We start from the raw sequence: 57671 nt of genomic DNA, 5'->3' as shown, positions 1-57671 counted from the left end.
GCGACGACTACAACTTCACGCTGGTGGCGAAACGCCGACACTGAAAACCTGGCCGGTATACGGTTTAACGAGAAATATATGGCATAAAAAAGGCCGCTTTTCAGCGGCCAACCATGTCGAAACGGACATTTATTATGTCAAAGCTCCCCTTGCGGAGAGCAGAGAGGATTTACTTGATGATAGCGCTCAGCGCTTCGCCGATATCGGCGAGGCTGCGAACGGTTTTAACGCCTGCGGCTTCCAGAGCGGCGAATTTCTCATCCGCTGTGCCTTTACCACCGGCAATGATGGCGCCTGCGTGGCCCATACGTTTGCCTTTTGGCGCCGTCACACCCGCGATGTAGCCAACAACCGGCTTGGTCACGTGATCTTTGATGTAAGCTGCAGCTTCTTCTTCCGCGCTACCGCCGATTTCACCGATCATCACGATCGCTTCAGTCTGCGGATCTTCCTGGAACAGTTTCAGGATATCGATGAAGTTAGAGCCTGGGATCGGGTCACCGCCGATGCCCACACAGGTGGACTGGCCGAAACCGTAGTCGGTGGTCTGTTTAACCGCTTCATAGGTCAGGGTACCGGAGCGAGACACGATGCCCACTTTGCCTGGCTTGTGAATGTGGCCCGGCATGATGCCGATTTTGCACTCGCCTGGGGTGATGACGCCCGGGCAGTTTGGCCCGATCATGCGAACGCCCGCTTCATCCAGCTTCACTTTTACGGTCAGCATGTCCAGCGTCGGGATGCCTTCAGTAATGGTGATGATCAGTTTGATGCCTGCGTCGATCGCTTCCAGAATAGAGTCTTTGCAGAACGGAGCCGGAACGTAGATCACGGTCGCGGTTGCGCCCGTCGCTTCGACCGCTTCGCGCACGGTGTTAAACACCGGCAGGCCCAGATGCGTGGTGCCGCCTTTGCCTGGCGTTACGCCGCCAACCATCTGCGTACCGTAAGCAATCGCTTGTTCGGAGTGGAAAGTCCCCTGGCTTCCGGTGAAGCCCTGGCAGATAACTTTAGTGTTCTTATCAATCAAAACGGACATTATTTCCCCTCCACTGCGGCAACAACCTGCTGAGCTGCATCCGTCAGACTTTTCGCTGCAATAATATTCAGGCCACTGTCAGCCAGTTTTTTCGCGCCGAGTTCAGCGTTGTTACCTTCCAGACGAACCACAACCGGGACGTTCACGCCCACTTCTTCCACCGCACCGATGATACCGTCAGCGATCAGGTCGCAACGAACGATACCGCCGAAGATGTTAACCAGAACGGCTTTCACGTTGTCGTCAGAGAGGATGATTTTGAACGCTTCGGTTACGCGCTCTTTGGTCGCGCCGCCGCCCACGTCAAGGAAGTTAGCCGGTTCGCCACCGTGCAGTTTAACGATGTCCATGGTGCCCATTGCCAGGCCCGCACCGTTAACCATGCAGCCGATGTTGCCATCCAGCGCAACGTAGTTCAGTTCCCACTGTGCAGCCTGCGCTTCACGCGGATCTTCCTGAGACTGATCGCGCATTTCACGCAGATCGGACTGGCGGAACAGTGCGTTACCGTCAGCGCCCAGTTTGCCGTCGAGGCAGATCAGGTCGCCCTGAGTGGTGATCACCAGCGGGTTGATTTCGATCAGCGCCAGATCGCGCTCAAGGAAGATCGTCGCCAGGCCCATGAAGATCTTGGTGAACTGTTGAACCAGTTTACCTTCCAGACCCAGTTTGAACGCCAGCTCGCGCCCCTGGTAAGGCATAGGGCCAGCCAGTGGATCGATAGCCACTTTGTGGATCAGGTGTGGCGTCTCTTCAGCCACTTTCTCGATTTCCACGCCGCCTTCGGTGGATGCCATGAACACCACGCGACGGGAGCTACGGTCTACGACCGCGCCGAGATACAACTCTTTTGCGATATCCGTCGCCGCTTCAACCAGGATCTGGTTTACCGGCTGGCCGTTCGCATCTGTCTGATAGGTCACTAGGCGTTTGCCCAGCCAGTGTTCAGCAAAAGCGCGGATCTCTTCTTTGCTCTTCACAACCTTCACACCGCCCGCTTTACCGCGGCCACCAGCGTGAACCTGACACTTAACTACCCAAGGGCCGGAACCGATTTTAGATGCGGCTTCTTCTGCTTCACGTGGGGTAGTACAGGCATAACCCACCGGAGCCGGTAAGCCATACCGGGCAAACAGCTGTTTGGCCTGATATTCATGTAAGTTCATGTGTTCTATCCATCCTTCAGGTAATCGTTTTTTTCAAACCTGTAGACCGGCAGCGCAACGCTTGCCCGGTCTACAGGGCAGGTGAGGCAAAAACTACTACACGTCCAGCAGCAGACGCGTTGGATCTTCCAGCAGCTCTTTAATCGCCACCAGATAACCCACAGATTCACGACCATCAATCAGACGGTGATCGTAGGAGAGCGCCAGATACATCATCGGCAGGATCTCCACTTTACCGTCAACCGCCATTGGGCGATCTTTGATGGCATGCATACCCAGAATCGCGCTCTGCGGCGGGTTGATGATTGGGGTAGACATCAGGGAACCGAACACACCACCGTTGGTGATGGTGAAGTTACCGCCGGTCAGGTCTTCAACGGTCAGCTTACCGTCACGGCCTTTCAGCGCCAGCTCTTTGATTTTCTTCTCGATATCCGCCATGCCCAGGGTATCAACGTCACGCAGAACCGGGGTCACCAGGCCGCGCGGCGTGGAGACCGCCATGCTGACGTCGAAGTAGTTGTGGTAAACCACATCTTCGCCATCGATAGAGGCATTCACTTCCGGATAGCGTTTCAGCGCTTCAACAACCGCTTTCACGTAGAAGGACATAAAGCCCAGACGGATACCGTGACGTTTTTCAAACGCGTCACCGTACTGCTTACGCAGATCCATGATTGGCTTCATGTTGACTTCGTTGAAGGTGGTCAGCATCGCGGTGGAGTTTTTCGCTTCCAGCAGACGCTCAGCCACACGCTTACGCAGACGCGTCATCGGCACGCGTTTTTCACTGCGTGCGCCCAGCGCTGGCTGTGCAGCAGGCGCTGCGGCCGCTGCCGCCGGTGCTTTGGCTTCTTCTTTCGCAGGCGCTTTCGCCAGATGTTTTTCCACATCTTCACGGGTCAGACGACCGCCAACACCGGTGCCTTTAATGGCGCTGGCTTCAAGATTGTGTTCACCCAGCAGGCGACGGATCGCCGGGCTGAGTGCATCGTTAGTTTGCTCTTCCAGAGACGCTTGCTGACGCTGAGCCGGGGTGGACTCTTTGCTTTCAGACTTGGCGCTGGACTCTTTGCCCGCGCTGTTGCCTTCACGCAGGCGACCGAGGATCTGGCGAGAGGTCACCGTGGTGCCTTCGTCTTCCAGCACAGCATCAAGAATGCCATCCGCCGATGCCGGTACTTCCAGTACCACTTTGTCAGTTTCGATTTCTACCAGCACTTCATCGCGCTTAACGCTATCGCCCGGTTTTTTATGCCAGGTCGCAACCGTGGCGTCAGCGACGGATTCAGGCAGGTCGGGAACAAGAATATCTACGCTACTCATTATGTATCCTTAAATTATTCGACGTTCAGCGCGTCATTCACCAGATCTTGCTGTTGCTTCTGGTGAACGGACATATACCCTACCGCCGGAGAGGCGGAGGCCGGGCGACCTGCGTAACGCAGGGCAGACCCAAATGGAATCACATCACGGAAATGATGCTGGCTGCAGTACCATGCGCCCTGGTTGAGCGGCTCTTCCTGGCACCAGACAAAATCATGCACGTGTGCGTACGGTTTCAACGCTTCCTGCACCGACTGATGCGGGAACGGATAAAGCTGCTCGATACGCACGATGGCGACATCTTTCTGATCTTTCTTGCGGCGCTGTTCCAGCAGGTCGAAATAAACCTTACCAGAACACATCACGACGCGCTTCACGGCCTGTGGATCCAGCTCGTCAATCTCACCAATCGCTGGCTGGAAGGTCCCGTTCGCCAGCTCATCCAGGCTGGAAACTGCCAGCGGATGACGCAGCAGAGATTTCGGTGACATCACCACCAGCGGACGGCGCATACCGCGCAGCGCCTGACGACGCAGCATGTGGTAAACCTGTGCTGGCGTAGATGGCACGCAGACCTGCATGTTCTGCTCAGCGCAGAGCTGCAGATAACGTTCCAGACGCGCGGAGGAGTGCTCCGGACCCTGCCCTTCGTAGCCGTGTGGCAGCAGCATCACCAGGCCACACATACGGCCCCATTTTTGCTCGCCGGAGCTGATGAACTGGTCGATAACCACCTGCGCACCGTTAGCGAAGTCACCGAACTGCGCTTCCCAGATAGTCAGGGTGCGCGGCTCTGCGGTGGCATAGCCGTATTCAAACGCCAGTACCGCTTCTTCGGACAGCACGGAGTCCCAGACCTTGAACTGGCCCTGACCGTTATGCACGTGCTGCAGCGGGGTGTACGTTGAACCGTTGGTCTGGTTGTGAATAACCGCGTGACGGTGGAAGAAGGTCCCACGGCCCGCATCTTCACCGGACAGACGCACCGGAATGCCTTCGTCGACCAGCGTCGCGTACGCCAGATTCTCAGCGCCACCCCAGTCGAACAGCTTCTCGCCGGACGCCATTGACTGACGGTCGGAGTAGATTTTCTGCACGCGGGACTGCATTTCAATCGCTTCAGGTACCGTGCTGATGCGTTTAGCCAGCTCCTGCAGACGCTTCATTTCGACCTTGTTCGGATAGCTCTCATCCCACTCGTGGTTGAGGTACGGCGACCAGGTAAAGGAGTGCATGTTCATCGGACGCAGCTCTTTCACTACGCACTCACCGGCATCCAGCGCATCGCGGTAAAGATTAACCAGCTCGGTCGCATCTTCCAGGGTCGCGATTTTGTCGGCTTCCAGTTTGTCAGCGTAGATCTTACGTGGCGTCGGATGCTTTTTGATTTTCTGGTACATCAGCGGCTGGGTTGCACTCGGCTCGTCCGCTTCGTTATGGCCATGACGGCGATAGCAGAACAGGTCGATGAACACATCGCGTTTGAAGGTGTTACGGAAGTCCAGCGCCAGACGGGTAACGAAAGCAACAGCTTCCGGATCGTCCGCGTTCACGTGGAAGATTGGCGCCTGCACCATTTTACCGATGTCAGTACAGTACGGCGTAGAGCGTGCATCCAGCGGGTTCGAGGTGGTGAAGCCCACCTGGTTGTTGATGACGATGCGAACGGTACCGCCCACTTCGTATCCACGCGCTTTAGACATGTTCAGGGTTTCCTGAACGACGCCCTGCCCGGTTACCGCCGCATCACCGTGAATGGTGATTGGCAGCACTTTGTTGCTGCTTGGCTCGTCCAGACGATCCAGACGCGCACGCACGGAACCGATCACCACCGGGCTTACGATCTCCAGGTGCGACGGGTTAAACGCCAGCGCCAGGTGAACCAGACCGCCCTGCGTTTCGATATCCGATGAGAAGCCCATGTGGTACTTCACGTCGCCAGTTCCGAGATGTTCTTTATGTTTGCCCGCGAATTCGTCGAACAGGTCCTGCGGTTTTTTACCCAGCACGTTGACCAGCACGTTCAGACGCCCACGGTGCGCCATACCCAGCACCACTTCACGGGTGCCGCTGTTGCCCGCATGGCGGATCAGCTCTTTCAGCATCGGCACTAACGCATCGCCGCCTTCCAGGGAGAAGCGTTTTGCACCCGGGAATTTAGCACCGAGGTAACGCTCCAGACCTTCTGCTGCGGTCAGTTCGCTCAGGAAGCGTTTTTTCTCTTCAACGCTAAAGCTGGCGTGGCCTGTCACCGACTCAATGCGCTGCTGGATCCAGCGTTTTTCGTCCGTGGAGGTGATGTGCATGTACTCTGCGCCGATGGAGCCGCAGTAGGTTTGTTTGAGCGCCTCAAGCAGCTCTCCCAGCTTCATCGTGTCTTTGCCGCTGGCAAAAGAGCCGACGTTAAAGCTTTCCTGGAAATCTGCCTCGGTCAGATCGTGATACGCCGGATCGAGATCCGCCACACGTTCTTGTTTCCACAGTCCCAGCGGATCGAGGTTCGCATGCTGGTGACCACGGAAGCGATAAGCATTGATGAGCTGCAGGACTTTAACCTGCTTCACATTGGTGTCAGGGTCAGAGATCGAGGAAGAGTAACGTGAGGCATCCTTCGCCAGACGACGGAAATAATCACGTGTTTTGGAATGGAATTGATCCGGTTTGACCCCAGTGCCAGGTAACTGCTGGAACATGGAACGCCAGTTAGCGTCCACTGAGTCAGGATCGGTTAAGAAGTCTTCATAGAGCTGTTCGATCCAGCTTTGGTTTGCACCAGAGAGGAAAGAAGAGTCCAGCCAGGCTTTCATTGCGCCGTTCTGCATCGTGATCCCTTAAGCATTTTTATGCTTATTTCGCCGTAGAAACTACCACGCACACCTCGTGTACGTGCCGGGGTTCACCTGCGAGCTCTTATGTTGTCTTGGGCTCGCGAAGGAACCTTTAAAAACTGTCTGTATAATCTTCGTCGTTCAGGCGGTGCTGTCGTTGCGGTTTTCACCCACTTCGGTCAACCACGCCGTGTCTCGCTCTGAACGCCTCAATTATTGCCTGTCAGGGCAGTTTTTAGAGGTTTCCTACAATGTCTCTTTGCCCGGTGGCGTTCCGCTTACTGGCCTACATAAAAGTAGGCCGGATAAGCGGAGCGCCATCCGGCGGTATTACTTAGGCACTGCGCTGCAACAGCATCGACTTAATATGGCCGATGGCGCGCGTCGGGTTCAGCCCCTTAGGACATACACTGACGCAGTTCATGATGCTATGGCAGCGGAATACGCTGAAAGCATCACTTAATCCTTCAAGGCGACTGTCGGTTTCGGTATCGCGGCTGTCAATCAGGAAGCGATACGCGGCCAGCAGGCCAGCCGGGCCGATAAACTTGTCCGGGTTCCACCAGAACGACGGGCAAGAGGTCGAACAGCATGCACAGAGAATACACTCATACAGACCATCGAGTTTTTCACGCTGCTCTGGCGACTGTAAATGCTCGCGAGCGGGTGGATTTTGCCCATTATTCAACAAGTAAGGCTTAATCTTCTCATATTGTGCATAGAATTGCCCCATGTCCACCACCAAATCGCGAACGACCGGCAGGCCAGGCAGAGGACGAATCACAATTTTCTGTCCTGAACGCTGCAGCGCTGAAATCGGGGTGATACAGGCCAGGCCATTTTTGCCGTTCATGTTCACGCCGTCGGAGCCACAAACCCCTTCACGGCAGGAACGACGAAACGACAGTGTTGGGTCCTGTTCTTTCAGCTGCATTAACGCATCAAGCAGCATCATGTCGCGACCTTCTTCCGCTTCCAGGGTGTAATCCTGCATATGCGGAGCGTCATCGACATCCGGGTTATAACGATAAACTGAGAATTCGAGTTTCATTATCCTGTCTCCGCATTAATAGGTACGAATCTTCGGCGGGAACGCCGGACGCAGTTTCGGTTCCATGTTGACTTGACGTCGCGTCATAGATTCCGACTCTGGCAGATACAGGGAATGGCACAGCCAGTTTTCGTCGTCACGATCCGGGAAGTCGAAGCGGCTATGGGCGCCACGGCTTTCGGTGCGGAAGTTTGCGGAGACGGCCGTTGCATAGGCGGTTTCCATCAGGTTATCCAGCTCAAGGCATTCGACGCGCTGCGTGTTGAACTCGCTGGAGGTATCGTCCAGACGGGCATTTTTCAGACGCTCACGAATCGCTTTCAGCTGCTCAAGGCCTTTAGCCATCGCATCGCCTTCACGGAATACCGAGAAGTTGTGCTGCATACACTCTTGCAGTGCTTTGCGGATTTCGACCGGATCTTCGCCATCACGGTTGCCGTTCCAGCGGTTGAGACGTTCGAGAGAGGCTTCGATATCCGATTCACGGGCATCGCGCAGATCGCCCTGCTCGGCGATGGACTCTTGCAGATGTAAACCGACCGCACGACCAAACACCACCAGGTCGAGCAGAGAGTTGCCGCCCAGACGGTTAGCACCGTGGACCGATACGCAGGCGATTTCGCCAACCGCGAACAGACCCGGAATCACCACGTCTTCGCCCTGCTCGTTCACAGTCAGCGCCTGACCGGTTACTTTGGTCGGAATACCGCCCATCATATAGTGGCAGGTTGGGATAACCGGAATCGGCTCTTTCACCGGGTCAACGTGCGCGAAGGTGCGCGACAGTTCGAGGATGCCCGGCAGACGGGACTCCAGCACGTCTTTACCCAGGTGATCCAGTTTCAGTTTCGCGTGCGGGCCCCACGGACCATCGCAGCCGCGACCTTCACGGATTTCGATCATGATGGAACGCGCCACCACGTCACGACCCGCCAGGTCTTTCGCATTCGGGGCATAACGCTCCATGAAGCGCTCGCCGTGTTTGTTCAGCAGATAACCGCCTTCACCACGGCAGCCTTCAGTAACCAGAACGCCCGCACCGGCGATGCCGGTCGGGTGGAACTGCCACATTTCCATATCCTGCACAGGCACACCTGCGCGGATCGCCATACCAACGCCGTCACCGGTGTTGATGTGGGCATTGGTGGTGGACTGGTAAATACGGCCTGCGCCGCCGGTCGCCAGCACGGTCGCGCGGGCTTTGAAGTAAACCACTTCACCGGTTTCGATGCACAGCGCGGTACAACCCACCACTGCACCATCTTCGTTTTTCACCAGATCCAGCGCATACCACTCGGAGAAAATTGTGGTGTGGTTTTTCAGGTTCTGCTGATACAGGGTGTGCAACAGCGCGTGACCGGTACGGTCAGCCGCTGCCGCAGTACGTGCCGCCTGCTCGCCGCCGAAGTTTTTCGACTGGCCGCCAAACGGACGCTGATAAATCGTGCCATCTTCCAGGCGGGAGAACGGCAGACCCATATGGTCTAGCTCCAGAATCGCTTCCGGGCCGGTTTTACACATATATTCGATGGCGTCCTGGTCACCGATGTAATCGGAGCCTTTCACCGTGTCATACATATGCCATTCCCAGTTATCTTCATGGGTATTACCGAGCGCCACGGTGATACCACCCTGCGCAGACACGGTATGGGAACGGGTCGGGAACACTTTAGAGAGCAGCGCACAGGTCTGGCCGCTCTGGGAAATTTGCAGCGCCGCGCGCATACCTGCGCCACCGGCACCAATCACAACAGCATCAAATTCTCTGACTGGCAGTTTCATCACACACCCCACACCACAACAAATCCATAAATAACGTAAACCACCAGAGCCACAACAATCAGGAGTTGCAGCGGCAAGCGAACGCCTAACGGTTTAACGTAATCGGTCAACACCTGCCACATGCCAATCCAGGCATGAATAAGGATGGAGAACAGAGCCAGCAGGGTGAACACTTTGGTGAAGGCAGATCCGAAGAACCCGCTCCAGATTTCCCACGTCAGCTCGCCGCTGGTCGCAAAGAAACCGATCATGTAGATGATGTAAAGCGTGAGGACGATGGCAGTAGCGCGGACCAGAATGAAGTCATGTACGCCGTTGCGTCCTAATGCGGAGGCGTTGCTTACCATACGAGGACTCCTGCAAGAATTGAAAGCACGACAGTAATCACAAATGAAATATTGGCAGAACGTTTACCTGCTTCGAAGGTTTCTTCCAGATAGCCAAAATCCATCAGCAGATGGCGAACACCCACCACTACGTGGTATGCCAGCGCCGTCAGAATGCCCCACATGATAAATTTCACGAAGAAGCTGCTCATAATGGCAGAGGCCTGGAGGAATCCTTCAGGAGAAGAGAGGCTGGTACCCAGTAACCACAGCAGAATGCCGACCGCCACAAACGTGATCACACCGGACACACGGTGCAGAATGGACGCTATTGCCGTTACGGGGAATCGGATCGTTTTGAGATCCAGATTGACAGGTCTTTGTTTTTTCACATTTCTTATCATGAATAACGCCCACATGCTGTTCTTATAATTCCCTTTGAATTCGCGTTACAGGAAGGCGGCAAGTCCGGGAATCCCCTGCATCACAGTAAACTGTGTGACCGGGGTGACCTGACGCAGCCAACACACCTGTAGCGTGAAAGACGACGGGATTTCCTTCCTCCGGTCTGCGTGCGGGTCAAGCAGCGTCCATATCTATAACTGCGCGTCATGGTAAACATTGCTTCCAAATGCTAAAACGACACGTTACAACGCTGGGTGGCTCGGGATTGCAGGGTGTTCCGGAGACCTGGCGGCAGTATAGGTCGTTCACAAAACCATTACAATTAACCTACATACAGTTTGTCGGGTTTTATGCGGAACAGTGATCAGAGTCACGATAACAACATTATTTTAAATTTTAATCATCGGATTTGACAAAGATTAAACATTATTGTTACAAACTACAGCAGAAAAGGCATATAATGCGCAAAAGTTATGAGGTCTCTCTTTCACCTGAGATTTAGTTATGTAACAGTGTGATGGTATTGACCGAAGTTATCAGGACAGTTATTAGTGGTATACAGGTTTGAATAATTCGGACTGCGAAGACACTGATTTGCTGTTGTTTCTCTGATTTTTCACACGTTTACCTGCAAGGCGCCATAGCTCTGTACCCTGGTTCCTCCTCGCGAGCTGAGCGGTAAGCCAAATAACAAACCGGTAACGATGTGATAAACAGCTGAAAGCAAGTTGGTAAAAACGTGGTCTTAAGCATAAGGCGCTAAGGAGACCGTAAATGGCTGATACAAAGGCAAAGCTCACCCTAAACGGTGACACTGCTATTGAACTGGATGTGCTAAAAGGCACGCTCGGTCAGGATGTTATTGATATCCGTACACTGGGTTCCAAAGGAGTATTCACCTTTGACCCTGGTTTCACCTCTACCGCATCTTGCGAATCCAAAATCACCTACATCGACGGTGACGAAGGTATCCTGCTCCACCGCGGTTTCCCCATCGATCAGTTAGCCACCGAATCCAACTATCTGGAAGTGTGCTATATCCTGCTGAACGGCGAAAAACCGACGCAGGAACAATACGATGAGTTCAGAACCACCGTTACCCGCCACACCATGATCCATGAGCAGATTACCCGTCTGTTCCATGCATTCCGTCGTGATTCACATCCGATGGCGGTCATGTGCGGGATTACCGGCGCACTGGCCGCGTTCTACCACGACTCTCTGGACGTGAATAACCCACGCCATCGCGATATCGCGGCGTTCCGTCTGCTGTCCAAAATGCCAACCATGGCGGCGATGTGTTACAAATACTCCATCGGCCAGCCCTTTGTTTACCCGCGTAACGACCTCTCCTATTCAGGCAACTTCCTGAACATGATGTTCTCCACACCGTGCGAAACCTACGAGGTTAACCCGGTGCTTGAGCGCGCCATGGACCGTATTCTGATCCTGCACGCCGATCATGAACAGAACGCATCGACCTCTACCGTCCGTACCGCAGGCTCTTCAGGCGCGAACCCATTCGCCTGTATCGCTGCCGGTATCGCCTCCCTGTGGGGACCGGCGCACGGTGGTGCTAACGAAGCGGCACTGAAGATGCTGGAAGAGATCAGCTCCGTTGAGCACATTCCAGAGTTCGTGCGTCGTGCGAAAGATAAGAACGACTCCTTCCGCCTGATGGGCTTCGGTCACCGTGTTTACAAAAACTATGACCCGCGCGCCACCGTGATGCGTGAAACCTGCCACGAAGTGCTGAAAGAGCTGGGCACCAAAGATGATCTGCTGGAAGTGGCGATGGAGCTGGAACATATCGCGCTGAACGACCCGTACTTCATCGAGAAGAAACTGTACCCGAACGTCGATTTCTACTCTGGCATTATTCTGAAAGCGATGGGCATTCCGTCTTCCATGTTTACCGTGATCTTCGCGATGGCACGTACCGTCGGCTGGATTGCACACTGGAACGAAATGCACAGCGAAGGCATGAAAATTGCGCGTCCGCGTCAGCTGTATACCGGCTACGACCAGCGTGATTTTAAGTCTGATGTGAAAACAAAATAAGCGCGATGAGGTGCGGCCTGCTGCCCGCACCTTAATCTTCTTCACACTGGAGAGGACGCTAATACCAAAAACGGTAACCTTCGGGTTACCGTTTTGTTTTTATTGCTGGCACGCCGGGCACCAGTAAAACGGTCGTGACGACAACATTGTTCTTTCAATCGCCCCGCCGCACCGCTCGCACGGCTTTCCTTCCCGATGAAACACCTTGAAGCGGAACAACGCCCCATGATGTTTTTTATCATCCACCACGCCGCGCGTGTTGTAGGAAAGGCGCGGGATCTCCAGCAAGGCATGAGACAGCGCATCGAGCTGCCTCTCATTGAGCTGCGACACTTTTCGCTGACCTGCCAGCCCCACTTCCCACAGAATTTCAACGCGCAGATAGTTACCTAGCCCGGCGAGAAACGCCTGATCGAGCAGCAGCCCGGAAAATTGTCGGTTGCGAAAGGCAGGCGACAACAGCCGCGCTTTCACAGTTTCTGCCGTCAGGCGCATATCCAGCACGTCCGGCCCGACCCGTTGCAGGAACGGGTGAGTGATCAGTTGCTCCGGCGTTAACATCTCGATATCCGACGCGCTGTAGAGCAAAATAGCCTTCTCCGCCGTCTGCAATCTGACGCGCAAGACACGATTAGTTTGCGGTTGCTCACCCACATTGATCACTCGCCAGACGCCATAAAGCTGGTTGTGGCTATATAACGTCAGGTTATGGCTGAAATGGGTCAGCAACGCTTTGCCGCGCGTCTCGATGTGCGTCACGGTTTGCCCGATCAACTGCGTTTCATACGGTTTTAACTGAGGGAAAGCAAACCACGCATCGGTCAGCGGTTTGCCCTTTATCGCCGCCTCCAGGCTATCCGCCGCGCGGCGGATCTCCGGACCTTCTGGCATCTTATCTTCCTTTGTTTAGTGCGTCGCGCCGCCCACGATTTTCACGTCAGACGCCTGGCGCAGGGCCACTTCGACCGCCACGATCAGCGCCGCTTTCACCGTGTGCGCCGCCATACTCGGTGCGCCCGGATGGGCTGCCGCCTGTTCAGGCAGGTACGGAATATGGATAAATCCACCCTTCACAGCGGTTTTTCCACTGATTTTATGCAGCAGCCCGTACATGACGTGGTTGCAGACGAAGGTGCCCGCCGTCTGCGAAACGGAGGCGGGAATCCCCTTCTCGCGCATCGCCGCCACCATCGCTTTGATCGGCAGCGAACTGAACCACGCCGCGGGACCATCCGGGACGATCGCCACATCAATCGGCTGCTGGCCGTGGTTATCGGCAATCCTGGCGTCGTCCACGTTAATGGCGACGCGCTCGACGGTCACATCCACACGACCGCCCGCCTGTCCGACCGCGATCACCACCGCAGGTTCAAGTTCATCGATAGCCGCATTCAGCACGCTTAACGACTCACCAAAAACGCAGGGCAGCTGGCGTGTCACTACGCGGCAGCTGTCGATAATACTCCCCTCAAGCTGCCTGACCACTTCCCACGAAGGGTTAACGGTCTCGCCGCCGAACGGCTCAAAACCGGTGACTAATACGTTACGCATCGTCTCTCCTTACAGGAACATCAGGAAGTACAACAGGAACACGTTGGCAATGAGCAGCAGCACGCCGGTCGGCACCTGCGCTTTGATTACCGCATTTTTATCCGGCAGCTCCAGCAGTGCGGCCGGCACGATGTTGAAGTTCGCCGCCATTGGCGTCATCAGCGTTCCGCAGTAGCCGGAGAACATGCCAATCGCCGCCATCACCGCCGGGTTACCGCCATGCTGCAGCACCAGGATCGGGATGCCGATCCCCGCCGTCACGATCGGGAACGCCGCAAACGCATTGCCCATCACCATCGTGAGCAGCGCCATGCCGATCGTGTACACCGCCACGGCGATAAAGCGGCTGTCCACCGCCAGGTAGCTTTTCGTCAGCCAGGAGATGCCATCACCCACGCCAGCGGCGGTAAAGAGCAGGCCCAGCGTCGCCAGAATCTGCGGCAGGATAAACGCCCAGCCGATGGAATCCAGCAGACGGCGCGCCTCCTGCAACGGCTGATGCACTTTTTCGTGCGTCATTTTGACCGCCATTGCGAGGCCAATCAGCGACCCGGCGGTCATCGAGAAAAGCGTCACCAGCGTCGAATGGTTACCCGGTCCGAACAAATTTTCCTGCAATCCTGGCACATGGTTGAACATCAGCACGCCCACCACCGTCACCACAGGAATGGCTAACGCCGGATAGAACAGACGGTTGCCGAGCCGCTTCGCGCTGGCCTCCCGCTCTTCGGGTTTACGCTGGTGATAGCTGCCCAGACGCACCCCGCCAAAACCGGCGATCAGCGCCAGCCCAACCACCGCCAGACCGACCGCAATATGCACGGTGCGCTTATCGCCCACCAGCTGATACGTCCAGTCACCGAGCAGGAATATCAGGCCGTACACGCCCCAGAACAGACCGGTAGTGATGCGACGCGGGTTCGCTTTATCGCGAAACGACATCACGGCGACGATCAGCAGGATCAGCCCTGCCAGCCAGTAGAGATAACTTTGCTGGAAATTCATGAGGCATCTCCCTGCGTGTGCGCGGTTTTCGCCAGCTCGCGCTCAAGATGCTTGTCCAGTCGCCACAGGCGGGTGGCGTGGATAATAAAGGCGCAGACTGCCGTCGGAATGCCCCACAGCGCAATGTGCAGCGGCTCGGTCTGAATTCCGCCGGACTCCAGCATAAAGTTATGCATAAAGATGATCGCCCCGAAAGCGACAAAGATATCTTCACCGAAGAACAGCCCGACGTTGTCCGTCGCCGCCGACATCGCCCTCAGGCGATAGCGCACCGCGCCCGGCAGTTCGCCGTATTTTTTCTCCGCAGCACCCTCTGCCATCGGAGCCAGCAGCGGTCGCACCATTTGCGGATGGCCGCCCAGGCTGGTCAGCCCCATCGCCGCCGTCGCTTCACGCACAAACAGATAGACAATCAGCAGTCGCCCCGCGGTGGCGCTGTGGATTTTGGCAATCCACGCCTGCGCGCGCTCTTTCAACCCGTGGCGTTCCAGCAGGCCAATAACGGCTAGCGGGATCAGCAGGATATAAGGCAGGTTACGGGTATTCAGGAACCCTTCGCCCAGCTTTTCGAGGATAGTTGCGACCGGCATATTCGCCGCCACACCGGTGACAATCCCGGCGACAATCACCACCAGCACCGGATTAAAACGTAAGATAAACCCGACCACGATCACCACAATACCGATGAGTGGCCAGAGCGAAAGCGTCTCTGCCATGTTGTCCTTCCTGTTGTTGTATAGCGTTTTGTTGTGTTTGCGTTTTGTGCTTTAGGCACTGATTTTTATATTATTTAACTCAAATTCTGCGCGCAAGCGACGGGCAAACGCCAGCGCGTGTTCGCCGTCTCCGTGCAGGCACACCGTCTGCGCGCGCACAGAGGCCCATTCACCGCTCGTACTTTTCACCCGCCCCTGCTGCACCATGTCCAGAGTTTGCGCCAGCGCCTGCTCTTCATCGGCAATCAGCGCCCCCGGCTCGCTGCGCGGCACCAGGCTGCCGTCGGCCCGATAGCCGCGATCGGCAAACACCTCTTCGCGTGTGACCAGGCTGTAACGCTCACCGGCGCGGATCAGTTCGCTCCCCGCCAGCCCGACCAGAATCAGATTGCCGTCCACCGCATGCACCGCGCGGGCGATGGCGTCAGCCAGCTGCGCGTCTTTCGCCGCCTGGTTGTAGAGCATCCCGTGAGGTTTCACGTGACGCAGTTGCCCCCCTTCGGCGCGGGCAATCGCCGCCAGCGCACCAATCTGGTACAGCATTTGGACGTAAACCGTTTCTGGCGGCAGATTCATGGCCGTGCGCCCGAAGTTCTCCCGATCGGGAAAGCTCGGGTGGGCACCTATCGCCACGCCGTTTTGTAACGCGCCTCGCACGCTTTCGCGCATGGTCTGCGCATCCCCGGCGTGAAAGCCACAGGCAATATTGGCCGACGACACCAGCGTCAGTAGCTCGGCATCGCTCCCGCAGCCTTCACCCAGATCCGCATTTAAATCAACGACGATCATTCAACCTCCATGCCAGTTGTTCGATGAATTGCCGCTGCACACGGCGCGCGTCGAGGGCCTCTTCCAGCGTACAGGGCACAAAGTGGATCGGCTGTCCGAGCGGGATTTGCGCCAGATGGTACATATCGGCTTCGATGATGCAGGCGATACGCGGATAACCGCCGGTGGTCTGGGCATCATTCATCAGCACAATCGGCTGGCCGTTGTGTGGCACCTGGACAACTCCCGGCAGCAGGCCGTGGGAGACCATTTCACGATCGGTGGTACGCGCCAGCTGTTGGCCCTGCAAACGGTAGCCCATACGGTTACTCTGCGGGCTGAGCCGCCACGGCAGTCGCCAGAAGGCATCCTGCGAGGCCTGGTCAAACTCATGGTACTCCGGCCCCGGCAGGGCGCGAATGCGGTTACTCCACAGGAGCTGTTTCACCCCCTGCGCGTCGGTAAACTGACGTGATTCGCTGCCCAGCGGCAGGTTATCGCCATCCTTCAGCAGGCGTCCTTCAAAGCCGCCAATACCCGTTTTGAGATCGGTGCTGAACGAGTTCATCACTTCCGGTACGTCAATCCCGCCGCCGACCGCCAGATAGCTGCGCATGCCGTGAGTCGGGCGATGAAGCGTCAGACGCTGCCCCGCTTTCACCTGCAGCCGCCAGCCGGTCCACACCGCCGCGCCGTCAAGCGTCGCGTCACAGCCCGCGCCCGTCAGGGCAAACCAGCCGTCGCGTTCAAATTCAAAGCTGCACTGCCCAAGGGTGATCTCCAGCGCTGCGGCATTCGGATCGTTGCCCACCAGCAGGTTGGCGATCTGCAACGCCGGTTTGTCCAGCGCGCCGCAGTAGCTGACCCCGGACTGGCGCAGCCCGGTGCGCCCGCCGTCCTGTACCGAGGTGTATAACCCCGCGCGAATCACCTTCAACATACCCCCTCCTTCTGCGGCACGAACCGCACGGTATCGCCCGGTCGCAACAGCACCGGCTCTTCGCGTTTAGCATCAAACAGCGCCTGGGAGGTATGGCCGATAAGCTGCCAGCCCCCCGGCGAGGCGAGCGGATAAACCCCGGTCTGCGATCCGCCAATTCCCACGGAACCGGCCGGGACCATCAGACGCGGCTCGCCCCGGCGTGGCGTGTGGAGCGGCTCTGGCAATCCGCCGAGATACGGGAAACCCGGCTGGAACCCTAAGAACCACACCACGTAGTCCACCGAGGCATGCAGCTCGACGACCTGCTTTTCCGTCAGCCCCGCATGACGCGCCACATCGCCCAGATCCGGGCCAGCCGCGTTGCCATACACCACCGGGATCTCGATAAATCGCGACTCCGGCTCCAGCGCCTCGCTCTCCTCCCACCAGCGCTGCAACCGCTCGATGGCGTCCAGCGCCACCGACTGCGGATTGCGCAGCACCACGGTAATGTTATTCATCCCTGGTATGGCCTCGACCACTTCAGGGATTTCGCCCAGCCGCTGGGTTAAGCGCCAGATCCTTTTTTGCGTCGTCATCGTGACCGGAGGCTCTAACTCCAGTACCACTGCCGTTTCGCCTAATAAATAACAACGCGCTCGCTGCACTTACGCACCTCTCATCAGGCAGGATTAGGAATATCGATAAAGGTCACGTCGAGATCGGTATTTTCCGTCAGCCATTCGCTCAGGGCGCGGATGCCGCCGCGCTCGGTGGCATGGTGCCCTGCCGCGTAGAAATGCAGCCCCTGCTCGCGGGCAGAGTGAATGGTCTGCTCGGACACTTCACCGGTAATAAAAGCGTCGACGCCAAAGCGCGCCGCATTGTCGATAAAGCCCTGGCCGCCGCCCGTACACCACGCCACGCGCTTCACCAGATCCGGGCCGGTATCACCGCTCCACAGTGGACGGCGGCCCAGACGCGCCTCAATCCAGGAAGCAAGTTCCAGGCCAGGAACCGGCATGGACAGCTCACCCCACGGCAGCAGCTCTTCGATTTCACCCATCACGGTGATGCCGAGCAGCTGAGCGAGCTGAACGTTATTGCCCAGCTCCGGATGCGCATCCAGCGGCAAGTGCCAGCCGTACAGATTGATGTCGTTCGCCAGCAGCGTTTTAAGGCGGTTGCGCTTCATACCGCGAATAATCGGTGCTTCGTTTTTCCAGAAATAGCCGTGATGCACGATCACCGCATCCGCTTGCAGGCGCACCGCTTCATCCAGCAGGGCCTGGCTCGCCGTGACGCCGGTGACAATCTTTTGCACCGTTTCACGCCCTTCCACCTGCAGGCCGTTAGGGCCGTAGTCGCTGAAGCTGGCGCTGTTCAGCTTTTCATTGATTAAGGTTTCCAGTTCGCTGTTTTTCATCATTACTCTCTTACGCTTTGCGGGCGGCTTCATAGGCCGCCAGTGTGGCGACTCGCGCCTGTTTATGGTCAACAATCGGGCGCGGATAATCGAGGGTTTCACCCGTTTTATCCGCCCACACCCAGGGTTCATGGATCGATTTTCCCGGCACGTCGGTCAGTTCAGGTAGCCACTGGCGGATAAACTCGCCGGTAGCGTCAAATCGTTGTCCCTGGGTTGTCGGGTTAAAAATACGAAAATAGGGAGCGGCATCCGTTCCGGTTGACGCCGCCCACTGCCAGCCGCCGTTATTGGCCGCCAGATCGCCGTCGATCAGCTGAGAAATAAAATATCGCTCTCCGGCGCGCCAGTCGATCAGCAGGTCTTTCACCAGGAAGCTGGCAACGATCATCCGCAGGCGGTTATGCATCCACCCCGTTTCGTTTAGCTGACGCATGGCCGCATCGACTATCGGATAGCCCGTCTGCCCGTTTTGCCACGCCTGTAACTGGGCGTCATCCTGTTGCCACTGCACCTTGTCCGTCCAGCGGATGAAGGGACGATGTTTACATAAATCAGGATGATACGTCATCAGATGGCGGTAGAATTCGCGCCAGATCAGCTCGTTAAGCCATACCGCCCCCGGCCCGCCGTCGAGGGCCTGCGGCTGTTCGGCCAGCAGGCGGTGCAAACACTGTCGCGGGGAGAGCACGCCCAACGCCAGACAGGCGGATAAACGGCTGGTGCCTTCGATGGCGGGAAAATCGCGCTGTTCTTCATACTCAGCGGCCTGCTGTTTGCAGAACTGGCGCAGCTGCGCAATCGCGGCCTTTTCGGTCGGTGGGAAGTGGTCCGGGTCGAAATCGCGCTGAGGGTAGTCAACGTTGATCTCCGCAGAAACGGTCAGCGCCTCTCCTCGGGCCGCTGGCGCGGCGACGCACTCCGGTAGCCCCTCTTTCAGGCGTTTCAGGTAGGCATTTTTGAACGGGGTGAAGACTTTATACATCTCGTGATTGCCGGTCATGACGCTGCCCGGCGCTAACATCACGCTGTCGTCAAAGCCCTGGCACACAACCGTAGTAAGCCGGTTTTCAAGCTGTCGGTCGCGCTGCTGCTCGTTGAATTCGTACTGATAGTTGTAAAAAAGATGGGTGACGTTGTGCGCGTCGCAGATCTGCTGCACTTTGTCGATCTGCGCGGCAAAGTCGCTCACTTCCTCATAAATCAGTGGAATGCCCTTCTCCGCCAGCCCCTGCTGCAGGGCATTGAGATGCGCACGCAGGTATGCCGCCTGTCGCGGAGCCATGCCGTGCTCACGCCACTGTTCGGGCGTGGCGATAAACAGGGCCAGCACGCGGGCGTCTTGAGAGCGGCAGGCGGCCGCGAGCGCGATATTGTCATGAAGGCGCAGATCCGCGCGAAACCAGACCAGATGCGTGGTCATAACACTCCTGAATAATTGTCCATAACCTAAGCGTAGCGTTTCTGACCGCAGGCCGAAACCGCGTCGTCTATCCCTAAACGTGGGATATCTGACTCTATAATGTTTAAGTTATGTTACAGGAGCAAGTGTAACCTTTGCCCGGCGGGCGAGCGGAAAGCGACAGACACAAAAAAACCGCCACATCGCTGTGGCGGTTCGACATTGCTGTGTGGCTATTTGTTAGTAAAAATCGCAGGTCGCTTTTTCGGCCTGGTCCATCCATACCGGTTTCTCGCTGGTTTTCGCCCAGACGCGGTGCAGATAGCTATAAAAACGTGCACGGTCTTTCCAGAACAACATCACTGGCAGCGCCACAATCCCGGCCACTACGGCGAAGGTGCGACGTAAAAAGACAACATGTGCTGGAAACTCTTTATACAGGTCCATGATTTTCTCCCCTATAGCTGGCCGGAAACGTTATCCGGAAATTTCAAAAGTGGTTATCTGGCTAAAATAGTACCGCTTTGTTTGTAATTTTACTACTCATCCGACCACTTATTTTCATCCGTTTAGTGAATATTTACACTCCACCTGTAATTAAGTTACATAAAAGTTAACAAGATACTTACCATTAGTTAAATCAGGGTCTTGCCATTTTTATACTTTTTTTACACCCACCCCGCTGATTTTTGCGAAATCTTTGCGCCATAAATCCTACCTTTTGCACAACGACAAAAGTCACCCGGAGGTGAATTGTGAGTGCAGGTCTGATTGCTGGCATCGTGCTGGTGTTCCTGTTGTTGGGCTATTTGATTTATGCCCTGATTAATGCGGAGGCGTTCTGATGGTGGCCCAGGCATTTTTACTGATCGCCAGCTTCCTGCTGGTGCTTTTCCTGCTTGCAAGGCCGCTGGGAAGCTGGCTGGCGCGGATGATTAACGGCGGCGCGCTGCCGGTGATTGGGGGCGTCGAAAACGGGATCTGGCGCGTACTTGGGATCAACACCCAGGAGATGAACTGGCGGCAGTATCTTATCGCCATTGTGCTGCTGAATATCGTCGGGCTGGTGGTGCTGTTCGCAATGCTGATGCTGCAAGGTATTCTGCCACTGAACCCGCAGCAGCTGCCGGGCCTGTCGTGGCATCTGGCGCTCAATACTGCCGTCAGCTTTGTCAGTAACACCAACTGGCAGTCGTATGCCGGTGAAACCACCCTCAGCTATTTCAGCCAGATGGTGGGGCTAACGGTGCAGAACTTCCTCTCTGCCGCCAGCGGCATTGCGGTGATCTTCGCCCTTATCCGCGCCTTCGCCCGCCAGAAAATCAGCACCCTGGGCAACGCCTGGGTCGATCTCACGCGCATTACCCTGTGGCTACTGCTGCCGATTGCTCTGCTGATCGCCCTGTTCTTTATTCAGCAAGGCACCCTGCAAAACCTGCTGCCCTACTCGTCTTACACCTCTCTTGAAGGCGTGAAACAGATGCTGCCGATGGGGCCAGTGGCATCGCAGGAAGCGATCAAAATGCTGGGCACCAACGGCGGGGGTTTCTTTAACGCCAACTCCTCGCATCCGTTCGAGAACCCGACCGCGCTGACCAACATCGTGCAGATGCTGGCGATCTTCCTGATCCCCGCCGCGCTCTGTTTCGCCTTTGGTGATGTGGTAAATGACCGCCGTCAGGGCCGGACATTGCTGTGGGCGATGTCGATTATCTTTGTGGTCTGCGCGGCGCTGGTGATGTGGGCGGAGTGGCACGGCAACAGCCATTTCCTGCAGCTGGGCGCTGACAGCAGTATCAATATGGAAGGCAAAGAGAGCCGCTTCGGCATCCTCGCCACCAGCCTGTACGCGGTGGTGACAACGGCCGCCTCCTGCGGCGCCGTCAACGGGATGCATGACTCCTTCACGGCCCTCGGCGGGATGATCCCTCTGTGGCTGATGCAGATTGGCGAAGTGGTCTTCGGCGGCGTCGGTGCCGGTCTGTACGGCATGCTGCTGTTCGTTCTGCTGGCGGTGTTTATCGCCGGGCTGATGATTGGCCGCACGCCGGAGTATCTGGGTAAAAAAATCGACGTGCGCGAAATGAAACTGACCGCCCTCGCCATCCTGGTAACCCCTGCGCTGGTGCTGATGGGCACCGCGCTGGCCCTAATGACCGAGGCCGGGCGCAGCGGCATTTTCAACCCAGGCATCCACGGCTTTAGCGAAGTGCTCTACGCCGTGTCGTCTGCGGCCAACAACAACGGCAGCGCCTTTGCCGGGTTAAGCGCCAACTCTCCGTTCTGGAACTGCCTGCTGGCGTTCTGCATGTTCGTGGGCCGCTTTGGGGTGATCGTGCCGGTACTGGCTATCGCCGGATCGCTGGTGAGTAAAAAGATTCAGCCCACCTCAACCGGTACGCTCCCGACACACGGCGCGCTGTTTATTGGCCTGCTGATTGGCACCATCCTGCTGGTCGGTGCCCTGACCTTTATCCCCGCCCTCGCGTTAGGCCCGGTCGCGGAACATCTTTCTTTACGCTAACAGAGCGGAGATATCAGTCATGAGTCGTAAACAACTGGCCCTCTTAGAACCGACACTGGTTCGCCAGGCGTTGATGGATGCGGTGAAAAAACTCAGCCCGCGGGTGCAGTGGCACAACCCGGTGATGTTTATCGTCTGGATTGGCAGCGTGGTCACCACCGCGCTTGCCATCGCCATGAGCACCGGACACCTGACGGGCGACGCCCTGTTTACCGGGGCCATCAGCCTGTGGCTGTGGTTTACAGTGCTGTTCGCCAACTTTGCCGAAGCGCTGGCGGAAGGCCGTAGCAAAGCGCAGGCCAACAGCCTGAAAGGGGTCAAAAAGACCGCGTTTGCCCGCAAATTGCGTGAGCCGAAATATGGCGCACAGATGGATCACGTCCCGGCCGATGAACTGCGCAAAGGCGACGTGGTGCTGGTAGAAGCGGGCGATATTATCCCCTGCGACGGGGAGGTGATCGAAGGCGGCGCGTCAGTGGACGAAAGCGCCATCACCGGGGAGTCCGCGCCGGTGATCCGTGAGTCCGGCGGCGATTTTGCCTCGGTCACGGGCGGGACGCGCATTCTCTCTGACTGGCTGGTGATCCAGTGCAGCGTCAATCCGGGCGAAACCTTCCTCGACCGGATGATCGCCATGGTCGAAGGCGCGCAGCGTCGCAAAACGCCAAATGAAATCGCGCTCACCATTCTGCTGGTAGCCCTGACCATCGTCTTCCTGCTGGCGACCGCCACCCTGTGGCCGTTCTCCGCTTACGGCGGCACGGCGGTAAGCGTCACGGTGCTGGTGGCCCTGCTGGTCTGCCTGATCCCGACCACCATCGGCGGTCTGCTGTCGGCCATCGGCGTGGCCGGGATGAGCCGGATGCTCGGCGCGAACGTGATCGCCACCAGCGGCCGCGCGGTCGAAGCGGCGGGCGACGTGGACGTGCTGCTGCTGGATAAAACCGGGACCATTACTCTCGGCAACCGTCAGGCGTCGGACTTCCTGCCTGCGCCGGGTGTCGATGAGAAAACGCTGGCCGATGCGGCGCAACTCTCCTCGCTGGCGGATGAAACGCCGGAAGGCCGCAGCATCGTGATTCTGGCTAAACAGCGCTTCAATCTGCGCCAGCGCGATGTGCAGAGCCTGCACGCCACTTTTGTGCCCTTCACGGCGCAAACGCGGATGAGCGGGATTAACATTCAGGATCGCATGATCCGTAAAGGTTCCGTGGACGCCATTCGTCGCCACATCGAAGCCAATAACGGCCACTTCCCTCCGCAGGTCGATCAGCTGGTGGAAAGCGTGGCGCGTCAGGGTGCCACCCCGCTGGTGGTCGCTGAAGGGGCTAACGTGCTGGGGGTGATCGCCCTGAAAGATATCGTCAAAGGCGGCATCAAAGAACGCTTTGCCCAGCTGCGCAAAATGGGGATCAAAACGGTGATGATCACCGGGGATAACCGTCTTACCGCTGCCGCCATTGCCGCCGAAGCGGGGGTGGACGATTTCCTCTCCGAAGCGACGCCGGAAGCGAAGCTGGCGCTGATCCGCCAGTACCAGGCGGAAGGCCGTCTGGTGGCGATGACCGGCGACGGCACCAACGATGCCCCGGCACTGGCGCAGGCTGACGTTGCGGTGGCGATGAACTCCGGCACCCAGGCGGCAAAAGAAGCGGGGAACATGGTCGATCTGGACTCTAACCCGACCAAACTTATCGAGGTGGTCCATATCGGTAAACAGATGCTGATGACGCGCGGGTCGCTCACCACCTTCAGTATCGCCAACGATGTGGCGAAATATTTCGCCATTATCCCGGCCGCGTTTGCTGCCACCTATCCGCAGCTTAACGCGCTGAACGTGATGCATCTGCACTCGCCCGCGTCGGCGATTCTCAGCGCCGTGATCTTCAACGCCCTGATCATTGTTTTCCTGATCCCGCTGGCGCTGAAAGGGGTGAGCTATAAACCGCTGACGGCAGCCGCGATGCTGCGCCGCAACCTGTGGATTTATGGTCTTGGTGGATTAGTGGTGCCCTTTATCGGGATCAAAATTATCGACCTGTTACTGACCCTGTTCGGGCTGGTTTAAGAGAGAAATCAAATGACTATGTTACGTCCCGCTATACTTCTGTTTATTCTGCTGTCGCTGATTACCGGTGGGCTTTACCCGCTGGTGACCACCGCGCTGGGCCAGTGGTGGTTTAAGGATCAGGCCAACGGCTCGCTGATTATGCAAAACGGTGAGAGCCGCGGTTCGCGCCTGATCGGGCAGAACTTTACCGATGCCCGTTACTTTCAGGGGCGTCCTTCCGCCACCGCTGAAACCCCGTATAATCCAATGGCATCGGGTGGCAGCAACCTGGCAGGAAGTAATCCTGAACTGGATAAAGCCGTGAGTGAACGCGTCAGCGCCCTGCGCGCGGCTAACCCGCAGGCGAACCCGACGGTGCCCGTTGAACTGGTCACCGCTTCGTCCAGCGGGCTGGATTATAGCCTGACGCCCGCCGCTGTGACGTGGCAAATCCCGCGCGTGGCCGCCGCGCGCGGGCTGACCACTGACCAGGTCAACAAACTGGTTGCTGAACACACGCAAAAACCGCTGGTCAGCTTTATCGGCATGCCGGTCGTGAATATTGTTGAGCTGAATCTGGCGCTGGACGCGCTAAGGAAAAACTAAATGACCGACGAGCCCCTGCGCCCGAATCCGGATCGGCTGCTTGAGCAGACCGCTGAAGCGCATCGCGGCAAATTAAAAGTGTTTTTCGGCGCCTGTGCGGGCGTCGGGAAAACCTACGCCATGCTAACCGAAGCGCAGCGTTTGCGGGCGCAGGGGCTGGATATTCTCATCGGCGTGGTGGAAACCCACGGGCGCAAAGAGACGGCGGCGCTGCTGGAGGGGCTGGCGACGCAGCCGGCGCGTCGCATCAGCCATCGCAGCCGTCTGGTCTCCGAGTTTGATCTCGACGCCGCCCTCGCCCGCCGTCCGGCATTAATTCTGATGGACGAACTGGCGCACAGTAATGCGCCAGGCTCGCGTCACCCCAAACGCTGGCAGGATGTCGAAGAGCTGCTGGAAGCGGGTATCGACGTCTTTACCACCGTTAACGTGCAGCATCTGGAAAGCCTGAACGACGTGGTCAGCGGCGTCACCGGCATTCAGGTGCGTGAAACCGTCCCCGATCCCTTTTTTGATTCCGCCGATGAAGTGGTGCTGGTCGATCTCCCCCCGGACGATCTGCGCCAGCGCCTGAACGAGGGCAAAGTCTATATCGCCGGGCAGGCCGAACGCGCTATCGAGCACTTTTTCCGTAAAGGGAACCTGATTGCCCTGCGCGAACTGGCGCTGCGACGCACCGCCGATCGGGTGGACGATCAGATGCGCGCCTGGCGCGACCGACAGGGGCAGGACCGCGTCTGGCATACCCGCGACGCCATTTTGCTCTGCATCGGGCACAGCGGCGGCAACGAGAAACTGGTGCGCACCGCCGCGCGGCTGGCGGCAAAATTTGGCAGCGCCTGGCATGCAGTTTACGTCGAAACCCCACACCTGCACGCCCTGCCGGAAAACCAGCGGCGCGCTATCCTCAGCGCCCTGCGCCTCGCCCAGGAGTTAGGCGCGGAGACCGCTACCCTGTCCGATCCGGCAGAAGATAAAGCTATCCTGCGCTACGCCAGGGAACATAATCTCGGCAAAATCGTCATCGGGCGTCGTCAGCATCGCCGCTGGTTCAGCCGCGAATCTTTCGCTGACAAACTGGCGAAACGCGCGCCGGATCTGGATCTGGTGATTGTCGCGCTCGACGAAAAACCAGCCCCCCTCCCCAGCCGCACGCCTGACGCCCGCAGCTTTGGCGATAAATGGCGCATCCAGCTCAGAGGCTGCCTGGTGGCGACGGTGCTTTGCGCCCTGATCACCATTGTCGCAAGCCAATGGCTGATTGCCTTTGACGCCGCCAACCTGGTAATGGTCTATCTGCTGGGTGTGGTGGTGGTGGCTTTGCTCTACGGGCGCTGGCCGTCGGTACTGGCGACGATCATTAACGTCGCCAGCTTTGACCTCTTCTTCATCGCCCCGCGCGGCACGCTGGCGGTGTCGGATGTGCAGTACATTCTGACGTTTGCCGTGATGCTGACCGTCGGGCTGGTGATTGGTAATCTCACTGCGGGCGTGCGCTATCAGGCGCGTATCGCCCGCTACCGCGAACAGCGCACGCGCCATCTGTATGAGATGTCGAAATCGCTGGCCGTCGGGCGCACGCCGCTGGATATCGTCCAGACCAGCGAGCAGTTTATTCGCTCCACATTCCAGGCCAGCAGCCTGATTTTGCTCCCGGACGAACACGGAAAACTGCGCCCGCTCACCTCGGCCAACGGCATGACGCCGTGGAATGAAGCCATCGCCCGCTGGAGTTTTGACAAAGGGCTGCCCGCCGGTGCCGGAACCGATACGCTGCCCGGCGTGCCCTATCTGATTCTCCCCCTGCGCACGCCGACAAAACCCTGGGGCTGGTGATTGTTGAGCCGTCGAATCTGCGACAGCTGATGATCCCGGAACAGCAGCGTCTGCTGGAAACCTTTACCCTGCTGGTTGCCAGCGCGCTGGAGCGTCTGGCCCTGACCACCAGCGAAGAGCAGGCGCGGCTGGCGAGCGAGCGCGAAAGTATTCGCAACTCCCTGCTGGCGGCGCTCTCCCACGATCTGCGCACGCCGCTAACGGTGCTGTTTGGCCAGTCGGAGATCCTGACCCTCGACCTGGCGGCGGAGAATTCCCCTCACGCTCTGCAGGCTAGCGAGATCCGCCAGCACGTGCTGAACACCACCCGGCTGGTGAATAATTTGCTCGATATGGCGCGTATTCAGTCCGGTGGGTTTAACCTTAAAAAAGAGTGGCTGACGCTGGAAGAGGTGGTCGGCAGCGCGTTACAAATGCTGGAGCCAGGGCTGGGCGGTCGCCATATCACCCTCGACATGCCTGAACCGCTCACGCTGATCCACGTCGACGGGCCGCTGTTTGAGCGGGTGCTGATTAATCTGCTGGAGAATGCGGCGAAATACGCGGGCGCAAAAGCGGAAATTGGTTTAACGGCGGGCGTCGCGCATCAGGCACTGCGCCTTGAAGTGTGGGACGACGGGCCGGGCATTCCGTCCGGTCAGGAAAGCGCGATTTTTGAGAAGTTTGCGCGCGGGAATAAAGAGTCGGCCATTCCCGGTGTCGGGCTGGGGCTGGCCATCTGTCAGGCGATTGTCGATGTGCACGGCGGAACCATTACCGCCCACAACCGACCGGAAGGAGGAGCCTGTTTTTGTGTTACACTTCCGCTGGATGTCCCGCCAGAAATGAATGAATTACCCGAGGATTTGTGATTAACGTCCTGATTGTTGAAGACGAACTCGCCATTAGCCGTTTCCTGCGCGCTGCGCTGGAGGGAGACGGCTTGCGCGTGTATGACGCCGGGACATTACAGCGCGGACTTATCGAAGCGGCCACCCGCAAACCCGACCTGGTGATCCTCGATTTAGGCCTCCCCGACGGCGACGGTCTCGATTTTATTCGCGAAGTGCGCCAGTGGAGCCAAATGCCCATCATTGTGCTCTCTGCCCGCGCCGAAGAGACGGATAAAATTGCGGCGCTGGACGCCGGGGCCGATGACTATCTCAGCAAACCTTTTGGTATTGGTGAACTTCAGGCTCGCCTGCGCGTGGCGCTGCGCCGCCACAGTGCGACGACGCCGTCCGATCCGGTGTTTACCTTTTCAGATATCCAGGTCGATCTGCCTGCCCGTCGAATTCTGCGCGGTACCCAAGAGATTCACCTCACCCCGATTGAGTTTCGCCTGCTGGCCGTGCTGCTTAACAATCACGGCAAAGTACTGACCCAGCGCCAGCTGCTTAATCAGGTCTGGGGACCGAACGCCGTTGAGCATAGTCATTATTTACGCATATATATGGGCCACCTTCGTCAAAAACTTGAGGCTGACCCCGCACGCCCCCGCCATTTATTAACTGAAACCGGTATCGGTTATCGGTTTATGCTTTGAATAACTATTCAGAATTAACTCAATTAAATTAGTACAACATATTTCTGCGTTTTTAATTATTACGAAAACACCTATTCCCGCCCTCTTTAAATTAAATAAAAACACCATGAATACATTGTATTAACATTAGTAATACAAAACAGCGTTATGCACTACTCTATTCACGCAAAACGAATATTTATTTCTGATTTGATCGGTTATTGGTGATCTTCTTCACGGTTTGCTGCCTTTTCATGGATAAAATGGCCTTGCTTTCAATTACTGAAAGGAAAAACAGTCATGGAAAACAATAATCGTTTAATGCCGCATATAAGGCGAACAACGCATATTATGATGTTCGCCCACCGCAATAGCTTTGACTTTCACTTCTTCAACGCCCGGTAGTCCTTCGACCCAGGGCGCGTCTGCTTACAGGTTCTCCTGAAACACCCTGACTTACAGGCATTTGCCTGTGGGCGCTGCGCTCCTTTTCCTTAAATCCTGTCTATTCCGTTTCCGGACGGCCTGGGATTTAACTCATCAAAAAGCAATTCACTGATTTTTTATCAGCGGCTCCTCTTTGCTTTTTTTTCCGGACTATTTCGATTTCTTATTTATACGAAGTCGTAGGACAAATATTGCCTAAAATAAAGAGACAAATATGAAAATGCTAAAAATCGCTGCCAGCCGCGCTTGCCCGGACTGCTTCACCACCACTCGGGAAATGGTCGACGCCAGTGCGACCGATTATATTGATGTGGCAGCCGTAGTACTGGCCGTCGGCGATATTTTTAATGGCACCATTGAAGAAATAGACGCCACCGGTTTTGGAATCCCGGTATTTATCGCGACGCACAAAGAAGAGATGGTTCCGGCCGAATATTTACCACGCATTCACGGCGTATTTGAGTGCAACGACACCAGCAACGATTTCTACGGACGCCAGCTGGAAGCCGCCGCGCTGAAGTATGAAACTCAGCTGCGCCCGCCGTTCTTCCGCGCGCTGGTAGATTATGTCAAACAGGGTAACAGCGCCTTTGATTGCCCAGGGCATCAGGGCGGTCAGTTCTTCCGCCGTCACCCTGCCGGTAATCAGTTTGTCGATTTCTTTGGCGAGACGCTGTTCCGCTCTGACCTGTGCAATGCCGACGTGGCGATGGGCGATCTGCTCATTCACGAAGGTGCGCCCTGTACGGCACAAAAACATGCGGCGAAAGTGTTCAACGCCGATAAGACCTACTTCGTGCTGAACGGCACATCGTCGTCCAACAAAGTGGTGCTGAACGCTCTGCTGACGCCGGGCGATCTGGTACTGTTTGACCGTAACAACCATAAATCTAACCATCACGGCGCGCTGCTGCAGGCCGGTGCAACGCCGGTCTATCTGGAAACCGCTCGCAACCCGTACGGCTTTATCGGCGGGATTGACGCCCATTGCTTCGAAGAGAATTATCTGCGCGAACTGGTGGCCGAAGTGGCTCCGGGCCGGATGCGCGATCAGCGTCCGTTCCGCCTGGCAGTCATTCAGCTCGGCACCTACGATGGCACCATCTACAACGCCCGTCAGGTGGTCGATAAGATTGGTCATCTGTGCGACTACATCCTGTTTGACTCGGCGTGGGTCGGCTACGAGCAGTTTATTCCCATGATGGCGGATTGTTCCCCGCTGCTGCTGGAGCTGAATGAGAACGATCCGGGGATTCTGGTCACTCAGTCGGTGCATAAACAGCAGGCAGGCTTCTCTCAGACTTCGCAGATCCACAAAAAAGACAGCCATATCAAAGGCCAGCAGCGCTACGTTCCACACAAACGTCTGAACAACGCTTTCATGATGCACGCCTCCACCAGCCCGTTCTATCCGCTGTTTGCCGCGCTGGACATTAACGCCCGCATGCATGAGGGCCAGAGCGGACGCAACATGTGGATGGACTGCGTGGTGAACGGAATCGAAGCGCGCAAGCTGATCCTGCAAAACTGCCAGTTCATCCGCCCGTTTGTGCCTGAAACGGTAGATGGCAAGCCGTGGGAAAGCTGGCCGACGGCAGAGATCTCCACGGATCTGCGCTTCTTCCATTTTGTACCGGGTGAAAACTGGCATGCCTTCGAAGGTTACGCTGAGCATCAGTATTTTATCGATCCGTGCAAACTCCTGCTGACCACGCCCGGCATCAACGCCCGTACCGGGGAATACGACGATTTCGGCGTACCGGCTACCATCCTCGCTAACTTCCTGCGTGAAAACGGCATCGTCCCGGAAAAATGCGATCTCAACTCCATCCTGTTCCTGCTCACGCCTGCCGAAGACATGGGCAAGTTGCAGCAACTGATCGCTCAACTGGTGCGTTTCGAGAAGCTGCTGGAAAGCGATGCGCCGCTGAAAGAGGTGCTGCCGTCCCTCTACAAGCAGCATCCTGAGCGCTACGCCGGTTACTCTCTGCGCCAGATTTGCCAGGAGATGCATGACCTTTACGCCCGTCACAACGTGAAACAGCTGCAAAAAGAGATGTTCCGCAAGGCGCATTTCCCGCAAGTGAAAATGAACCCGCAGGCGGCGAACTACGCCTATCTGCGCGGCGAAGTGGAGCTGGTCCCTCTTCGCGATGCAGAAGGCCGTATTGCCGCGGAAGGCGCGCTCCCTTACCCACCGGGCGTGCTGTGCGTGGTGCCGGGTGAAGTCTGGGGCGACGCGGTTCTGCGCTATTTCACGGCGCTGGAAGAAGGGATTAACCTTCTGCCGGGCTTCGCGCCGGAACTCCAGGGTGTGTACGTCGAAGAGTGCGACGGGCGCAAACAGGTTCGCTGTTACGTGATTAAGCAGCCAGCCACCCAGCCCGCGCTGCTGAAAGGGGAAACACTATGACTAAAAAATCCAACAAGATGGGCGTGGTGCAGCTCACCGTCCTGACCATGGTCAATATGATGGGCTCGGGGATTATTATGCTCCCGACCAAACTCGCCGAAGTCGGTACCATCTCAATTATCTCCTGGCTGGTGACCGCCGTTGGCTCGATGGCGCTGGCGTGGGCTTTCGCCAAATGCGGGATGTTCAGCCGTAAGTCCGGCGGGATGGGCGGTTACGCGGAGTATGCCTTCGGCAAGTCGGGCAACTTTATGGCCAACTATACCTACGGTGTGTCGCTGCTGATCGCTAACGTCGCGATTGCGATTTCGGCGGTCGGGTACGGCACCGAGCTGTTCGGCGTCGTCCTGAGCCCGGTGCAGATCGGTATCGCGACCATCGGCGTGCTGTGGCTGTGTACCGTCGCTAACTTCGGCGGCGCGCGCATCACCGGGCAGATCAGCAGTATCACCGTCTGGGGGGTGATCATCCCGGTGGTAGGTCTGTGCATTATCGGCTGGTTCTGGTTTAGTCCGACGCTGTACGCCAACTCCTGGAACCCGCACCACGTGCCGTTCTTCGCGGCGGTCGGTTCCTCAATCGCCATGACGCTGTGGGCTTTCCTTGGGCTGGAATCGGCCTGTGCGAACGCCGAGGTGGTGGAAAACCCGGAACGCAACGTGCCGATCGCGGTACTGGGCGGGACGCTGGGGGCTGCGGTGATTTACATCGTCTCCACCAACGTGATTGCCGGGATTGTGCCGAACATGGATCTGGCAAATTCGACCGCGCCGTTTGGCCTGGCGTTTGCGCAGATGTTCACGCCGGAAGTCGGGAAAGTGATCATGGGCCTGATGGTGATGTCCTGCTGCGGTTCGCTGCTCGGCTGGCAGTTCACCATTGCGCAGGTGTTTAAATCCTCTGCCGACTCCGGATATTTCCCGAAAATCTTCTCCCGCGTCAGCAAGTCCGACGCACCGATTCAGGGGATGCTGGCGATTGTTATTTTCCAGAGTGGGTTGTCGCTGATGACCATTAGCCCGTCGCTGAACAGCCAGTTCAACGTGCTGGTGAACCTGGCGGTGGTGACCAACATTATTCCGTATATTCTGTCGATGGCCGCCCTGGTGATTATTCAGAAAATGGCGAATGTCGATCCCCGCAAAGCAAAGATTGCGAATTTCGTGGCGCTGGTTGGGGCGATATACAGCTTCTATGCGCTCTACTCTTCCGGCCAGGAAGCGATGCTGTACGGGGCGATGGTGACGTTTATGGGCTGGACGTTGTACGGTCTGGTATCGCCAAGATTTGAACTGAAAAATAAGCACAGCTAAGAGCGACAAAAAAGCCCGGGGGCATTACTGCCCACCGGGCCTGCGAGGTAAAAGCAAAACGGCAACCGAGGTTGCCGTTTTTAATGTTTCCCTCACGCCTGTCGGCTGAGGGTATCAGACCGCAGACTTACGCGTTCTTCAGCACTTCACTCACAATCTCAACCGCTTCTTTTTCGATCAGCTTACGGTGTTCGTCGCCGAGGAAGCTTTCGCAGTAGATTTTGTACGCATCTTCCGTACCGGACGGACGCGCGGCGAACCAGCCGTTATCTGTCATCACTTTCAGACCGCCGATTGACGCACCGTTACCGGGTGCCGCCGTCAGACGTGCGGTGATCGGGTCGCCTGCCAGCGTGTTAGCGCTCACCATCTCTGGAGAGAGCTTAGACAGCGCGGCTTTCTGTGCGGAGGTCGCACCGGCCTGAATACGGTTGTAGCTTGGCGCACCAAAGCGAGCCGCCAGCTCGTTGTAGTGTTCCTGCGGGTTTTTGCCGGTGACGGCGGTGATTTCCGCGGCCAGCAGGCACATGATGATCCCGTCTTTGTCCGTCGACCACGGCGTACCGTCGAAACGCAGGAAGGATGCACCCGCGCTCTCTTCGCCGCCAAAACCAAAGCTGCCGTCGTGCAGACCGTCAACGAACCATTTGAAGCCCACTGGCACTTCCACCAGCTTGCGGCCTAAATCATTCACCACGCGGTCAATCATCGCGGAAGAGACCAGCGTTTTACCGACAGCCACCTCTTTACCCCACTGCGGGCGATGCTGGAACAGATAGTTAATCGCCACAGCCAGGTAGTGGTTCGGATTCATCAGGCCCGCAGGAGTAACGATACCGTGGCGGTCATAGTCCGGGTCGTTGGCAAAGGCCAGATCGAACTTATCGCGCAGGGCCAGCAGACCCGCCATCGCGCACTCGGAGGAGCAGTCCATGCGGATTGCGCCATCTTTATCGAGGTGCATAAAGCGGAACGTCTGATCGACCTGATCGTTAACGATAGTCAGATCCAGCTTGTAGAATTCGGCAATGCGCTTCCAGTATTCGATACCGGAACCACCGAGCGGATCCACGCCCAGCTTCAGGCCCGCTTTCTGAATCGCGGCGATATCAACGATATCGGCCAGCCCTTCGATGAACGGCTGAACCAGATTCAGCTCTTTCACGTGACCGGAAGCCATCGCCGCATCCAGAGAAATGCGTTTTACGCCTTTCAGGCCGTCAGCCAGCAGCGCGTTGGCGCGGTCTTCGACCACTTTGGTAACATTGGTATCAGCCGGGCCACCGTTGGGTGGATTGTATTTGATACCGCCATCGTCCGGCGGGTTGTGCGAAGGGGTGATGACGATACCGTCAGCCTGCGCGCCACCTTTTTTGTTGTGCACCAGAATCGCGTTTGAGACCGCAGGCGTCGGGGTGAAGCCGTTGTCTTCCTGCACGATGACATCCACACCGTTCGCTGCCAAAACTTCCAGCACGGAAATGAACGCCGGTTCGGACAGCGCGTGGGTGTCTTTCCCGACATAGCACGGACCGGTCACGCCATTTTTAGCGCGCTCTTCCGCGATGGCCTGAGCAATGGCCAGAATATGCGGTTCGTTAAAGCTATGGCGCGCCGCGCTGCCGCGGTGGCCAGACGTACCAAACTTCACTGCGTGTTCTGCGTTGCCCACTTCCGGCTTCAGTACGTAGTACTGCGCGGTGAGTTGAGCGACGTTAATCAAATCGCTTTGTTGTGCAGGCTGACCCGCACGATCGTGATTTGCCATTGCCTGGTCCTTCCTGTGCAAGGGTTAAATGGTACCGCAAACCTTTTCAATCAATTCCGCCGGGAATTGCATCGACTGCATGATGTGTTCGACCATGCTGCATTTGCGTCCGGTGTTGGTATTGGTGATGACCCAGTACGGCGTACCAGGGACATGTTTAGGTTTGGTTTGATTGCCGTTGGCAAGCAGCGTCTGTTCGTCGCCCGCGAAGTAGACGCGGGTACGGCCATGAAGCGAATCAGTGGCTTCAGCAAACGCTTTGTTATCCAGTGAATAGAGTGTAGACAGCACCAGCATAAAGCGGTTAACCGCTTTTTTCTGCTCGGCGTATTCGTCGGAAAGCAGCAGTTCACGCACCGCGCGGACTTTGTCTTTCACCGGAGCCACTGTTTTCGCTTCCGCGACCACATTTGGCTGACGAACCTCTTTAGAAACCGGAGTTGCAGGCTGTGAGGCGGCGGAAAATTTCAGCATGCGCCGTAAAATGTCTGATGCACTCTCGCCAATATGTCGCGTGTGGCTGGCAATATACTGATAGAGCTCATCATCAACTTCGATTGTTTTCATCTTAATCCAGTGCAATATCTTATCTGAATACAAGTCGTTGGGATTATAAGGGCTAATCCCAACCGCGGATAGGGTCAAACCTGGGTGGCGGCAAAAGTCAGATTAAACTGGAACCTTGCAGCCGGGCGGCAGAATGGTCAACATAATACCCTAACCTGACATACGTAAAAAAAGAACTTTGCCATGAAATTGAATAGCCGAGCGCAATCTGCACAATCGCCGAACAATAATTCTCCCATCGTACTGGTTCATGGCCTCTTTGGCAGCCTGGATAATCTGGGCGTGCTGGCCCGCGATCTGGTGGCCGATCGCGATATTTTGCAGGTGGATATGCGTAACCACGGGCTTTCCGAGCGCAGCCCGGAGATGACTTACAGCGCGATGGCCCAGGATCTGCTGGATACTCTCGATGCGAATCAGATTGAAAAAGCGACGCTGATTGGCCATTCCATGGGCGGCAAGGCGGTGATGGCCCTGACGGCGCTGGCACCGGAGCGTATCGATCAGCTGGTGGTGATTGATGTCGCCCCGGTGGATTACGACGTGCGCCGCCACGACGAGATCTTTGCGGCGATTAATGCCGTGACCGAGGCTGGCGTGTCTACACGCCAGCAGGCCGCAGCCATCATGCGTGAACATTTGGATGAAGAAGGCGTGGTGCAGTTCCTGCTGAAATCTTTCGTCGATGGCGCATGGCGGTTTAATGTGCCGGTGCTGTGGGATCAGTATCCTCAGATTGTCGGCTGGCAGACCGTTCCGGCCTGGCCACACCCTACCCTGTTTATTCGCGGCGGCAATTCTCCGTACGTCACCGACGCCTATCGCGATACGCTGCTGGCACAATTCCCGCAGGCGCGTGCGCATGTGATCGCCGGAGCCGGGCACTGGGTTCACGCTGAAAAACCGGATGCAGTGCTGCGGGCAATCCGTCGCTATCTCTCTGATAAAGCGATTTGATTAAAAAGCCAGCGACCGGTTGCCCGCAGGCCACCAGTCGTTGGCGTGCAGGTATCCGTGATGTATGATGTCGCGCTCATCGCCCCGGCAATAGCAGGGCCGCTCGTTTTCCCCGAAGTCTCTGAATCATGGCCAAAGAACAAACGGACCGCACGACACTAGATCTGTTCGCGACTGAACGTCGACCGGGACGACCAAAAACCAATCCGCTTTCGCGTGATGAACAGTTGCGCATCAATAAGCGCAATCAGCTGAAACGCGACAAAAGTCGTGGGCTTAAACGCGTCGAGCTGAAACTCAACGCGGAGGCCGCCGACGCCTTAAGTGAACTGGCCGATGCCCGCGAGATCAGCCGCAGCGAGCTGATTGAAGAGATGCTGATGGCACAGCTTCAGGCATGGCGCAGCACCAGGTGATCGTCTGAAAACCCCCTCAATTGTCCCTTTCATGTAGCACAGAGTGCAGTCCCGCGTGATAGCTGTTTCCGCAGACTTCCCTGTTCTGCTATGATTGCCCTTATCCGTGGACAATTTGCGCCACCATACCATTAAGTTTCAAGAGGTTATTTCACTCATGGCAATCATCGGCATTTTCTTCGGCAGCGATACCGGTAATACCGAAAACATCGCAAAAAACATTCAAAAACAGCTTGGTAAAGACGTTGCCGACGTACATGACATTGCTAAGAGCAGCAAAGAGGATCTCGAAGGTTACGATATTCTGCTGCTTGGCATTCCAACCTGGTACTACGGCGAAGCACAGTGTGACTGGGATGATTTCTTCCCGACGCTGGAAGAAGTGGATTTCAACGGTAAGCTCGTGGCCCTCTTCGGCTGCGGCGACCAGGAAGACTACGCGGAATACTTCTGTGATGCACTGGGTACTATCCGCGACATCATTGAACCGCGCGGCGCGGCAATCGTCGGTCACTGGCCAACGGCGGGTTATCATTTCGAAGCCTCTAAAGGCCTGGCCGATGACGACCACTTTGTCGGTCTGGCTATCGACGAAGACCGTCAGCCAGAACTGACCGCTGAGCGCGTCGACAAGTGGGTAAAACAGATCCGCGAAGAGCTGCACCTCGACGATATCCTGAACGCGTAATGCAGTGATGAGGTGCAACTGACTACGTTGCACCTCAATGATAGATAATACCGATTAAAATAATTGCTACAAATTTTTAACTTTCGTGTTCATACCTGTACAATGTCCCCGGGTTAAAGTGGATGCCATCCAACAAGTTTGTTGGTGATACCACGTTTTTATAAGCATACTTTGCTTGAGACTTGCAGTTTTCATTTAGGCATGGCAGTTCTATAATGAGACGCATTATCCCAACTGCATTTTCTGTCACTTCTTCTAAGGAAGTGAATCGTTTAGCAACAGGACAGATTCCGCATGACTGACAACAATACCGCATTAAAGAAGGCTGGCCTGAAAGTTACGCTTCCTCGTTTAAAAATCCTGGAAGTTCTGCAAGGGCCGGACAACCATCACGTCAGTGCGGAAGACTTATACAAACGTCTGATCGACATGGGCGAAGAGATTGGACTGGCGACCGTATACCGCGTTCTGAACCAGTTCGATGACGCCGGGATTGTCACCCGCCATAATTTCGAAGGCGGTAAATCCGTTTTTGAACTGACGCAACAGCATCATCACGATCACCTGATCTGCCTCGACTGTGGCAAGGTGATTGAATTCAGCGATGACTCTATCGAAGCACGTCAACGTGAAATCGCCACCCGACATGGCATCCGTCTGACCAACCATAGCCTGTACCTGTATGGTCATTGTGCTGAAGGCGATTGCCGCGAAAACGAGCACGCACACGATACTGCAGATAAATAATTTGTGGTTCATATAACGTTAAAAACCACCTGTCATCAACAGGTGGTTTTTTTTCATCAAAAACAACTCAGTACTTTCCTTTAAATCTCTTCCTGGAAGATACACTTCTGTAAGTTGTTCGCTGTAATATATTTTTATTTTAAGTATTTAATATTTAGGTTTCCGGAACCGGAAGACGAGTAAATACTCCACATAAAGCCAAACCTAACTTCGTTTCATCCGTTATATCATTGGCAGAAAGGAATGACTCAACCACTATATTTTTTTTGGAGAAAGAGGACACCCCATAAAAACTGATGATTCCGTCAGTTTCCCCATAGATAAGTATGCCATCAAACCCAAAGTTTACTTTTTCTCCCCGAAAGTTATAGAGAATTCCTCGCAATTTACGCCTTTCCTTTTTGTTTTTAAGTGCATTCTCTATTAATGTCTCATTTATCTCATCAACTCTCCTCTTAAGGTAAAAGACATCCACAGCTGGCCTATAAACGTCATTTCTGTTGGCATAATTTTCACTACATGACGGTGCATTTTCATTATCCACCCCATAGTGTTTATAAAAATATGCATCAACTTCTTTTTTATACTTTAATCCAGAAGATAAATGGTGAACATATAAGATAAGGCCTCCTGGCGATCCGCCAAGAGAAAGATTAGAGTATAAAAAAAGCAGTAATAAAAGAACCCTAAGTATATTTTTATTTATCACAAACCATCTCCTTCATTTTCACCTGGTTTTAAACCAATACCAAACAATTTAGAATTTTCATCATCAATATTAATAACATTCAAGTTTGAAACTTTATCAGCGTATCCCTCCGGAAGATAAAAATGATAAAACCTTTGATAATTATTATCAAACTTGGCACTTTTGTTAGTCGTAGGGTATTCAGAAAGTGTTATCGTGCCGTTGCCAAATTAACGCTCTCCCTGATAGCCTACTTGTGCTGCAATATTTCCCGACATAGTTTGACCCTAGACAAAAGTGATATAATCACTACTAATAAATTGTTTTGTAAGTTTACAATAATCTCTCATTATCATAATTGCACAAAAATACTCATTAATTTTATAAAATCGTGCAGGTTCGTTCCCTGGAAACACTCTTCACGCTCCAAAAAGCTTAATAACTCACCTGCATTCAGTTAAAAATCATTAAAATTAATTGGTCACTACTCATTAGGTTATTCGCTTAAGAATTTACTGAGCACCCTGGGCATAACCAACATATTGACAAGTTAAAGTAGGCAGAATTGCTATGGTGCTGGTGTAGGGAGTTTAGCGAGAGCCTTACATATTGCTTGACCCAATTTCATATCATCTAAGACATCTGCAGCAGCAATCGAACTTTTTTGAATATCCATTGTTTTATAAATAGTAGATACACTATAAAAATTAATGACATCATTAATTTTATTATAAAATAATATCGCATCAAAACCATTCCAGACTATGTCATCTCTAAACTTGCTAAGAATACCCCTTAGTTTATTTTTATCTTTGTTATTCTCAGTTGATTTCCTTAACAATGTTTCATTGATACCGTTCACTGGGGTTTTCAAATAGAAAACATCAACCATAGGCCTGGCGTGCTCAGTTTTATTGTGATATGTAATATCACATGTTGGTGATAATGCATTATCGACTCCATAGTATTTTTTGAAGTAACTGTCTATGACATTTTTTTCAGAAAGGTTAGATTCCATTGGCATAATGAATAAAAATAGCCCCCCTGCAGAACCAGCAATAGATACGCCAGGAACAAATAAGTATACTAATAAAAAAAACAATATTGAAATTCTAGTCATCACCTTCCACCACCCTCATTATTTCCAGAATGAATACCTATATCAAAAACATTTGTGTTTTCCTCATCAACATCGATCTCTCTTAAGAGATTATCATAGTTTTGATATCCCACAGGTAAATAGAAGTTATAAAATTTCTGATATTTATGATCAAAGCTTGCTGTATTACTTATCAAAGTGTAATCAGACAATTTAATTGTCCCACCGCCAAAATCAATTCCCCCTTGATTTCCACCTAATGCTGCAATATTTCCCGTTACGGTTTTACCATATACAAAGCAAATATGACCACTACCAGCAAAGCGATTTGTTGCATCATAGTAATTCCGCATTACCATAATAGCACCATAAACAGGCTCATTAATTTCATAAAATCGTGCAGGTTCATTTACTGGAAATTGTGATGATTGAGCGTTTGCACGCGCGTGGAGATAGTTAGCCTCAGCCAAACAATAAGTCACAAAAGAGGCGCACCACGGTGTATTAGTTAATTTACCATGGCTACCTGCGAGCTTATGATAATTATCTTCTATATTCCTCTCCCCTGTCCCATGCCATTGTTTCGCCTCTCTTATAGCGATTTCCATCTACGGTGCCTGAATGGAATCATTCCCGACATTAGCCTGCGGGTAAGCATTATCCGATGTCCCGGTAGGGATTTTTTTTGGACGTTCCTGAGATGGCTGTTTTTTTACGGCAAGCGGTTTACTGATTCCACCCGGTAATTTTATTTCTTGACCGACAGAGATAACATCTACATTCGAGATACTATTTAAATCAGCAATTCGTTTTACCGTTGTGTGAAATTCTCTTGCGATTTTACTTAAGGTATCACCTGATTTTACAATATAATCTTCTGTTGACCGCTCCCCTTCCTGATGAGCCCCTGTTGTTGCAGTAAATACCTGTCCCGTTTTGATCAGCAGTAGGCTTATACTGGCGGGCCCTGCTACCGCTGAGTATACTTTTTCTTCTTTTCCGTTTGCTCCTGTGGAAAAAATATCTAACGCACTTCGTCCAGGTAAATGGGCAATGGGCGGAAGATATCCATTATCATTGGTGCACCACTCATAGGACTTATTATCAATTACTACCTTTAATTTTTCATTAGCGATAGGTGTGTTCCCATCTGAAACCAGAATGTTAGTCGTGGGGATGGTCCGTTCCCGGCGTGTTTCTTGGTTGTTATAATACCCCTCCATAGTCTTGATCGCTTCCATAAGTCGCTCAAGTTTAACGTCATCTAAATCCCTGATATATTCATCAGGTTGAATACCTGTTTTCATAGATATTCGTTTTGTATATTCAATAGGATTATTACCATCAACTTCTGGAGAGTACAGGGAAATGACATTACTAAGTGTCTTATCTTTGTAGGTAAGTTTCAGGAGCATCTTCAACGCTTTCCATCCGGTAGCATCATCTGGAAAAATCATAAACTTCCCGCTTTTGGTTTTACCCTCTCCAATCTTTAATGAATCGCACACCGAAGAGCTTGAAGGTCTGATATTTCCTGGATTGAAGAAACGCCAACAAATAGTACCTCCACTTCTTAAGTAATGTGTGCCATCATCCGCGATAAACTCAGCTGTTAGTGAGGAATTGTTATAGTTTACGTTTATATTTCTCATGATTTTACTCACGCACATTTAATTGTCATTTTTTAGCAACCTCAGCATAATTTTTTATTCCCCTTAAAAGAATTAAAATCGCAGTGAAATGATATCCACTTTCGGCAAGGATAGCCTCACCTGATATCACTACATGTTTATTTATATACCGTGGAATTTTATCATTCATAGATTCTGCGGTTAATAACACCGTAACATCTTTATTCCATTCAGGAAATGTGTCATCTACATCGACTACACAATCCAATGGCCTGTCTAATTCAAGTACGAATCTCTTATACTGTTTTATATCGTCATCTGGTCCTGAATAAGTTTTCATCACCAACTTACCTGTCAGCGTAGTGATATCTGCAATTTTAAGACATGTGGAATGAGCACTGACTATCACAAATAATCCTAACACCAATAATAGTGAACGCATCTTATCTCCTTTAAAAGCATCACTCTTCACCTGTAACACCAACCATTATTTTTGTGACTAAATCTGCGGGTAAAAAATCTCCATAACTCGTATCCAGTTTGTCAAACCATGGATCAGGAGCCGTTAAATCCTCTTCAGTAAACTCTATAATTTGATTATCCTGAGAGGATGGAACAGGATTCAGAGAAGTCATATTCCATCCAACAATTCCTACCGTAAGATTTAACTCATCTGGCTTATCGAATTTAATCCTTGGTGTACGGCCATCTTCAGGAATAACCCCTTGGGAAAGGGTATTTCCATTTTTATCCTTTAACACATAAGGTTTACTAACGAAATCTTCCGACAAAGCGAACCTCAAACTATATTTTTCTGATTTTGTATCGTCATTATTCCCTGAATCAGAAGAATTATCCGCATTACCAAACTGCGAATCCTCACCAGGCTGATTGTCTGAAGAAGTCCAGTCCTCCTTTTGAGCCGTCAAGGCAGAAGGCCGTAACGGCTCAACGGGCTTTCCCGGGCAACCTCCTCCATTCAGATTAATCTTCGGGCCCACAATATCGACGCCACCAGCATGAATAACCACAAACGAATTTCCCGCCTGCAGGCTAATACTCCCACTGCTTTTCAGCACAATATCTCCCGCTACACTCATCCCTAACGCCCCGGCAACCTTCTGGGCGAGATCCCCTTGGACCGTCAAACTTTTTTGGCCTTGTACCAGGGAGATGTGGTCTCGGGTTGTTTTATGTTCCTGTTTCCCCTCAACCGTTATTTTTCGATCATTAGTCACCTGTAACAGGTCGTTATTCCCGGTACGAATATGTCGATCATTGCCAACCGTCAATGTCTGATTGTTGCCGACCTTTACGATCTGGTCATGGGTAATAGAAAGACTCTGATCGTGCCCGCCTTCTTTTTTGCTTCCGACGCTAATTGTCTGGCCGAGCCCTACATTCACCTTTTGGTTATGAGAAACAGTTTCCTGATGATCATTTTTAACCGTAGTGTTTCGATCATGCAGAACCTCGGTGACCATGTCTTTTTGAGCATGGATATAGACCTGTTCTTTGCCCGTCGCATCTTCGAACTTCAGCTCATTAAAACCACTTCCTTTATAAGTTTTTGAGCGAATGGTCATCTGCGTTTTTGTGCCCGGCAAACTTCCCGGTGAGCGGTTATCCTGATGATAAGTTCGTCCCATGACGATAGGCTGGTCAGGATCGCCATTCAGAAAATCGACGATCACTTCCTGACCTACACGTGGGATGGCCAGATTGCCAAAACCTGTCCCCGCCCACGCCTGTGAAACTCTGACCCAGCACGAGCTACCCTCATTACCTGGACTGTAACGATCCCAGTGAAACCGGACCCGCACTCGCCCATGTTCATCACAAAAGATCTCTTCGCCTTCAGGACCGGTAACAAAAGCGCTTTGTGGGCCATCCACTCGGGGTTTTGCCAACGGCAATGGCCGCCAGGTGCGATCGGCTGGAATGACACTAAAATAATTGCTCATCGTCGTTCCCCGCCCCTGACTGCCATGTTCCGCCTGCGGCTGTTCGCCGTTTATTAGGCTTGTAACGACCTGCCATTCAGTATTTAAGGATGCAGCTGGATGACCGCTAAGTGTAAAGCGAATTCCTGGCCACAGCTTTGGCGAATTGCTTTGACCTGTGGCGATTTCAGCATTGTGTCGCCAACCTTCTATTTGATAGCGAGCAAAATCTTCTCCGTGTTGCTCATCCTTGAACCGACCGGGATAATCAAAGACCTCATACTGCGTACGTTGCCCATTAAGATGCTCACCCTTGTGACCGTAATACCCCTGCCAGCCGGGTGCTTTGAATGTGTAGTCCTGAATTTCTACCGAGGATGGTCTTATCTGTGCCTGATAACGAAACTCACTGATGCATTCCGTCGATCCAGCGTTTGGGTTAAAAGGCATCTCTCCCAATGCTGCGGTGCCTGCAATATCATCGGTGAGGACCATATTTTGCTTCGGCTCGCCATTGGCGTGCCAGTCATAATAAAAAAGTCCTTCTTCGGACCATAATCGGTTTAAGAACGCCAGGTCCGATTCTCCATACTGAACGCAAAATTCTCTAGAGGGATGGGATTCATAGAAGACAGGAGTCCAGTCAGTGACTTCATTCTCAGCCAATAGTAGCGATGAAATAGTCTGGATATCTTGCTGCTGAAAGATACGGAAATTTTGTCTAAGGTCACAGCGCCATAAGGGCGGGGAAATCCGCAGTTGATACCTCATCTGCCAATTGTTGTTCTCGCCAAGCGATACGCTGGTAACAATTCCACTAATATATCGCTGTGCCTCGGCCCCCTGGAATATCGTTAACACAGCCTTCTTTTCGAGAAAATTCACAGCCGTGAGATCAGCAAGCTTGCTGGCAATATCGACGTTCAGCACAAAAGGTTGAGAGTATTTTTGCTGCAAGCCGAATCGGACCACAGCTACCGCTTCTTCTGCAAGGCCCTCAATATTCAACGTAAATCTCAATCCCTGTAGAGCCATAATATCTTCCTGATTTATTCATACAAATAATGAAATCACGACTAATAATCACTTAAAAAATATATCCACACAAAGGGAAAACTTATAAGTTAGTAATAAATAATTTATATTTACAATGTGTGGAGCCGCGTACCTTTGTCAGCAAAAGAGATATTGCCATGCTTTAATACACTTGAAAACAAAGTCTATAATACAAGCTGTAGAATTATCAATCTGAAACTAAAAGAATACCCTTTCGTTAATTTTCACGTTGCACATCTTGACTAACGTAACACTCTTCCTCATAACTTAGGGTACTTAATCTATTTAACAAAAATACAAAGGATATCGCGGGAAAGTCGCATAACATTGAAGAACACTATTAGCTTAAAGCGCTGTATTATCTGCGTCCTGTACCGTTATTGACATTGATTGAGTACTCTACTTCACCGCCGCGGCATTCCACACCCTACAATGTTTCTCACGGTGAAATAATAACCACTGGTGTCGTTCTCGCTCTGTAGGGAGGACAAAAAGTAAAAATGGAAACGCATCCCGTTGACACTTGTTCAAGGGATACCCGTACGTAGTAACTCGACTGTTTTGAGGACTAATCCTTTCCCCTGTACATGGGAGGAAGAATTTATCTGTTGGGGAACGTGCTCTCACATTTTTTGAACAAAATGCCAGTGCGCACGCTTTTCATTGTATAAAAATAATTAATAAACCCTGAAAGAGTAGGTGTGGCAACACAGAGGTCTACATAGCGTGATGTAGGGGAACGGCGTGTTCCCCTGAGATGAAATGCCTTTTAGATTACGGTGTGGTCGTGTTGTTACTGCGAATCTCTTTCCAGATCTGATCGCAACGTTTTGCCACTTCCTGATCGTTACCGGTTTTACGCGCCTGAATGCAGGCCTGGTAATCCATCACGCGGATGTTTTCCTGCGTCGCGAACTGCTCATGGGCTTTCTCTTTCTTCAGCACCGTCAGTACGCTTTGACAGGCTTCGATTTTTTCTGGCGAGCCTTCAGCGGTGTTAATGCAGGTACTGTAAGCCTCTTTCAGGCGAGAGTCTTCTTTCTGTGCCTGAGGTTGTGCGCAGGCGGTCAGCCCTGCGGCCAGCACAGCAACGAATGCGATTTTCTTCAACATGTCGGTCTCCATTCCGGCGGGAGTGATCCCGCCAGATCGTTCATCAGAAGATGGTGAAAGGTGCGATAACCATGAATTTCACGTCACGCTCATCCTGGAAGATGTTGCCGTAACCGCCCGAGTAGCTCGGAATATCGGAGTGGTTGTCGTATTGCGTGAAGTGCAGTTTGAACATGGTGCCTTTGGCGCGACCATCCTGCAGGGTATACATTGCATCCAGGCTGTATGAAGACTCTTTCAGACGATAGTTTGGATCGTAGTAGGCATCTGGCGTCGCCATGTCAGCTGGCTTCGCGTCCCATGCGTAGGCGTAAGATGCGCCCACTGCCCAGCCCGGCAGATTCCAGTTTTTAAGGTCATACATCGCGCCGAAGAAGAGCGCTTTTTCGCCGTCGGCGTTGAAGTCAGAACGGTTATCCCACCAGATATCCAGACGACCGTTAGACGAGGCATACGTTGGCGTCATACGCTGCAGGAAGTAGCCCTGCTGCCCTTCCGCTTTAACGTAAGTTCCTTCGAGGCGTAAATCTACCTGACCAATTTTGTAGCCGAAGGTCAGTGCCTGCAGCCATGCGGTGCCGTCATACAGATCGTTTACGCCGCCATCGCTGACTTTGTCGCGCGTACCGTAGAACTGATAGCTGGTGGTCAGCGGGCCGCCAACGATATCGAATTTGTAGCTGGCTTTGGCGAAGTACTGATCGACGTAGCCTTCTGCCTGACCGAATGCCGCTTCCAGTACCAGATCATTTTTGAAGTCATATTTCGCGCCGAGTGAGTGCAGATATTCCACCCGCGTCTTTTTATCGTTCTGGTAGAACTTGTCCATCTCGATGTGCCACGGCGCTTTGTACTCGTTGGTCCACATGTACGAGAAGCTCAACGCACCAGCGTCGCCGTAATCAAAGTTTGCCCCGGCTTCTGCGCCCTGGTAAGTACCCGGCATAAAGCTCCAGTGCGGTGCTAACAGAGTCTGGCCGGTTGGCTGAATATAACCGCCGCGCGCCCATACCGGACCGTATTTAAATTTGGCCGCCGCTTTATACAGGCTGATACCGCTCTTATCGCCCGACCAGTCTTCTTTGTAAGCTTTATTACTGGAGGAGAATGCGATTTCGTTCGGGTGTGCGCTATCGCCGTTTTCCGCCATTTCAATGGCAGTAAACGCGGCAATATCCAGGCCAAACATATCAGCGGCATAACCGGACTGGAAATCCAGGTTGGCGTTCCAGGTAGAGTGAGAAAGGTTTGTTTTATATTTGTCTTCGGTGACGTCTTTACGGTCACGCTCACGTTGCCAGTAATAGATACCGCCCGTTAGCGTTGAATCATCAATAAAGCCTGCTGCCTGAGCCTGCGGAGCCGCGATAAATCCCGACACTGCTGTCACACCGGCGATAGCCAGCGCCAGCGCACTACGTTTGCCACTGAACGTACGCATAGATTGTTCCTCTTTGACGAATAAAAGCGCCTTAAACGGCGAAAAATCTAAAAGACCAAATGGTCAGGGGTAGTCTGTAATACCCTCGAATTAACTACCGCCTTTAGACTATTTTTCGCGACGCGAATTATCAACGCTTTTCAGTGGGCAAAATGCAGGATTATGACGAAGTGCACATAATTGGTAGTGATTTGAAACATATCACTCGGGACAAGGCTTAATCAGAAAAAAAATGGTTAAATTCAGTAGGTAATGATAATTGATAGCGCTTACATACTTTAATTTCGCTTATTTCACGTTACGCGAAACTTTATTAAAAAAAATAAGTAGCAGCTCATTGACGTGTAATTTTAATGTTAAAAATAGATGCGAAAAGTAAAAGCATGATCGATAAGCAAAAAAAAACGCCGCGTTATGCGGCGTTTGTCTCTCATTGACCAGGGCTTACTCGCCAATCTTGGCCCAGGTGTCACGCAAACCGACGGTACGGTTAAACACCAGTTTGGTAGCGGTTGCATAACGGCTGTCGAGGCAGAAGTAACCTTCACGCTCGAACTGATACGCTTTACCTGCTTCGGCTGTTTTCAGGGAAGGTTCTGCATAGCCCTGTTTGATGACCAATGATTCCTGGTTGATGGTCGCCAGGAAATCCTCTGCTGCGCCTGGATTAGGAACGCTGAACAGACGATCGTAAAGACGAATTTCAACCGGCAGTGCGTGTGCCGCGCTGACCCAGTGAATGACGCCCTTCACTTTGCGTCCGTCCGCCGGATCCTTGCTCAGGGTCTCGGCGTCGTAAGTGCAGAAGATGGTCGTGATGTTGCCTTCCGCGTCTTTTTCTACGCGCTCAGCTTTGATCACGTACGCGTTGCGCAGGCGAACTTCTTTGCCCAGCACCAGACGTTTGTACTGCTTGTTCGCTTCTTCACGGAAGTCTGCGCGATCGATCCAGATCTCCGCGCTGAACGGCACTTCACGGCTGCCCATTTCCGGCTTGCTCGGATGGTTAGGCATAGTGACCTGCTCGCTTTCACCCTGCGGGTAGTTTTCGATGACCAGTTTAACGGGATCGATAACCGCCATTGCGCGCGGGGCGTTTTCGTTCAGATCTTCGCGAATACAGGACTCCAGAGAGGCCATCTCAATGGTGTTGTCCTGCTTGGTCACGCCGATACGTTTGATGAACTCGCGAATAGAGGCCGCCGTGTAGCCGCGACGACGCAGACCGGAGATGGTCGGCATACGCGGGTCATCCCAGCCTTCAACGTGCTTGTCAGTCACCAGCAGGTTCAGCTTACGCTTGGACATCACGGTGTATTCCAGATTCAGACGAGAGAACTCGTACTGACGCGGATGCACAGGAATGGTGATGTTATCCAGCACCCAGTCGTACAAGCGACGGTTGTCCTGGAATTCCAGCGTACACAGAGAGTGCGTAATGCCTTCCAGCGCATCGCTGATGCAGTGGGTGAAGTCGTACATCGGGTAGATGCACCACTTGTTGCCGGTCTGATGGTGTTCGGCAAATTTAATGCGATACAGCACCGGATCGCGCATCACGATGAACGGAGACGCCATATCGATTTTCGCACGCAGACAGGCTTTACCTTCCTCGAAGCCACCGGCACGCATTTTTTCGAACAGTGCGAGGTTCTCTTCGACGCTGCGATCGCGGAACGGGCTGTTTTTGCCCGGCGCAGTCAGCGAGCCACGGTATTCGCGGATTTCATCTGCAGACAACTCATCTACGTAGGCCAGGCCTTTGTTGATCAGTTCAATCGCGTAGGCGTGCAGCTGATCAAAGTAGTCCGAGGAGTAGCAGATATCGCCAGACCAGTTGAAGCCTAACCATTGCACGTCGTTCTTAATGGACTCAACGTATTCGATGTCTTCTTTTACCGGGTTGGTGTCATCGAAACGCAGGTTGCACTGGCCCTGGTAATCTTGCGCAATGCCGAAGTTCAGACAGATAGATTTCGCATGCCCAATATGCAGGTAGCCGTTTGGCTCCGGCGGGAAACGGGTATGAACTGTGGTGTGCTTACCACTGGCCAGATCTTCATCGATGATCTGGCGAATAAAGTTACTCGGGCGGGCTTCAGCCTCACTCATCGTGGATTCCTCAAAGCGTAAACAACGTATAACGGCATATGATCTTATAAGCAGGACGTAGTGACAACCTTTAGTTATGCAAAAAACGGCTTTGAAGTGAATATTGGGGAGGATTGCTGCAAAAAAAAGCGGCGGAGGATATCCCCCACCGCTTAAGGCATGACTCTACTCAGGAGCGATTACTTGCCTTTAATCTCATACAGTGGCGTTTGACCGGCAACAACCTGACCTTTCGCCTGGAGAACCAGACCGCTAAAGTCGTCGATATTGCTGCAAACAACCGGGCTGATCATGGAGCGCGCATTGGCGTTCAGGAAGTCCAGATCCATTTCCAGAATCGGCTGACCTGCCACCACTTCGGCACCCTCTTCGACCAGACGCGTGAAGCCTTTACCGCCCAGGGCAACGGTGTCGATACCCATGTGGACCACGATCTCAGCGCCTTTCTCGGTTTCGAGGCAGAAAGCATGGTTCGTGTTGAAGATTTTCACGATGGTACCGGCTGCTGGAGAGACCACGGTTTTTTCCGTTGGTTTCACGGCTACGCCGTCACCGACAGCTTTGCTGGCGAACGCTTCATCAGGAACCTGCTCCAGGGCAACCACTTCACCGGTGACTGGAGAAACCAGCGCGGCGATGGTGGTGGCATTAGGAACAGCCTGCGGTTTAGCAGCAGCGGGGGCAGCGACGACAGGTGCAGCTTCAGAAGCGGCTACCGGGCCAGTGGTTTTCATGGCGTTAGCGATTTTTTCTGCCACGAAGCCCACGATAATCTGCACGCTGGTTTTGTTCAGACGAATCACACCGGATGCGCCGAGACGTTTTGCCAGTGCTTCGTTAACCAGAGAAGAATCTTTGACGCTCAGGCGCAGACGCGTGATACAGGCGTCGATACCGGTCAGGTTGTCAGAACCGCCCACAGCGGCGATGTACTGACGCGCCAGACCTGCAACATCCTGCTCTTTGTCACCGCTCACATTCACGTCCTGACCATCTGCTTCGCTACCGGCAACAGCCAGTTCGCGACCCGGAGTCATCAGGTTGAATTTGGTGATAGTGAAGCGGAACACCACGTAGTAAATCACGAAGAACACAAGACCCTGAGGGATCAGCATCCACCAGTGAGTGGCCAGCGGGTTACGGGAAGAGAGAACCATATCCACCAGACCTGCACTGAAGCCGAAGCCTGCAATCCAGTGCATTGATGCGGCGATGAATACGGAGATACCGGTCAGCACTGCGTGGATCACGTACAGAACCGGTGCCACGAACATGAAGGAGAATTCCAGCGGCTCGGTGATACCTGTGAAGAAGGCCGCGAATGCGCCCGCCATCATGATACCCAGAACTTTTGCTTTGTTCTCTGGACGTGCGCAGTGGTAGATGGCCAGCGCTGCACCCGGCAGACCGAACATCATAATCGGGAAGAAGCCCGCCTGGTAACGACCTGTGATACCGACAACCGCTTTACCTGCTTCGATGGACTGTGCGCCGCCGAGGAAGTTAGGGATATCGTTAATACCTGCAACGTCAAACCAGAACACAGAGTTCAGCGCGTGGTGCAGACCGACCGGAATCAGCAGACGGTTGAAGAACGCGTAGATACCCGCCCCTGCAGAGCCGAGTTTCTGGATGTGTTCACCGAAGTTCACCAGACCGTCGAAGATCACCGGCCAGACGTACATCAGAATGAACGCCACGGCGATCATCACGAAGGAGGTCAGAATCGGCACCAGACGACGACCGCTGAAGAACGACAGCGCCTTCGGCAGCTCAACGCCGCTGAAGCGGTTGTACAGTTCCGCAGAGATGATACCCACCAGGATACCGACGAACTGGTTGCTGATCTTACCGAACGCGGCAGGCACCTGGTCCACCGGGATCTTCTGAATCATGGCAACCGCGGCCGGAGAACAGAGTGTGGTCAACACGAGGAAGCCCACAAAACCGGTCAGTGCTGCTGCACCGTCTTTATCTTTGGACATACCATAAGCGACACCAATCGCGAACAGTACAGACATATTGTCGATGATGGCGGAACCGGACTTGATGAACAGCGCCGCAAGCGCGTTATCACCACCCCAGCTAACCGGGTCAATCCAGTAACCCACACCCATCAGAATTGCTGCCGCCGGCAGCGTGGCGACCGGCACCATCAGTGCGCGGCCAACCTTTTGTAAATAACCTAGAATACTCACTTGTGCTTCCCCCTATGAGACCCCGTTTAAGGCACGTTCTCAGCTGTTTTTTATTGTGTCACTAACTTATCAATACAGTTGATGAATCACTGGCATTCTGAGTGTGTGAAAAATTAATTCGTATCGCAAATTAAATGCATACTTTTTGTGAGTTTTGTCACCAAATATCGTTATTAACCCTCCCTTTTGCTGGCTAACAGTGAAAACTTATTTTATCATTCAAAAAATCAAGTCGGATTGCCCCCTGCCTCGCGTGATCCAGGTTACGCTTATTTCAGGTCAAGGCGCGCCATCCGCCCACTTTTTTTAACTTTAACTTTAGAGGTGAACAATGAGACTGATTCCCCTGGCGACTGCTGAACAAGTCGGTAAATGGGCTGCACGCCATATCGTTAACCGCATCAACGCGTTCAAACCTACTGCCGATCGTCCTTTCGTTCTGGGTCTGCCAACCGGTGGCACACCACTGACCGCGTATAAAGCTCTGGTCGAAATGCATAAATCAGGCCAGGTTAGCTTCAAACACGTTGTCACCTTCAACATGGACGAATACGTCGGCCTGCCGAAGGAGCATCCGGAGAGCTACCATAGCTTCATGCACCGTAATTTCTTTGATCACGTTGATATCCCAGCTGAAAATATTAACCTGCTGAATGGCAACGCGCCTGATATTGACGCAGAATGCCGCCAGTACGAAGAAAAAATCCGCTCTTATGGCAAAATCAACCTGTTCATGGGCGGCGTGGGCAACGACGGTCACATCGCGTTTAACGAACCGGCCTCTTCTCTGGCGTCTCGCACCCGTATTAAAACCCTGACCCATGACACCCGCGTGGCAAACTCTCGCTTCTTTGATGGCGACGTAAGCCAGGTGCCAAAATACGCCCTGACCGTTGGCGTGGGCACCCTGCTGGATGCCGAAGAAGTGATGATTCTGGTGCTGGGCAATGTGAAAGCGCAGGCGCTGCAAGCTGCCGTTGAAGGCAACGTTAACCACATGTGGACCATCAGCTGCCTGCAGCTGCATCCGAAAGCCGTTGTGGTGTGCGATGAGCCGTCTACCATGGAACTGAAAGTGAAGACGCTGAAATACTTCAACGAGTTGGAAGCTGAAAACATTAAAGGTCTGTAATTGAAGAGCCGCCTCTTCCCTGAGAGGCGGTCGATTTTTTAAACCGGGGGTCGTTATGTACGCTTTAACCCACGGTCGGATTTATACCGGCCATGAAATTCTGGATGACCATGCGATTGTTATCGCCAATGGCCTGATTGAACGTGTCTGCCCGCAGGCTGAATTACCGCCAGAGATCGAACAGCGCTCACTCAATGGAGCAATCATCTCCCCCGGTTTTATCGACGTCCAGCTTAACGGCTGCGGCGGCGTGCAGTTCAATGACACGCCAGAGGCGGTCACGGTTGAAACGCTGGAGATCATGCAGAAAGCCAACGAGAAATCAGGCTGCACCAGCTATCTGCCAACGCTGATTACTTCCGATGACAACCTGATGAAGCAAGGTATCCGCGTGATGCGTGAATACCTGGCGAAATACCCGCATCAGGCGCTGGGTCTGCACCTTGAAGGTCCCTGGCTGAACATTGTGAAGAAAGGCACCCACAACCCGAATTACGTGCGCAAGCCAGACCCCGAGCTGGTCGACTTCATGTGCGCTAACGCCGATGTGATCACCAAAGTCACGCTGGCACCGGAAATGACCGGGCCGGATGTGATCAGCAAACTGGCGGCGGCAGGCATCGTCGTCTCAGCGGGCCACTCCAATGCGACACTCGCCGAAGCGAAAACCGGGTTCCGCGCAGGCATTACTTTTGCGACCCACCTTTATAATGCCATGCCGTACATTACGGGCCGCGAACCGGGTCTGGTCGGTGCGATTCTTGATGAGCCGGACGTTTACTGTGGCATTATTGCTGATGGCCTGCATGTGGACTACACCAACATCCGCAACGCGAAACGCCTGAAAGGCGATAAGCTGTGCCTGGTCACCGATGCTACCGCACCGGCAGGGGCAAATATTGAACAGTTCATTTTTGCTGGTAAAACAATATACTACCGCAACGGACTGTGCGTAGATGAGAACGGAACGCTGAGCGGCTCTGCGCTGACGATGATCGAAGGGGTTCGTAACCTCGTTGAACATTGCGGCATTGCGCTGGATGAAGTGCTGCGTATGGCAACACTCTACCCGGCTCGCGCGATCGGCGTGGACAAACAGCTGGGCGGTATCGCACCGGGCATGGTGGCAAACCTCACCGCCTTCACGCGCGATTATAAAATTATTAAGACCATCGTTAATGGTAACGAGGTCGTCACTGAGTAAGTAAAAGTATGACATCTGGCGGACAAGCTCAAATTGGTAATGTTGACCTCGTTAAACAACTCAACAGTGCGGCTGTTTATCGCCTGATTGACCAGCATGGTCCAATCTCGCGTATTCAGATCGCCGAACAGAGCCAGCTTGCCCCCGCCAGTGTGACCAAAATCACGCGTCAGCTGATTGAGCGCGGATTGATCAAAGAAGTCGATCAGCAGGCCTCCACCGGGGGCCGCCGCGCCATCTCCATCATTACCGAAACCCGCAATTTCCAGGCCATCGGCGTACGTCTTGGCCGTCACGACACCACGCTCACCCTGTACGATCTGAGCAGCAAAGTGGTGGCGGAAGAGCACTATCCCCTGCCCGAACGAACTCAGGAGACGCTGGAACACGCGCTGCTGAATACCATCGCGCAGTTTATTGACAGCTGCCAGCGTAAAATCCGCGAGCTGATCGCCATTTCAGTGATCCTGCCAGGCCTGGTCGACCCGGAAAGCGGCGTGATTCGCTATATGCCCCATATCCCGGTCGAAAACTGGGGGCTGGTCGGCGCGCTGGAAAAACGTTTCAACGTCACCTGTTATGTCGGCCACGATATTCGTAGCCTGGCGCTGGCGGAGCACTACTTTGGTGCGAGTCAGGATTGCGAAGACTCTATTCTGGTGCGCGTACACCGCGGTACCGGGGCCGGGATCATCTCCAACGGCCGCATTTTCATTGGCCGTAACGGCAACGTCGGTGAGATTGGCCATATTCAGGTCGATCCCCTCGGCGAGCGCTGCCACTGCGGTAATTTCGGCTGTCTGGAAACGGTCGCGGCCAATGCAGCGATTGAACACCGGGTGCGTCATCTGCTTGAACAGGGCTACCAGAGCCGTATCACCCTGGACGATTGCAAGATCAACACTATCTGCAAAGCGGCCAACAAAGGCGATGCCCTAGCCTGCGAAGTGATTGAGCAGGTCGGCCGCCATCTGGGTAAAACCATCGCCATCGCAATCAACCTGTTCAATCCACAGAAAGTGGTGATTGCCGGTGAAATTACCGAAGCGGAAAAAGTGCTGCTTCCGGCCATCGAAGGCTGCATCAATACTCAGGCGCTGAAAGCCTTCCGCCAGAACCTGCCGGTCGTGCGCTCGACGCTCGATCACCGCTCCGCCATTGGTGCTTTTGCGCTGGTGAAACGCGCCATGCTTAACGGTCTGCTGCTCCAGCGTTTGCTGGAAAGCTAACAGCCCTTTATAGTTACGCCTTCTTTTTTTGAGATGCCAGGTAGTCCATGACCATTCAGAATGTGATTTGTGATATTGACGGCGTGCTGATGCACGATAACGTTGCGGTGCCCGGTGCCGCTGAGTTTCTGAACCGTATTCTGGAAAAGGGAATGCCGCTGGTTCTGCTGACTAACTATCCGTCGCAGACCGGCCAGGATCTGGCCAACCGCTTCGCCACCGCCGGTGTCGACGTGCCGGACAGCGTGTTTTACACCTCCGCCATGGCAACCGCCGACTTCCTGAAACGTCAGGAAGGGAAAAAGGCTTACGTGGTCGGGGAAGGCGCGCTGATCCATGAGCTGTATAAAGCCGGATTTACCATCACCGATGTCAACCCGGATTTCGTCATCGTGGGTGAGACCCGCTCATTTAACTGGGAAATGATGCACAAAGCCGCCTATTTTGTGGCAACAGGCGCGCGCTTTATTGCCACCAACCCGGATACCCACGGGCGCGGATATTACCCGGCGTGCGGCGCGCTCTGCGCGGGCATCGAGAAAATCTCTGGCCGTAAACCTTTCGTGGTAGGCAAACCTAGCCCATGGATTGTGCGCGCGGCGCTCAACAAAATGCAGGCCCACTCCGAGCAAACGGTGATCGTCGGCGATAACCTGCGTACGGATATTCTGGCCGGTTTCCAGGCCGGGCTTGAAACGATCCTTGTGCTCTCGGGCGTCTCCACCCTGGATGACATTGACGCCATGCCGTTCAGGCCGAGCTGGATTTACCCGTCGGTTGCTGAAATCGACGTTATCTGACGAAAAACCACGCCGCTGAGCGTGGTTTCTCATTTTCAGGCCTTAAAAACGCAACGCCATCTAATAAAAAACGCCATTCATTGCATAATCATCAATAAATCTGCTCACGACATACTCTTTTTTCAACATTCAGCAATGACTGTTGCGTTATTTGCGTTTTCGCCCGTAAAAGTCTTGCGCGCACACCGTGTTTTGCGGCATTTTCATAAGCAAGCGACATCACACTGCAACAGGGTTAACGGAGAAGGTTATGTGTTCAATTTTTGGCGTACTGGATATCAAGACTGACGCGGGCGAACTGCGTAAAAAAGCACTGGAACTTTCTCGCCTGATGCGTCACCGCGGCCCGGACTGGTCCGGCGTGTACGCAAGCGATAAAGCGATTCTGGCTCACGAACGTCTGTCGATTGTTGATGTCAACGCCGGTGCCCAGCCGCTGTATAACGAGAAAAAAACTCACGCGCTGGCCGTTAACGGTGAAATCTACAACCATCAGGCGCTGCGCGCAGAATACGGCGATCGCTACGCGTTCCAGACGGGTTCCGACTGCGAAGTCATCCTTGCCCTGTATCAGGAAAAAGGACCCGAATTCCTGGACGATCTGCAAGGCATGTTTGCCTTCGCACTGTATGACAGCGAAAAAGACGCCTATCTGATTGGCCGCGACCACATCGGTATTATCCCGCTGTATATGGGTCACGACGAACACGGCAACTTCTACGTCGCCTCTGAAATGAAAGCCCTGGTCCCGGTGTGCCGCACCATTAAAGAGTTCCCGGCAGGCAGCTACCTGTGGAGCAAAGACGGCGAAATCCGTCAGTATTACCAGCGCGACTGGTTCGATTTCGACGCGGTGAAAGACAACGTCACCGACAAAAACGCGCTGCGTCAGGCGCTGGAAGATTCCGTAAAAAGCCACCTGATGTCTGACGTGCCTTATGGCGTGCTGCTTTCTGGCGGTCTGGACTCTTCCGTGATCTCCGCGATCACCAAAAAATTCGCTGCGCGTCGCGTGGAAGACGGGGAGCGCTCTGAAGCCTGGTGGCCGCAGTTGCACTCCTTCGCCGTAGGCCTGGAAGGTGCACCGGATCTGAAAGCCGCGCAGGAAGTGGCAAACCATCTGGGTACCGTGCACCATGAAATTCACTTCACCGTGCAGGAAGGTCTGGATGCGATCCGCGACGTGATTTATCACATCGAAACCTACGACGTGACCACCATTCGCGCATCCACCCCGATGTACCTGATGTCGCGCAAAATCAAAGCGATGGGCATTAAAATGGTGCTGTCGGGCGAAGGGTCTGACGAAGTGTTTGGCGGTTATCTGTACTTCCACAAAGCGCCAAACGCCAAAGAGCTGCACGAAGAGACGGTGCGTAAACTGCAGGCGTTGCATATGTTTGACTGCGCACGCGCTAACAAAGCGATGTCCGCCTGGGGCGTGGAGGCCCGCGTGCCGTTCCTCGATAAATCGTTCCTCGACGTGGCCATGCGCATCAACCCGCAGGACAAAATGTGCGGCAACGGTAAAATGGAGAAACATATTCTGCGTGAATGTTTCGAATCTTACCTGCCGGCAAGCGTCGCATGGCGTCAGAAAGAGCAGTTCTCCGACGGCGTGGGCTACAGCTGGATCGACACCCTGAAAGAGGTGGCGGCGAAGCAGGTTTCCGATCAACAACTGGAAACCGCCAGCTTCCGCTTCCCGTACAACACGCCTGGCTCGAAAGAAGCGTATCTGTACCGTGAAATCTTCGAAGAACTTTTCCCGGTCGCAAGCGCGGCAGAGTGTGTGCCTGGCGGCCCGTCAGTGGCCTGCTCTTCAGCGAAAGCCATCGAGTGGGATGAATCGTTCAAATCCATGAACGATCCATCAGGACGCGCGGTAGGGGTTCACCAGTCGGCCTATAAGTAATCGCCAGAATCGTACTCAGGCCCTTCGGGGCCTTTTTTATGCCTCGCGTTTTGCAGAACAAAAACGATTAATAACCAATAATTGCCGATTATTCGGCCACGCTGTTCGCAACCTAACCAAACAGTCACAATCCGGCCATTTTCGTTGAAAAAGGTATTGACGCTGCAAAGCTCTATACGCATAATGCGCCCCGCAACGCCGATAAGGTAACGCGAAAAAAAGATGGCTACGTAGCTCAGTTGGTTAGAGCACATCACTCATAATGATGGGGTCACAGGTTCGAATCCCGTCGTAGCCACCATCTTTTTTTGCGGGAGTGGCGAAATTGGTAGACGCACCAGATTTAGGTTCTGGCGCCGCAAGGTGTGCGAGTTCAAGTCTCGCCTCCCGCACCATTTCCAGTTCCGCGTTGCACGGATGGGGTATCGCCAAGCGGTAAGGCACCGGTTTTTGATACCGGCATTCCCTGGTTCGAATCCAGGTACCCCAGCCATATTCTT

Annotated in this window: 49 protein-coding genes, 3 tRNA genes and 2 pseudogenes (1 of these 54 running past the window's edge); 24 read left to right on the top strand and 30 right to left on the bottom strand. The window is 53.9% G+C overall.

Annotation, left to right across the window (positions count from 1 at the left end):
• Nucleotides 1–44, top strand: the 3' end of a protein-coding gene (locus ETG88_RS20400) for a GntR family transcriptional regulator (RefSeq protein ID WP_100777172.1). The gene continues 673 nt to the left of window position 1, outside the view; the window shows 44 of its 717 coding nt (coding positions 674–717); its start codon lies off the left edge, out of view; its stop codon occupies nucleotides 42–44.
• 125 nt (nucleotides 45–169) lie between these two features.
• Here ETG88_RS20400 and sucD read toward each other — a convergent pair whose 3' ends face one another.
• The 8 genes from sucD to sdhC all read right to left on the bottom strand — a co-directional run bounded on the left by sucD (nucleotide 170) and on the right by sdhC (nucleotide 9937).
• Nucleotides 170–1039 carry a succinate--CoA ligase subunit alpha gene (gene sucD, locus ETG88_RS20395; protein WP_095281274.1) on the bottom strand — a complete coding sequence of 290 codons (870 nt, stop codon included), beginning with the start codon at nucleotides 1037–1039 and terminating at the stop codon, nucleotides 170–172.
• Nucleotides 1039–2205, bottom strand: a complete 1167-nt coding sequence (gene sucC / locus ETG88_RS20390) for an ADP-forming succinate--CoA ligase subunit beta (RefSeq protein ID WP_059355295.1) — start codon at nucleotides 2203–2205, stop codon at nucleotides 1039–1041. Before sucC ends, sucD begins: the two co-directional genes overlap by 1 nt.
• A 96-nt stretch (nucleotides 2206–2301) precedes the next feature.
• Nucleotides 2302–3531, bottom strand: a complete 1230-nt coding sequence (gene odhB / locus ETG88_RS20385) for a 2-oxoglutarate dehydrogenase complex dihydrolipoyllysine-residue succinyltransferase (protein WP_100777173.1) — start codon at nucleotides 3529–3531, stop codon at nucleotides 2302–2304.
• A gap of 14 nt (nucleotides 3532–3545) precedes the next feature.
• Nucleotides 3546–6353: a 2-oxoglutarate dehydrogenase E1 component gene (sucA, locus tag ETG88_RS20380; protein ID WP_100777174.1), complete on the bottom strand. Its 2808-nt coding sequence runs from the start codon at nucleotides 6351–6353 to the stop codon at nucleotides 3546–3548.
• 340 nt (nucleotides 6354–6693) lie between these two features.
• Nucleotides 6694–7410, bottom strand: a complete 717-nt coding sequence (locus ETG88_RS20375; RefSeq protein WP_100777175.1) for a succinate dehydrogenase iron-sulfur subunit — start codon at nucleotides 7408–7410, stop codon at nucleotides 6694–6696.
• Between the two features lie 15 nt (nucleotides 7411–7425).
• Nucleotides 7426–9192 carry a succinate dehydrogenase flavoprotein subunit gene (gene sdhA / locus ETG88_RS20370; protein ID WP_100777176.1) on the bottom strand — a complete coding sequence of 589 codons (1767 nt, stop codon included), beginning with the start codon at nucleotides 9190–9192 and terminating at the stop codon, nucleotides 7426–7428.
• The gene (sdhD, locus tag ETG88_RS20365; protein ID WP_100777177.1) at nucleotides 9192–9539 is read right to left on the bottom strand and encodes a succinate dehydrogenase membrane anchor subunit; all 348 of its coding nucleotides are present in this window, start codon (nucleotides 9537–9539) and stop codon (nucleotides 9192–9194) included. Before sdhD ends, sdhA begins: the two co-directional genes overlap by 1 nt.
• Nucleotides 9533–9937: a succinate dehydrogenase cytochrome b556 subunit gene (gene sdhC, locus ETG88_RS20360; protein ID WP_164971833.1), complete on the bottom strand. Its 405-nt coding sequence runs from the start codon at nucleotides 9935–9937 to the stop codon at nucleotides 9533–9535. The genes sdhD and sdhC overlap by 7 nt, the downstream gene beginning before the upstream one ends.
• A 491-nt stretch (nucleotides 9938–10428) precedes the next feature.
• Here sdhC and ETG88_RS22670 point away from each other — a divergent pair.
• Both ETG88_RS22670 and ETG88_RS20355 read left to right on the top strand, forming a co-directional pair.
• Nucleotides 10429–10491, top strand: a pseudogene (locus ETG88_RS22670) (hypothetical protein); the annotation flags it as partial.
• 206 nt (nucleotides 10492–10697) lie between these two features.
• The gene (locus ETG88_RS20355) at nucleotides 10698–11984 is read left to right on the top strand and encodes a citrate synthase (protein WP_102104149.1); all 1287 of its coding nucleotides are present in this window, start codon (nucleotides 10698–10700) and stop codon (nucleotides 11982–11984) included.
• Between the two features lie 99 nt (nucleotides 11985–12083).
• On the opposite strand, the gene nei is transcribed toward ETG88_RS20355, so the two are convergent.
• From nei to ETG88_RS20305, 10 genes are all read right to left on the bottom strand, one after another.
• A complete protein-coding gene (gene nei / locus ETG88_RS20350) occupies nucleotides 12084–12875 on the bottom strand; it encodes an endonuclease VIII (protein ID WP_129036287.1) in 792 nt (263 codons plus the stop codon).
• 15 nt (nucleotides 12876–12890) lie between these two features.
• Nucleotides 12891–13535, bottom strand: coding sequence for a pyroglutamyl-peptidase I (gene pcp, locus ETG88_RS20345; RefSeq protein WP_129036286.1), 645 nt, complete (start codon nucleotides 13533–13535; stop codon nucleotides 12891–12893).
• Between the two features lie 9 nt (nucleotides 13536–13544).
• Nucleotides 13545–14540, bottom strand: a complete 996-nt coding sequence (locus tag ETG88_RS20340; RefSeq protein ID WP_100777182.1) for a DUF979 domain-containing protein — start codon at nucleotides 14538–14540, stop codon at nucleotides 13545–13547.
• Nucleotides 14537–15256 (bottom strand): DUF969 domain-containing protein, encoded by a 720-nt coding sequence (locus tag ETG88_RS20335; protein WP_129036285.1) that lies wholly within the window; start codon nucleotides 15254–15256, stop codon nucleotides 14537–14539. The genes ETG88_RS20340 and ETG88_RS20335 overlap by 4 nt, the downstream gene beginning before the upstream one ends.
• A gap of 51 nt (nucleotides 15257–15307) precedes the next feature.
• The gene (pxpA, locus tag ETG88_RS20330) at nucleotides 15308–16042 is read right to left on the bottom strand and encodes a 5-oxoprolinase subunit PxpA (protein WP_129036292.1); all 735 of its coding nucleotides are present in this window, start codon (nucleotides 16040–16042) and stop codon (nucleotides 15308–15310) included.
• Nucleotides 16032–16964: a 5-oxoprolinase subunit PxpC gene (gene pxpC, locus ETG88_RS20325; RefSeq protein ID WP_100777185.1), complete on the bottom strand. Its 933-nt coding sequence runs from the start codon at nucleotides 16962–16964 to the stop codon at nucleotides 16032–16034. The genes pxpA and pxpC overlap by 11 nt, the downstream gene beginning before the upstream one ends.
• On the bottom strand, nucleotides 16958–17614 hold the full coding sequence (gene pxpB, locus ETG88_RS20320; RefSeq protein WP_107704027.1) for a 5-oxoprolinase subunit PxpB: 657 nt from the start codon (nucleotides 17612–17614) through the stop codon (nucleotides 16958–16960). The genes pxpC and pxpB overlap by 7 nt, the downstream gene beginning before the upstream one ends.
• A gap of 14 nt (nucleotides 17615–17628) precedes the next feature.
• Entirely contained in the window at nucleotides 17629–18372 is a 744-nt protein-coding gene (locus ETG88_RS20315) for a type 2 GTP cyclohydrolase I (protein ID WP_100777187.1), read from the bottom strand.
• Between the two features lie 10 nt (nucleotides 18373–18382).
• Complete coding sequence (gene phrB, locus ETG88_RS20310; RefSeq protein WP_129036284.1) at nucleotides 18383–19795, bottom strand: deoxyribodipyrimidine photo-lyase; 1413 nt, start codon at nucleotides 19793–19795, stop codon at nucleotides 18383–18385.
• A gap of 219 nt (nucleotides 19796–20014) precedes the next feature.
• Nucleotides 20015–20221, bottom strand: a complete 207-nt coding sequence (locus tag ETG88_RS20305; RefSeq protein ID WP_095281257.1) for a YbfA family protein — start codon at nucleotides 20219–20221, stop codon at nucleotides 20015–20017.
• A 308-nt stretch (nucleotides 20222–20529) separates the two neighbouring features.
• On the opposite strand from ETG88_RS20305, the gene kdpF reads away from it, so the two are divergent.
• The 9 genes and pseudogenes from kdpF (at nucleotide 20530) to potE (ending at nucleotide 32467) form a co-directional block, all read left to right on the top strand.
• Complete coding sequence (gene kdpF / locus ETG88_RS20300) at nucleotides 20530–20619, top strand: K(+)-transporting ATPase subunit F (protein WP_003858638.1); 90 nt, start codon at nucleotides 20530–20532, stop codon at nucleotides 20617–20619.
• Nucleotides 20619–22298: a potassium-transporting ATPase subunit KdpA gene (gene kdpA, locus ETG88_RS20295; protein ID WP_107704029.1), complete on the top strand. Its 1680-nt coding sequence runs from the start codon at nucleotides 20619–20621 to the stop codon at nucleotides 22296–22298. Before kdpF ends, kdpA begins: the two co-directional genes overlap by 1 nt.
• 19 nt (nucleotides 22299–22317) lie before the next feature.
• The gene (gene kdpB / locus ETG88_RS20290) at nucleotides 22318–24366 is read left to right on the top strand and encodes a potassium-transporting ATPase subunit KdpB (protein WP_100777190.1); all 2049 of its coding nucleotides are present in this window, start codon (nucleotides 22318–22320) and stop codon (nucleotides 24364–24366) included.
• 12 nt (nucleotides 24367–24378) lie between these two features.
• A complete protein-coding gene (gene kdpC / locus ETG88_RS20285) occupies nucleotides 24379–24954 on the top strand; it encodes a potassium-transporting ATPase subunit KdpC (protein WP_129036283.1) in 576 nt (191 codons plus the stop codon).
• Nucleotides 24955–27641, top strand: a pseudogene (gene kdpD / locus ETG88_RS20280) (two-component system sensor histidine kinase KdpD).
• Nucleotides 27638–28315: a two-component system response regulator KdpE gene (gene kdpE / locus ETG88_RS20275; protein ID WP_100777193.1), complete on the top strand. Its 678-nt coding sequence runs from the start codon at nucleotides 27638–27640 to the stop codon at nucleotides 28313–28315. Before kdpD ends, kdpE begins: the two are co-directional and overlap by 4 nt.
• 279 nt (nucleotides 28316–28594) lie before the next feature.
• A complete protein-coding gene (speFL, locus tag ETG88_RS20270; RefSeq protein ID WP_106875989.1) occupies nucleotides 28595–28699 on the top strand; it encodes a leader peptide SpeFL in 105 nt (34 codons plus the stop codon).
• Between the two features lie 256 nt (nucleotides 28700–28955).
• On the top strand, nucleotides 28956–31154 hold the full coding sequence (gene speF / locus ETG88_RS20265) for an ornithine decarboxylase SpeF (RefSeq protein WP_129036282.1): 2199 nt from the start codon (nucleotides 28956–28958) through the stop codon (nucleotides 31152–31154).
• Entirely contained in the window at nucleotides 31151–32467 is a 1317-nt protein-coding gene (potE, locus tag ETG88_RS20260) for a putrescine-ornithine antiporter (RefSeq protein ID WP_129036281.1), read from the top strand. The genes speF and potE overlap by 4 nt, the downstream gene beginning before the upstream one ends.
• 127 nt (nucleotides 32468–32594) lie before the next feature.
• Here the strand turns inward: potE and pgm are convergent, their stop codons facing one another.
• Nucleotides 32595–34235 (bottom strand): phosphoglucomutase (alpha-D-glucose-1,6-bisphosphate-dependent), encoded by a 1641-nt coding sequence (pgm, locus tag ETG88_RS20255; protein ID WP_129036280.1) that lies wholly within the window; start codon nucleotides 34233–34235, stop codon nucleotides 32595–32597.
• A gap of 24 nt (nucleotides 34236–34259) precedes the next feature.
• Complete coding sequence (seqA, locus tag ETG88_RS20250) at nucleotides 34260–34802, bottom strand: replication initiation negative regulator SeqA (RefSeq protein ID WP_100777197.1); 543 nt, start codon at nucleotides 34800–34802, stop codon at nucleotides 34260–34262.
• A gap of 183 nt (nucleotides 34803–34985) precedes the next feature.
• Here seqA and ybfF point away from each other — a divergent pair, with 183 nt between their 5' ends.
• The 4 genes from ybfF (at nucleotide 34986) to fur (ending at nucleotide 37610) form a co-directional block, all read left to right on the top strand.
• The gene (gene ybfF, locus ETG88_RS20245; protein ID WP_129036279.1) at nucleotides 34986–35759 is read left to right on the top strand and encodes an esterase; all 774 of its coding nucleotides are present in this window, start codon (nucleotides 34986–34988) and stop codon (nucleotides 35757–35759) included.
• A 128-nt stretch (nucleotides 35760–35887) separates the two neighbouring features.
• A complete protein-coding gene (gene ybfE / locus ETG88_RS20240) occupies nucleotides 35888–36175 on the top strand; it encodes a LexA regulated protein (RefSeq protein ID WP_102104162.1) in 288 nt (95 codons plus the stop codon).
• A 157-nt stretch (nucleotides 36176–36332) separates the two neighbouring features.
• Nucleotides 36333–36863: a flavodoxin FldA gene (fldA, locus tag ETG88_RS20235; RefSeq protein ID WP_059178645.1), complete on the top strand. Its 531-nt coding sequence runs from the start codon at nucleotides 36333–36335 to the stop codon at nucleotides 36861–36863.
• A gap of 294 nt (nucleotides 36864–37157) precedes the next feature.
• A complete protein-coding gene (fur, locus tag ETG88_RS20225; RefSeq protein WP_107704033.1) occupies nucleotides 37158–37610 on the top strand; it encodes a ferric iron uptake transcriptional regulator in 453 nt (150 codons plus the stop codon).
• A 154-nt stretch (nucleotides 37611–37764) separates the two neighbouring features.
• Here fur and ETG88_RS20220 read toward each other — a convergent pair whose 3' ends face one another.
• From ETG88_RS20220 to nagE, 10 genes are all read right to left on the bottom strand, one after another.
• Entirely contained in the window at nucleotides 37765–38319 is a 555-nt protein-coding gene (locus ETG88_RS20220) for a hypothetical protein (protein WP_129036278.1), read from the bottom strand.
• A gap of 547 nt (nucleotides 38320–38866) precedes the next feature.
• On the bottom strand, nucleotides 38867–39421 hold the full coding sequence (locus ETG88_RS20215) for a hypothetical protein (protein ID WP_129036277.1): 555 nt from the start codon (nucleotides 39419–39421) through the stop codon (nucleotides 38867–38869).
• A complete protein-coding gene (locus tag ETG88_RS20210; protein WP_129036276.1) occupies nucleotides 39418–40005 on the bottom strand; it encodes a TIGR02594 family protein in 588 nt (195 codons plus the stop codon). Before ETG88_RS20210 ends, ETG88_RS20215 begins: the two co-directional genes overlap by 4 nt.
• The gene (locus tag ETG88_RS20205) at nucleotides 40006–41049 is read right to left on the bottom strand and encodes a LysM peptidoglycan-binding domain-containing protein (RefSeq protein WP_164971832.1); all 1044 of its coding nucleotides are present in this window, start codon (nucleotides 41047–41049) and stop codon (nucleotides 40006–40008) included.
• A gap of 25 nt (nucleotides 41050–41074) precedes the next feature.
• Nucleotides 41075–41470, bottom strand: coding sequence for a DUF4431 domain-containing protein (locus ETG88_RS20200; RefSeq protein WP_129036274.1), 396 nt, complete (start codon nucleotides 41468–41470; stop codon nucleotides 41075–41077).
• 19 nt (nucleotides 41471–41489) lie between these two features.
• Nucleotides 41490–44006: a type VI secretion system Vgr family protein gene (locus ETG88_RS20195; protein ID WP_129036273.1), complete on the bottom strand. Its 2517-nt coding sequence runs from the start codon at nucleotides 44004–44006 to the stop codon at nucleotides 41490–41492.
• Nucleotides 44007–44801: 795 nt separating this feature from the next.
• The gene (gene chiQ / locus ETG88_RS20190; protein WP_107704300.1) at nucleotides 44802–45137 is read right to left on the bottom strand and encodes a ChiQ/YbfN family lipoprotein; all 336 of its coding nucleotides are present in this window, start codon (nucleotides 45135–45137) and stop codon (nucleotides 44802–44804) included.
• A 46-nt stretch (nucleotides 45138–45183) separates the two neighbouring features.
• Complete coding sequence (gene chiP / locus ETG88_RS20185) at nucleotides 45184–46581, bottom strand: chitoporin ChiP (protein WP_100777201.1); 1398 nt, start codon at nucleotides 46579–46581, stop codon at nucleotides 45184–45186.
• A 444-nt stretch (nucleotides 46582–47025) separates the two neighbouring features.
• The gene (gene glnS, locus ETG88_RS20180; RefSeq protein WP_129036272.1) at nucleotides 47026–48693 is read right to left on the bottom strand and encodes a glutamine--tRNA ligase; all 1668 of its coding nucleotides are present in this window, start codon (nucleotides 48691–48693) and stop codon (nucleotides 47026–47028) included.
• 179 nt (nucleotides 48694–48872) lie between these two features.
• On the bottom strand, nucleotides 48873–50891 hold the full coding sequence (nagE, locus tag ETG88_RS20175) for an N-acetylglucosamine-specific PTS transporter subunit IIBC (RefSeq protein WP_129036271.1): 2019 nt from the start codon (nucleotides 50889–50891) through the stop codon (nucleotides 48873–48875).
• A 331-nt stretch (nucleotides 50892–51222) separates the two neighbouring features.
• Here nagE and nagB point away from each other — a divergent pair, with 331 nt between their 5' ends.
• The 8 genes from nagB (at nucleotide 51223) to ETG88_RS20130 (ending at nucleotide 57664) form a co-directional block, all read left to right on the top strand.
• Complete coding sequence (gene nagB / locus ETG88_RS20170) at nucleotides 51223–52023, top strand: glucosamine-6-phosphate deaminase (RefSeq protein WP_100777205.1); 801 nt, start codon at nucleotides 51223–51225, stop codon at nucleotides 52021–52023.
• A 55-nt stretch (nucleotides 52024–52078) separates the two neighbouring features.
• Nucleotides 52079–53227, top strand: coding sequence for an N-acetylglucosamine-6-phosphate deacetylase (gene nagA / locus ETG88_RS20165; RefSeq protein ID WP_102104165.1), 1149 nt, complete (start codon nucleotides 52079–52081; stop codon nucleotides 53225–53227).
• An 8-nt stretch (nucleotides 53228–53235) separates the two neighbouring features.
• On the top strand, nucleotides 53236–54456 hold the full coding sequence (gene nagC / locus ETG88_RS20160; protein ID WP_129036270.1) for a DNA-binding transcriptional regulator NagC: 1221 nt from the start codon (nucleotides 53236–53238) through the stop codon (nucleotides 54454–54456).
• 47 nt (nucleotides 54457–54503) lie between these two features.
• Nucleotides 54504–55256 (top strand): HAD-IIA family hydrolase, encoded by a 753-nt coding sequence (locus ETG88_RS20155; RefSeq protein ID WP_100777208.1) that lies wholly within the window; start codon nucleotides 54504–54506, stop codon nucleotides 55254–55256.
• Between the two features lie 250 nt (nucleotides 55257–55506).
• On the top strand, nucleotides 55507–57171 hold the full coding sequence (asnB, locus tag ETG88_RS20150; RefSeq protein WP_102104404.1) for an asparagine synthase B: 1665 nt from the start codon (nucleotides 55507–55509) through the stop codon (nucleotides 57169–57171).
• Nucleotides 57172–57395: 224 nt separating this feature from the next.
• Nucleotides 57396–57472 (top strand) — tRNA-Met (locus tag ETG88_RS20140).
• Nucleotides 57473–57481: 9 nt separating this feature from the next.
• Nucleotides 57482–57566: transfer RNA gene (locus ETG88_RS20135), tRNA-Leu, on the top strand.
• Nucleotides 57567–57589: 23 nt separating this feature from the next.
• Nucleotides 57590–57664, top strand: a tRNA-Gln gene (locus ETG88_RS20130).
• The last annotated feature ends 7 nt before the right edge of the window (nucleotides 57665–57671 follow it).

Source organism: Lelliottia nimipressuralis, assembly GCF_004115925.1.
Lineage (GTDB): Bacteria > Pseudomonadota > Gammaproteobacteria > Enterobacterales > Enterobacteriaceae > Enterobacter > Enterobacter nimipressuralis.
Note: the sequence above shows the minus strand (reverse complement) of the source record. Positions and strands in the feature narration are given on the sequence as shown.

Excerpts from the sequence above, each read along its gene's own strand:
- chiP (WP_100777201.1), bottom strand. The coding sequence starts at position 46,581 with ATGCGTACGTTCAGTGGCAAACGTAGTGCGCTGGCGCTGGCTATCGCC.
- ybfE (WP_102104162.1), top strand. The coding sequence starts at position 35,888 with ATGGCCAAAGAACAAACGGACCGCACGACACTAGATCTGTTCGCGACT.
- ETG88_RS20340 (WP_100777182.1), bottom strand. The coding sequence starts at position 14,540 with ATGAATTTCCAGCAAAGTTATCTCTACTGGCTGGCAGGGCTGATCCTG.
- kdpA (WP_107704029.1), top strand. The coding sequence starts at position 20,619 with ATGGTGGCCCAGGCATTTTTACTGATCGCCAGCTTCCTGCTGGTGCTT.
- sdhA (WP_100777176.1), bottom strand. The coding sequence starts at position 9,192 with ATGAAACTGCCAGTCAGAGAATTTGATGCTGTTGTGATTGGTGCCGGT.
- nei (WP_129036287.1), bottom strand. The coding sequence starts at position 12,875 with ATGCCAGAAGGTCCGGAGATCCGCCGCGCGGCGGATAGCCTGGAGGCG.
- glnS (WP_129036272.1), bottom strand. The coding sequence starts at position 48,693 with ATGAGTGAGGCTGAAGCCCGCCCGAGTAACTTTATTCGCCAGATCATC.
- potE (WP_129036281.1), top strand. The coding sequence starts at position 31,151 with ATGACTAAAAAATCCAACAAGATGGGCGTGGTGCAGCTCACCGTCCTG.
- pgm (WP_129036280.1), bottom strand. The coding sequence starts at position 34,235 with ATGGCAAATCACGATCGTGCGGGTCAGCCTGCACAACAAAGCGATTTG.
- ETG88_RS20200 (WP_129036274.1), bottom strand. The coding sequence starts at position 41,470 with ATGCGTTCACTATTATTGGTGTTAGGATTATTTGTGATAGTCAGTGCT.
- kdpC (WP_129036283.1), top strand. The coding sequence starts at position 24,379 with ATGACTATGTTACGTCCCGCTATACTTCTGTTTATTCTGCTGTCGCTG.
- nagC (WP_129036270.1), top strand. The coding sequence starts at position 53,236 with ATGACATCTGGCGGACAAGCTCAAATTGGTAATGTTGACCTCGTTAAA.
- ETG88_RS20195 (WP_129036273.1), bottom strand. The coding sequence starts at position 44,006 with ATGGCTCTACAGGGATTGAGATTTACGTTGAATATTGAGGGCCTTGCA.
- ETG88_RS20355 (WP_102104149.1), top strand. The coding sequence starts at position 10,698 with ATGGCTGATACAAAGGCAAAGCTCACCCTAAACGGTGACACTGCTATT.
- pcp (WP_129036286.1), bottom strand. The coding sequence starts at position 13,535 with ATGCGTAACGTATTAGTCACCGGTTTTGAGCCGTTCGGCGGCGAGACC.
- ETG88_RS20210 (WP_129036276.1), bottom strand. The coding sequence starts at position 40,005 with ATGGAAATCGCTATAAGAGAGGCGAAACAATGGCATGGGACAGGGGAG.
- sdhD (WP_100777177.1), bottom strand. The coding sequence starts at position 9,539 with ATGGTAAGCAACGCCTCCGCATTAGGACGCAACGGCGTACATGACTTC.
- nagA (WP_102104165.1), top strand. The coding sequence starts at position 52,079 with ATGTACGCTTTAACCCACGGTCGGATTTATACCGGCCATGAAATTCTG.
- speFL (WP_106875989.1), top strand. The coding sequence starts at position 28,595 with ATGGAAAACAATAATCGTTTAATGCCGCATATAAGGCGAACAACGCAT.
- odhB (WP_100777173.1), bottom strand. The coding sequence starts at position 3,531 with ATGAGTAGCGTAGATATTCTTGTTCCCGACCTGCCTGAATCCGTCGCT.
- fldA (WP_059178645.1), top strand. The coding sequence starts at position 36,333 with ATGGCAATCATCGGCATTTTCTTCGGCAGCGATACCGGTAATACCGAA.
- ETG88_RS20335 (WP_129036285.1), bottom strand. The coding sequence starts at position 15,256 with ATGGCAGAGACGCTTTCGCTCTGGCCACTCATCGGTATTGTGGTGATC.
- sucA (WP_100777174.1), bottom strand. The coding sequence starts at position 6,353 with ATGCAGAACGGCGCAATGAAAGCCTGGCTGGACTCTTCTTTCCTCTCT.
- speF (WP_129036282.1), top strand. The coding sequence starts at position 28,956 with ATGAAAATGCTAAAAATCGCTGCCAGCCGCGCTTGCCCGGACTGCTTC.
- ETG88_RS20155 (WP_100777208.1), top strand. The coding sequence starts at position 54,504 with ATGACCATTCAGAATGTGATTTGTGATATTGACGGCGTGCTGATGCAC.
- sucD (WP_095281274.1), bottom strand. The coding sequence starts at position 1,039 with ATGTCCGTTTTGATTGATAAGAACACTAAAGTTATCTGCCAGGGCTTC.
- ETG88_RS20315 (WP_100777187.1), bottom strand. The coding sequence starts at position 18,372 with ATGAAAAACAGCGAACTGGAAACCTTAATCAATGAAAAGCTGAACAGC.
- seqA (WP_100777197.1), bottom strand. The coding sequence starts at position 34,802 with ATGAAAACAATCGAAGTTGATGATGAGCTCTATCAGTATATTGCCAGC.
- asnB (WP_102104404.1), top strand. The coding sequence starts at position 55,507 with ATGTGTTCAATTTTTGGCGTACTGGATATCAAGACTGACGCGGGCGAA.
- pxpC (WP_100777185.1), bottom strand. The coding sequence starts at position 16,964 with ATGTTGAAGGTGATTCGCGCGGGGTTATACACCTCGGTACAGGACGGC.
- ETG88_RS20305 (WP_095281257.1), bottom strand. The coding sequence starts at position 20,221 with ATGGACCTGTATAAAGAGTTTCCAGCACATGTTGTCTTTTTACGTCGC.
- sdhC (WP_164971833.1), bottom strand. The coding sequence starts at position 9,937 with ATGTGGGCGTTATTCATGATAAGAAATGTGAAAAAACAAAGACCTGTC.
- fur (WP_107704033.1), top strand. The coding sequence starts at position 37,158 with ATGACTGACAACAATACCGCATTAAAGAAGGCTGGCCTGAAAGTTACG.
- sucC (WP_059355295.1), bottom strand. The coding sequence starts at position 2,205 with ATGAACTTACATGAATATCAGGCCAAACAGCTGTTTGCCCGGTATGGC.
- ETG88_RS20205 (WP_164971832.1), bottom strand. The coding sequence starts at position 41,049 with ATGAGAAATATAAACGTAAACTATAACAATTCCTCACTAACAGCTGAG.
- kdpB (WP_100777190.1), top strand. The coding sequence starts at position 22,318 with ATGAGTCGTAAACAACTGGCCCTCTTAGAACCGACACTGGTTCGCCAG.
- ETG88_RS20375 (WP_100777175.1), bottom strand. The coding sequence starts at position 7,410 with ATGAAACTCGAATTCTCAGTTTATCGTTATAACCCGGATGTCGATGAC.
- nagB (WP_100777205.1), top strand. The coding sequence starts at position 51,223 with ATGAGACTGATTCCCCTGGCGACTGCTGAACAAGTCGGTAAATGGGCT.
- ybfF (WP_129036279.1), top strand. The coding sequence starts at position 34,986 with ATGAAATTGAATAGCCGAGCGCAATCTGCACAATCGCCGAACAATAAT.
- phrB (WP_129036284.1), bottom strand. The coding sequence starts at position 19,795 with ATGACCACGCATCTGGTCTGGTTTCGCGCGGATCTGCGCCTTCATGAC.